General features: G+C 40.1%; 40 protein-coding genes (1 of these 40 running past the window's edge). 29 read left to right on the forward strand and 11 right to left on the reverse strand.

Going from position 1 to position 57,671, the window contains the following annotated elements; genetic code table 11:
• Nucleotides 1-41: 41 nt before the first annotated feature.
• Nucleotides 42-1,373: a hypothetical protein gene (locus A6M13_RS03300; protein WP_066542841.1), complete on the reverse strand. Its 1,332-nt coding sequence runs from the start codon at nt 1,371-1,373 to the stop codon at nt 42-44.
• Nucleotides 1,373-2,794 carry a hypothetical protein gene (locus tag A6M13_RS03305; RefSeq protein WP_066542843.1) on the reverse strand — a complete coding sequence of 474 codons (1,422 nt, stop codon included), beginning with the start codon at nt 2,792-2,794 and terminating at the stop codon, nt 1,373-1,375. Before A6M13_RS03305 ends, A6M13_RS03300 begins: the two co-directional genes overlap by 1 nt.
• A 132-nt stretch (nt 2,795-2,926) precedes the next feature.
• Between A6M13_RS03305 and A6M13_RS03310 the strand changes: the two genes are divergently transcribed.
• From A6M13_RS03310 to A6M13_RS03325, 4 genes are all read left to right on the forward strand, one after another.
• The gene (locus A6M13_RS03310; protein WP_066542847.1) at nt 2,927-9,043 is read left to right on the forward strand and encodes a bacterial Ig-like domain-containing protein; all 6,117 of its coding nucleotides are present in this window, start codon (nt 2,927-2,929) and stop codon (nt 9,041-9,043) included.
• Nucleotides 9,044-9,280: 237 nt separating this feature from the next.
• A complete protein-coding gene (dacB, locus tag A6M13_RS03315; protein WP_066542849.1) occupies nt 9,281-10,708 on the forward strand; it encodes a D-alanyl-D-alanine carboxypeptidase/D-alanyl-D-alanine endopeptidase in 1,428 nt (475 codons plus the stop codon).
• Between the two features lie 44 nt (nt 10,709-10,752).
• Nucleotides 10,753-13,422, forward strand: coding sequence for an S-layer homology domain-containing protein (locus A6M13_RS03320; RefSeq protein ID WP_066542850.1), 2,670 nt, complete (start codon nt 10,753-10,755; stop codon nt 13,420-13,422).
• 108 nt (nt 13,423-13,530) lie between these two features.
• The gene (locus A6M13_RS03325) at nt 13,531-14,208 is read left to right on the forward strand and encodes an S-layer homology domain-containing protein (RefSeq protein ID WP_066542852.1); all 678 of its coding nucleotides are present in this window, start codon (nt 13,531-13,533) and stop codon (nt 14,206-14,208) included.
• Nucleotides 14,209-14,258: 50 nt separating this feature from the next.
• Here A6M13_RS03325 and A6M13_RS03330 read toward each other — a convergent pair whose 3' ends face one another.
• Together A6M13_RS03330 and A6M13_RS03335 are read right to left on the reverse strand one after the other, a co-directional pair.
• Nucleotides 14,259-15,626, reverse strand: a complete 1,368-nt coding sequence (locus A6M13_RS03330; RefSeq protein WP_066542855.1) for an efflux RND transporter periplasmic adaptor subunit — start codon at nt 15,624-15,626, stop codon at nt 14,259-14,261.
• Between the two features lie 3 nt (nt 15,627-15,629).
• The gene (locus tag A6M13_RS03335; RefSeq protein WP_066542857.1) at nt 15,630-16,301 is read right to left on the reverse strand and encodes a hypothetical protein; all 672 of its coding nucleotides are present in this window, start codon (nt 16,299-16,301) and stop codon (nt 15,630-15,632) included.
• A 253-nt stretch (nt 16,302-16,554) separates the two neighbouring features.
• Between A6M13_RS03335 and A6M13_RS03340 the strand changes: the two genes are divergently transcribed.
• The 7 genes from A6M13_RS03340 (at nt 16,555) to A6M13_RS03370 (ending at nt 27,554) form a co-directional block, all read left to right on the forward strand.
• A complete protein-coding gene (locus tag A6M13_RS03340) occupies nt 16,555-17,202 on the forward strand; it encodes an S-layer homology domain-containing protein (RefSeq protein WP_066542860.1) in 648 nt (215 codons plus the stop codon).
• A 173-nt stretch (nt 17,203-17,375) separates the two neighbouring features.
• Nucleotides 17,376-19,829, forward strand: coding sequence for a hypothetical protein (locus A6M13_RS03345; protein ID WP_066542864.1), 2,454 nt, complete (start codon nt 17,376-17,378; stop codon nt 19,827-19,829).
• Between the two features lie 90 nt (nt 19,830-19,919).
• Nucleotides 19,920-20,960, forward strand: coding sequence for a CAP domain-containing protein (locus A6M13_RS03350; RefSeq protein WP_083998203.1), 1,041 nt, complete (start codon nt 19,920-19,922; stop codon nt 20,958-20,960).
• 228 nt (nt 20,961-21,188) lie between these two features.
• On the forward strand, nt 21,189-22,208 hold the full coding sequence (locus A6M13_RS03355; RefSeq protein WP_066543660.1) for a C40 family peptidase: 1,020 nt from the start codon (nt 21,189-21,191) through the stop codon (nt 22,206-22,208).
• Between the two features lie 288 nt (nt 22,209-22,496).
• Nucleotides 22,497-24,458, forward strand: a complete 1,962-nt coding sequence (locus A6M13_RS03360) for an N-acetylmuramoyl-L-alanine amidase (RefSeq protein ID WP_066542866.1) — start codon at nt 22,497-22,499, stop codon at nt 24,456-24,458.
• Nucleotides 24,459-24,649: 191 nt separating this feature from the next.
• Nucleotides 24,650-26,374, forward strand: a complete 1,725-nt coding sequence (locus A6M13_RS03365; RefSeq protein WP_066542868.1) for a hypothetical protein — start codon at nt 24,650-24,652, stop codon at nt 26,372-26,374.
• Nucleotides 26,375-26,522: 148 nt separating this feature from the next.
• Nucleotides 26,523-27,554, forward strand: coding sequence for an acyltransferase family protein (locus A6M13_RS03370; protein WP_066542870.1), 1,032 nt, complete (start codon nt 26,523-26,525; stop codon nt 27,552-27,554).
• Between the two features lie 103 nt (nt 27,555-27,657).
• On the opposite strand, the gene A6M13_RS03375 is transcribed toward A6M13_RS03370, so the two are convergent.
• A complete protein-coding gene (locus tag A6M13_RS03375) occupies nt 27,658-29,652 on the reverse strand; it encodes an S-layer homology domain-containing protein (RefSeq protein WP_066542872.1) in 1,995 nt (664 codons plus the stop codon).
• A 245-nt stretch (nt 29,653-29,897) separates the two neighbouring features.
• Here A6M13_RS03375 and A6M13_RS03380 point away from each other — a divergent pair, with 245 nt between their 5' ends.
• The 5 genes from A6M13_RS03380 to A6M13_RS03400 all read left to right on the forward strand — a co-directional run bounded on the left by A6M13_RS03380 (nt 29,898) and on the right by A6M13_RS03400 (nt 37,201).
• A complete protein-coding gene (locus tag A6M13_RS03380) occupies nt 29,898-32,201 on the forward strand; it encodes an S-layer homology domain-containing protein (protein ID WP_066542874.1) in 2,304 nt (767 codons plus the stop codon).
• Between the two features lie 434 nt (nt 32,202-32,635).
• Nucleotides 32,636-33,781: a polysaccharide pyruvyl transferase family protein gene (locus A6M13_RS03385; protein ID WP_066542875.1), complete on the forward strand. Its 1,146-nt coding sequence runs from the start codon at nt 32,636-32,638 to the stop codon at nt 33,779-33,781.
• A complete protein-coding gene (locus A6M13_RS03390) occupies nt 33,778-34,878 on the forward strand; it encodes a glycosyltransferase (RefSeq protein ID WP_066542876.1) in 1,101 nt (366 codons plus the stop codon). Before A6M13_RS03385 ends, A6M13_RS03390 begins: the two co-directional genes overlap by 4 nt.
• Entirely contained in the window at nt 34,875-36,398 is a 1,524-nt protein-coding gene (gene murJ, locus A6M13_RS03395; protein WP_066542877.1) for a murein biosynthesis integral membrane protein MurJ, read from the forward strand. Before A6M13_RS03390 ends, murJ begins: the two co-directional genes overlap by 4 nt.
• Nucleotides 36,399-36,637: 239 nt before the next feature.
• Nucleotides 36,638-37,201 (forward strand): TetR/AcrR family transcriptional regulator, encoded by a 564-nt coding sequence (locus A6M13_RS03400; RefSeq protein ID WP_066542878.1) that lies wholly within the window; start codon nt 36,638-36,640, stop codon nt 37,199-37,201.
• Nucleotides 37,202-37,270: 69 nt separating this feature from the next.
• On the opposite strand, the gene A6M13_RS03405 is transcribed toward A6M13_RS03400, so the two are convergent.
• A complete protein-coding gene (locus tag A6M13_RS03405; RefSeq protein WP_066542879.1) occupies nt 37,271-38,605 on the reverse strand; it encodes a S41 family peptidase in 1,335 nt (444 codons plus the stop codon).
• Nucleotides 38,606-38,667: 62 nt separating this feature from the next.
• Complete coding sequence (brnQ, locus tag A6M13_RS03410; protein WP_066542881.1) at nt 38,668-39,987, reverse strand: branched-chain amino acid transport system II carrier protein; 1,320 nt, start codon at nt 39,985-39,987, stop codon at nt 38,668-38,670.
• Between the two features lie 554 nt (nt 39,988-40,541).
• Here brnQ and A6M13_RS03415 point away from each other — a divergent pair.
• On the forward strand, nt 40,542-41,006 hold the full coding sequence (locus tag A6M13_RS03415; RefSeq protein WP_066542883.1) for a C40 family peptidase: 465 nt from the start codon (nt 40,542-40,544) through the stop codon (nt 41,004-41,006).
• 49 nt (nt 41,007-41,055) lie between these two features.
• On the opposite strand, the gene A6M13_RS03420 is transcribed toward A6M13_RS03415, so the two are convergent.
• Both A6M13_RS03420 and secA2 read right to left on the reverse strand, forming a co-directional pair.
• Entirely contained in the window at nt 41,056-41,964 is a 909-nt protein-coding gene (locus tag A6M13_RS03420) for an accessory Sec system S-layer assembly protein (protein WP_066542885.1), read from the reverse strand.
• Nucleotides 41,964-44,330: an accessory Sec system translocase SecA2 gene (secA2, locus tag A6M13_RS03425; protein ID WP_066542886.1), complete on the reverse strand. Its 2,367-nt coding sequence runs from the start codon at nt 44,328-44,330 to the stop codon at nt 41,964-41,966. Before secA2 ends, A6M13_RS03420 begins: the two co-directional genes overlap by 1 nt.
• A 265-nt stretch (nt 44,331-44,595) precedes the next feature.
• Between secA2 and A6M13_RS03430 the strand changes: the two genes are divergently transcribed.
• Nucleotides 44,596-45,648 carry a glycosyltransferase family 4 protein gene (locus tag A6M13_RS03430; protein ID WP_066542887.1) on the forward strand — a complete coding sequence of 351 codons (1,053 nt, stop codon included), beginning with the start codon at nt 44,596-44,598 and terminating at the stop codon, nt 45,646-45,648.
• A gap of 388 nt (nt 45,649-46,036) precedes the next feature.
• On the opposite strand, the gene A6M13_RS03435 is transcribed toward A6M13_RS03430, so the two are convergent.
• Entirely contained in the window at nt 46,037-47,098 is a 1,062-nt protein-coding gene (locus A6M13_RS03435) for an LCP family protein (RefSeq protein WP_066542888.1), read from the reverse strand.
• Nucleotides 47,099-47,200: 102 nt separating this feature from the next.
• Complete coding sequence (locus tag A6M13_RS03440; protein ID WP_066542889.1) at nt 47,201-47,836, reverse strand: YigZ family protein; 636 nt, start codon at nt 47,834-47,836, stop codon at nt 47,201-47,203.
• A 141-nt stretch (nt 47,837-47,977) separates the two neighbouring features.
• Between A6M13_RS03440 and A6M13_RS03445 the strand changes: the two genes are divergently transcribed.
• From A6M13_RS03445 to flgL, 11 genes are all read left to right on the forward strand, one after another.
• Nucleotides 47,978-49,123 carry a sensor histidine kinase gene (locus A6M13_RS03445; RefSeq protein WP_066543662.1) on the forward strand — a complete coding sequence of 382 codons (1,146 nt, stop codon included), beginning with the start codon at nt 47,978-47,980 and terminating at the stop codon, nt 49,121-49,123.
• Nucleotides 49,124-49,185: 62 nt separating this feature from the next.
• Nucleotides 49,186-49,860 (forward strand): response regulator, encoded by a 675-nt coding sequence (locus tag A6M13_RS03450; RefSeq protein ID WP_066542890.1) that lies wholly within the window; start codon nt 49,186-49,188, stop codon nt 49,858-49,860.
• A gap of 312 nt (nt 49,861-50,172) precedes the next feature.
• The gene (locus A6M13_RS03455) at nt 50,173-50,715 is read left to right on the forward strand and encodes a DUF4440 domain-containing protein (protein ID WP_066542891.1); all 543 of its coding nucleotides are present in this window, start codon (nt 50,173-50,175) and stop codon (nt 50,713-50,715) included.
• Between the two features lie 99 nt (nt 50,716-50,814).
• Nucleotides 50,815-51,657 (forward strand): DegV family protein, encoded by an 843-nt coding sequence (locus A6M13_RS03460; protein WP_066542892.1) that lies wholly within the window; start codon nt 50,815-50,817, stop codon nt 51,655-51,657.
• Between the two features lie 122 nt (nt 51,658-51,779).
• A complete protein-coding gene (locus A6M13_RS03465; RefSeq protein ID WP_066542894.1) occupies nt 51,780-53,099 on the forward strand; it encodes an ATP-dependent helicase ComFA in 1,320 nt (439 codons plus the stop codon).
• Entirely contained in the window at nt 53,096-53,671 is a 576-nt protein-coding gene (locus A6M13_RS03470) for a ComF family protein (RefSeq protein WP_066542896.1), read from the forward strand. Before A6M13_RS03465 ends, A6M13_RS03470 begins: the two co-directional genes overlap by 4 nt.
• Before the next feature lie 24 nt (nt 53,672-53,695).
• Nucleotides 53,696-54,112 carry a TIGR03826 family flagellar region protein gene (locus A6M13_RS03475; RefSeq protein WP_066542901.1) on the forward strand — a complete coding sequence of 139 codons (417 nt, stop codon included), beginning with the start codon at nt 53,696-53,698 and terminating at the stop codon, nt 54,110-54,112.
• Nucleotides 54,113-54,319: 207 nt separating this feature from the next.
• Nucleotides 54,320-54,589 (forward strand): flagellar biosynthesis anti-sigma factor FlgM, encoded by a 270-nt coding sequence (gene flgM, locus A6M13_RS03480; protein ID WP_066542902.1) that lies wholly within the window; start codon nt 54,320-54,322, stop codon nt 54,587-54,589.
• Between the two features lie 22 nt (nt 54,590-54,611).
• A complete protein-coding gene (locus A6M13_RS03485) occupies nt 54,612-55,109 on the forward strand; it encodes a flagellar protein FlgN (RefSeq protein ID WP_066542903.1) in 498 nt (165 codons plus the stop codon).
• A gap of 11 nt (nt 55,110-55,120) precedes the next feature.
• Nucleotides 55,121-56,767, forward strand: coding sequence for a flagellar hook-associated protein FlgK (gene flgK, locus A6M13_RS03490; RefSeq protein WP_066542904.1), 1,647 nt, complete (start codon nt 55,121-55,123; stop codon nt 56,765-56,767).
• A gap of 51 nt (nt 56,768-56,818) precedes the next feature.
• Nucleotides 56,819-57,671 carry the 5' portion of a flagellar hook-associated protein FlgL gene (gene flgL, locus A6M13_RS03495; protein ID WP_066542905.1) on the forward strand. Its footprint extends 68 nt past the window's final position, so only the first 853 of its 921 coding nucleotides appear in the window; the start codon lies at nt 56,819-56,821; its stop codon lies beyond the right edge, outside the window.

Here is a 57,671-nt window from a genome sequence, read left to right on the forward strand (position 1 = left end):
GCTTAAAGTTCCGCACTGCTGGCTCAAACGCTCCGCAGTACTCATAGTGAAATCATTTTGCGCTCGGCATTTGTCAGCGCGTTTTCGATGCGCGTGTCAAACGCTGTAAATTGGCGCTCAACATGTGCTGTAACAAGTTCTTCAATACGCGTTGCCGCGATATCTGCTTTTTCTGGTGCAGTTTGAATCGTTGTTTCTAATTTTGTCATCGACGTAGATGTTTGGAGTGCGGCTTTTAGGTCTTGTCGCTGCGCCGCAAAGACACGGTACTGGGCGATGACACCATTAATCGCAGAAACATTTGCCCATTGTGTGTACATGTTTTCAAGCTGTGCGATTGTGTCGTCCGCTTCCTTTAGTGCCACTAGCTGTGTGCTAAAGTCCGAGACGATGGCGATTTTACTTTCAAGTGCCGGTAGTCGGTTTGAAATCGTACTCTCGGCTTTATTGATATACGGCAAGTTTTGCGTAAACGCGGTTTGTAGCGCACGTACAACAGCAGCCTGTTTTGCCTCTGCTGGGTACGGTGTGTACAACATAAATTGTGCGAGTGCTTCATTTGCATCACGCAGTGCATCGACCATTAATAGCCCTGATACGGTCGCATTTGATGACGTTGCTTGCAGTAAGCTTTGTGTATTGGTCCATACTTGCTGTAGCGCTTGTAGTGTTGCAAGAGATGTCGCATTTTGCTGTGCATCCGTCATCGTTTCTGACAGCTGCTCCAGCATCGTATACAGCTCCGTTTGAATAAAGCGTTTATCTTCCGTTGTCGCATTGTAGCCCGCAACGGTTTGTTCTGCTTGTGTTAAGGTAGTCGTCATAGTTTGTAGCTCGCGCTGAATAGTTGTTAATGTCTGTACCATTGTCGTCAGCTGCGTTGTGTTAATCGCTGTGCCTTGCATTAACTGCTCCTGCACGATGCGTAAATCGTCTTGCAATGTCGTGAGCAGAGGGCTTGTTGCGAGTTCTGGATACGCATGTGTAAATTGCGTCATCGTTGTCGCGACATTGTCAAACGTTGTTGCATAAGACGGCGTTGTAACATAAAACGTGCGGTAGTAAGACGTACCGTTTGCGAGCGCTACAATGATAGTATACGTTTCATCGATTTGTAGTGCGGCTTTAGGTGTGACCGTTATTGTCGGCCCGTTTGTTGTCGTTGTGACAGCAAGTGTCGTCGTGCCTTGCTGTAGCGTAATGTTTGTTAGTTCGTGTGGATGTTTTGCCACATCATCACTAAAGGTAATCGTAAATGTATGCTGTGGTGCGATAATAGCAAGCTCGTCATTGACGGCAATTTCTTGTGCCGAAAGCGTCGATGGTAGTAGGAAAAAGAAACAACATATTAGCAGTACGCGTATCGAACTCATTAGTGTACGCTCCCTTCTTGCGCTTGTAAATAGGCTCGTTTCACCGTTTGTAAGTGGTCGAGCATTGTGTCATTTGTATAATCGTAGGCGTTAAAAAGTGCTTCATCAAATGCCATAAATGCGTCTGATACTAAAAAGGCGTCCGACTGTGTGTCGAACCACTGCTCGTAAATAGTTTCGTATTGTGTGAGTTCATGTAAATAGGCATCGTCTAGTAGTATGTCAAAGTCATCTGCATACAGTTCATTCGTTGCGGTGAATTGGTCGAGTGCATCCCAAACGTCATCGGATGTTGTCGCTTCTGTCAGTACGGTCGTAAACGATGTAGATGCATGTTCTAACGCAGTGACAGCTTCTTGGAGTGCAGGCAATGCCTCGATATGCTCGTTATATTGTTGCAGTATTGTAGTAGCGGCAAGTCGTTGTGTGACAATGTCCGGTAAAAGCTCGAGCATCGTTTCTGCGTCATCCAGGGCAGTATATACGTTTTCAGTCAGTTCATGAATTAGCGTTTCATCGGTTATAGAACGCGCATCGTCTATGTCGTCGTGAAGCGCATATAAATACGTGATAAACGCGGACGAATCGACAGCATACTGATCTTCAAACTGCGACAATGTTTGCTGTAATAATGGTTGGAGTAGTACTAAATCAACTGTTAATGGATTCGTCGTTGCGATTGATTGCATAGCTTCAAGCGTTTGTTGTGCCTCTGCTATTGGAAGGTCTGCTACGTTTTCAACGTGTAAAACGGCATCCTCAAGCGTGAGTACTAGCTCTTCGTACATCGTTTCGACTTCTTGCTGTGAGAAGGTAGCTGTTGTTACGAGTGTTGCGGCTTCGGTGAGGACAGCTTGTAATGCTGAAAAGCTGTCTGTGAGCTGATAGAGCTGAGCTGTCAATGTAGACAGTGACGCTTCAAGCTCGGTAATTTGCGCATAGTCACCGAAAGCAAGTTCTAGGTCGAGCAAAATATCCTCGTAGCGTGAAGCAATCGGTAACAATGATACATCAAGTGTTGTCGCTTGTTGCAATTGCGCAAACGCTTCGGCTGCTTGCTGCTGAATCGCTGAAGCGGGGCGAGCAGCTGTTGTAAAGGCGACGCGGTAATGATTGTCATTGGCGAGCGTAATATGTAGCTCGTAATCTTCATCGTAGTGTAAACCTGTTGCGCTTACATAGGCGAGCGGTTGTGTCTGGTCGAGCGTGACAGATACATCGTCTGCGCCAATAATATCAATCGTTGTGATGCGCTCTGCTGTCGGGACATCATTAAATGTCACTGTAAACACATAGTTCGGCGCAACATCGTGAATGGGTGTGAATGTTTGTGTCCATGTTTCTGCGGTCGCTGTTACTGGAATAGCAGTGGCGACAACAGCACACGCTGCAATCGTTGTCACAGTATGAGAAAAATTCATAGCACGGCTCCTTTGTGAATGTTTCTTTTCATATCGGAGTTCGCGTCATACTTCTGAAGGGAAAGCACTCGATTTCACGTTGAAGTTGCCGATAATAAAAGCAAGATGAACATATAGCGGGAGGATACTTTTATGCAAAAAAGTTTAAAGGCGTTTGTTGCGGCAACACTGGCTGTACCACCAGTCGTGATGACGGGCGCAATAGAAGCGGATGCGGCAACAGTTTTTAAAGATGTGCCAACAACGCAAACACATTACGACACAATTATGAAGCTCTACCATGAAAAAGTTATTAGTGGCTATGAAGACGGTACATTCCGTCCGAACCAACAAGTAACGCGTGGGCAAGCGGCGAAAATTTTAGCAGGTGTATTAGGGCTTGTCGAAACAAATAATACATATAACGAGATGGCACCGCATTTCTCAGATGTGCCCAAAACACATAGTTACTATCCGTATATTGAGGCACTTGTACAAGCGGGCATTATTAGCGGATTTGAAGATGGTACATTTCGTCCGAATGCCACATTAACGCGTGGCCAAATGTCGAAAATCATTTATAACGGCTTTAACTTAGATAAGTTTCCAGATGTCGCATTACCGTTTAACGATGTACCGGGTGATCACCAATATTATCACTTTGTAAAGTCGTTATATGCATTAGGCGTAACTGTCGGCAAGACGCCAACAGTATACGGCACAAGCGACCGCGTTACGCGTGGACAACTGGCATCGTTTGTGATTCGTGCGCGTCACGTGGAAGATACGGCAACGGTTGCGAAAGTGCAGTCGATTGACGGTGATCGTATTACGCTTGATATTGGTACATATGAGATTGGTACGAGCTTGAAAGGGATTTTAAACGACCAAAATAAAACGGCATTACTCGGTGCGGATATTACATTATATGCGTCAAAAAATACGATTGTCGGCATTCAGCAAATTGAGTTAAATGCACGTGGTACCGAACAGAATCCGATTGTGTTTGATGGGGGCAATCAGTTATTCCAAGGCGACCTTGTCGTGAATAGTGAATATGCGACAGTGCGCAATATGACCATTGCAGGAAACGTGCTCGTAAATGGTGTCAACAGTGGCGGCACCCGTACTGAAAAAATGGTTACATTTAGAAATATGAACGCTACCACAACGGAAATTGCCGATAATTATGCGTATGTGAACAGCACGAATGTGTCGAATGCAAAGGGTACTGTGTATGTGAATACGGTAAACGCGAATATGGGCATTGTAAAAGTTGCGCGTGAGGAAGTGTCACTTACAACAGATACAGCATTTGGGCGTGTAGAAGTGGACGAAGCGATTGAAGCACTGGATCTATTCGGTGAGGTGACGACGCTAGAAATTGCCTCGAAGCAATTTACAGTAGGCGGTAACGGCGTTGTGACGACGTTAAACTATCGTCAAAAAGGGCTTCTTACGCTGACGTTAAGCGGTCGCGTCGGTAATTTGAATATGACAAAAGAAGACGGGCTTGTGCACATTGGCGAGCGTACGGAAATTGACCGATTGGCGAAATTATCGCGTATTCCATTAGAGGATGTGATTGCTAATGTCGATGATGCACAGCAACGAATCGCTGAAGTGGTGGAATACGGTATGGAGAATAGTGGTGTGACATCGCTCGAAGCGTTGTTAGTCACATCATTACGTACCGATCGAACGTATTTACAAGGAGAGGCGCTGGATTTAACAGAGTTTATCGTGACAGGTGTTTATGCGGATGGCTCAACGAAAAGACAACGTATTACAGCTTCTTCGATTACAGGCTATAATCCACACGTAACAGGGAAGCAGACGTTGACGTTTACAATCGATGGCGTTCGTACACAGCTAGCTGTCAATGTTGTGCCGCTTACGAGCTTAAAAGTGATTCAAAATCCAACGAAGACGATTTATCGTGTCGGGGATGGGTTTAGTGCGGCGGGTCTTTTAATAGAAGGAACGTATGCAAATGGTGCAGTAAAAACGGAAACGATTACGGCAAGTCAACTAAGTGGCTATAATTTAGCGAATCAAGGGACACAAACGGTGACGGTATCCATGTACGGCAAAACGACAAATTTCCCGATTCGTGTGTTGGCAAAAGACGCACCTGTTTTACAAAAAATTGCGGTGACGCAACTACCAACGAAACAAAAATATTACCAAGGTGAAGCGCTTAATTTATCAGGCTTAACCGTAACAGGTACATATGCGGATGGACGCACACAAACGGAGACGATTACACCGGCACACATTACGGGCTATAACGCATTGCGCGGTGGGAAGCAAACATTAACAGTGAATATGAATGGCTTAAAAGCTTCGTTCAATGTAGATGTCGTGGCAATGGATGCACTTGTCGTAAAAAATTTACCGACAAAGCGTGAATATCGCGTTGGTGAGCAACTGCAGCTAAGTGGCTTACAAGTTGTTGGGCGTTATGCGGATGGTACAGAGCGTGTGGAAACAGTCGATAGTCGTCATGTAACGGGCTTTAATAGCGCGCGTACAGGCACACAAACTGTACGTGTGACAGTGAATGGTCGAGCGACGAGCTTTGATGTCAAAGTGATGAGTGTGACGGGTATTTCTGTATCGAAGCTGCCAAATAAAGTGGAATATTTCCCAGGAGAGCCTTTAGAGCTTGCAGGCTTCCAAATTCAAGCAGAGTATTCAGACCAAACCGTCCAAAACTTTGACGGGAGCTACGCAACGGTAACGGGTTATAACCCAAATTTATGGGGCGACCAAGTGCTAACCGTAACGTATGACGGCTTTGCGACGCAGTTTAAAATTCGTGTGCTACCACTACGTTCTTTAAGCGTTGAAACATCGCCTGCAAAAACAACATATGCTCAAGGTGAAGCATTAGATTTAACGGGCTTAAAAGTAATCGGTACGTACGATGGTGGCATTACGCGTGAAGAGCAAGTGACGATGAGCATGATTTCGAATTTTGACTCAAGTTTGCACAACTCAGAGCAAAATGTCATGGTGACGATTAACGGCATTACGACAACATTTAAAGTGCGTATTTTACAAGCACCACTTGCGATGTCGAGTCTTGTGATTACACGTCAGCCGGACCGTATTCGTTATCGTGTTGGTATGCCATTCTCACCAAACGGCATGATTATTACAGCGCTGAACAATGACGGTACAACGGAAACGATTGCACTTGATAATCCGTCTTTACAAATTTCACAAATTGATACATCTACTGCTGGTGAGAAAACATTAACGGTGAAGTACGGTGTGTTTGAAGCAACGATGCCGATTGATGTGTATGATGCGGAGTTAACAGGTATTGCGGCATCTACTATTAAAACGGCATATGTGAAAGGCGAAGAGCTCGATTTAAGTATGGTGACGGTATTAGCGGCATATAATGACGGCACAGAGGAATTATCACAAGGTGACTATGAAATTTCAGGTTACGATAAAAACACAGTCGGTGAGCAAACGGTCACGGTAACCTTTAACGGCAAAACAGCTACATTTACGGTAAATGTAGCAGATAACGCAATTCGCAACTTTACGGTTGAGCCTCAAACGATTTTCGTACCACAATATACAGATGTCGATGTGACGAAATTAACGCTTGTTGCAACGATGGACAATGCGGAAGGTGAGCAGCGCCGCATTCAAGGTTCGGTTGGCGCAGTTGCAGTAGAGGGCTATGATAAAACAACACTCGGTACGTACCCAGTGCGTGTCACATATGGTGGCAAAACAGCAAATGCAACCGTGCGTGTCGTATCAGCGAATACGATTGTATCGGTTGATAAAGTAGAGCTTTGGTGGAATAAAGACGGTGTACATGAGAAGTATCCGTACAGCGTTGTTTCGAAGCAAGATACCGATGCATATCATGTGTACTTCCGTGTCATCGAAGCTACAAATGGTGCAGGTCGTACAGTAACAGACCGCGCTGTATTAGATACGATTCGTATTAATACGGTGAATATGGCAAATGCGGAAACAGGTCAGCCGAATACAGTTGCAGCACAAGTCAATGGTCAAACAAATCGTCTGCAAATTCAACAACCAGCAAAACTACAAGTGGCATTGCGTTATATTGTCGATGGCATTCCGTTAGACACGCCAGTGATGTATCCGTTAACGACTGTGACGACACGTCAAATTACATCGGTCGCGCGTACGTCTGGAGAAGCGGTAGCCACGACGAATTCAGCGGGCGTTACAGCAACGGCGAAGACGATTACATTTAACACGCTTGACCAGTCAGGCGATTTATTTACACAGGCAGTCGCAGATGGCTTGTATTACACATTAACAAAATCAGGTGCAACTGAAAATGCAACAGCTCAAGCGATTCGTAATTATGCGAACGGGCAAGGCAAAATCGAAACGAATATACAAGAAGCAGGCACATATACAGTTCGTATTTATAATGCGGCAAACCGTCAAACGAAGCTAGGTGAGTTTACGGTAGCGGCGAAGCGCATTACGATGCCAACAGCGGCAACCGATTATGACTATACGATAGACTTTGTGACACCGAAGACAACACTCGATGTTGCGAACTATGCGTGGCATAACGACTATACAGTCATGCCAACTGTGACAGATAGCTTACAAATTGCTACGAAGGCATTTGTTGATGGGGTACAAGTAGATTTACCACAAAATGTGACAGTGCGCTTACGTTCAAATGAAGGTATGACCTACGCAAACGGTGTCGTAACAGCGAATGCTGCGGTGAAGCCTGTGACGAATTATGTGGGCGTATATGTAGGGGATACAGAAATTGCGGTATCACCGGCCATTAAACTTGTGAACACATTGCCAAAATATGACCTTCTTGCAACGACAGAAAGCATTGATATTTTTAAATATTTTACAGCGCAAGACCAATCACTGCGTGTAAAGCTTCAACAAAATGAGACATTAACAGCGGCAGAAAACACGCGTTTACAAGCGCTTGTGTTAGAGGCACTACTAGATGTGTCAACAATTGATGTCAACCGTCAAGCGATTCGTAAAATTGATGTCATTCCGACACCGATTGAAAGTTCACCAGACGGCAGTAAAAAGCGAGTAGCGGTCAATGTAACGATCCGTGATATGTTTACACCAGAAGGCACAAATAAAGTTTTAAGTCTGACGGGTGAATATGTCGATGTATGGATGAAGGAAGCGAGCATGGCCGTATCGGGTGCTGAAGCGACAGCCGCGAAAGTGACAATTAGTACAGCTGATTTAGTACAGCCAGCGACGACAGCGAGTGAAGTCGCGATTGTGGAAACAACAGGTGGTGTGCGACGAACGTTATATAAAGGAACGTACGCACAGACGAATGATACGGCGAACTTGCTGAATGCGAAGTATGCAAGCTATAACGCACTCGTTAGCCAATTGACGCAAGCTGTTGGCACAACGATGAATATTACGCAAACAGGCAACAAAATTCGTGTTAATTTAATTGCGGGAAGTGGTTCGTTAAACGGCACGACATATCAGCTTGAAGTGAATGGTAGCTCGGCATTCCAGCTAAATGAATTTGCGGCGGCTGGAGAAGTTGATATTGTGCGCGTAATGGCAGAAGGTAGAGAAGCGAGCACATTACAAATTGACGGTACGGACTTTGTGTATAATCCAAATACAGCATCGCCAGAGTTTCAAGACATTACAGCGCAGCGTGTGGAATATGCAACGGTGGACGCGTTAACGACATTAATTAATCGCGTAGGGGGCACATCACCATTTGTAACAGCAGCCTATACAGGTGGCGACATTGTGCTGACAACGACTGGGAAAGGTGTCGCAGATTCACAAGCAAGCATTAGTGACGCAGCCCTTTTTGTCAATGGATTAGAAGTGGCAGAACAAACGGTTGAAGATCTTACGTATCAATATCGTAATCCGTGGATAGTCGGTACTGACGCAGTATATGTTGGCGATTTAAAGCTTACATTCTCACAAGCGGTACAAATTCCGTTAACGCAAGAAGGTGTACCGGCAGTGCCAATGACGATTGCTTACAGCGCAAACGGCACAGCGGATACGATTGAGCTTACGCCAGCGATGGTACAACAGCATGTAACGGTCAACGGTTCGACGGTGACAATTTCACTAGACGCATTAGGCGAACATAAAGAGGTATTGACAGCATCCAATACCACTGTGAAAATTACCGAGGTAGATGGTTTGGAAGCGGCGAAAGGTTTCTACACAAGCCAAGTTCAAGGTGTCTATCAAGACGTAACGATCCAGCGACAATAAGCAATTTTACGAAAGGCTATTACTTTACGTGCGACAAAAAGCATAGAGGTAATAGTCTTTTGTTTCTACTTGTCTTACAACTATACGGAATGATATTGTATAAATTAGTAATCAATAAAATAATTATACATAAAATGCTATTTGTAGTTCACAAGGTAGACGGTGTAAAAAAGCCCCATAGTCGTATAGAGCAATCGTATAAACTTCCTTACAATAAAGGACGAGGAGAGTGATTATGTGAAGAAAATATTAATTGTTTGGATGTCTCTTTTATTAGTGGTGACGATGCTTGTTCCAACGGCATCTGCAAGTACTGCGCAACTGAGTAAGGTGGTGCAGTCACAAATGAAAGGAATTCAAGCAACGGTAGCGGTGCGCGATTTAGATACTAATACATTTGTATATGGTTATTACCAAAATTTATCGCTTGCACCAGCTTCAACGATTAAATTATTAACAGCATCTGCAGCTTTGGCACATTTGGGCGAAGGTTATCAACTAACGACGGATTTATATATCGACGGGACCATTAATGGCAATACATTAAATGGTAATGTGTATGTGCGTGGTGAAGGTGACCCAAGTTTTCAGGCCAATGATTTTGTGGCATTTGCGAACGCGTTAAAAGCGAAAGGGATTACGCATATTAACGGTCATTTATACGGAGATGAGTCGTGGTTTAGCGGGCCTCGTTTAGCACCAGGCATTAACCGCAATGATGAATTACATTATTACGGGGCACAAATTACAGCATTAACGATGTCACCGAATAATGATTATGATGCTAGTACCATGATTGTTTCAGCAGCAGGGTCACGTGTTGGGAATAAACCAACCTTAACATTTGCACCGAACGCAAGTGGCATGAACATTGTGAACCAAGCGCGAACAGTGGCGCGTGGCAAAGCGAATACATTGTCGATTCGTCGCGTTTATAACACAAACCGCGTCATTGTATCCGGCAATATTCCAGTCGGTTCAACGCGCCGAGAATGGGTGACATTATATAGCCCGACATTAAGTACATTAGTGGCGATGCAGCAAGTATGGCAAGAGCAAGGTATTACATTTGCACGTGGCGCGCAGCAAACATATGCAAAAGTGCCAAAACATGCTGAATTAATCTCACAAACAAAATCTGTACCGTTAGACGAATTAATTTTCATGATGAATAAATTGAGTAATAATAGTATTGCAGACATTTTAGTACGCACACTTGGGAAAGTGGTGAAGGGCGAAGGTAGCAATACAGCTGGAACACAAGTATTAGCAGAATATGCACAGTCTATCGGCTTAGATATGTCACGTATTCGTATACTGGATGGTTCGGGAATGTCATTAAATAATCGCATCACAAGTAATGAAATGGCAAAGCTTTTAGTACACGCTAACCGCAGTCCGTGGTATAAGGCAAACTTTTTACCGAGCTTACCAAAAGCAGGACACAACGCACGTTTAGAAGGTGGCACAATGCGCTATCGTTTAACCGCGATACCGAACCGCGTGATGGCAAAGACCGGCACACAAACCGGTGTAAATGCATTGGCGGGATATGTTCGTGGGAAAAGTGGCAAATGGTATGCGTATAGCATCATTACAAAAGCAGGTTCATCAACTGTTCCACGTATTGACCGTGTTGTACGCGAAATGTACGAGCAATTATAGTAAAGTAAGCAGTGTTCAAAAAATCGTTCGGGGGAATGAATGACATGACAAAAAAACAATGGCTCGCAACAATTGCAACAGTGACGGCTGTGTCAACAGGAACTATACCGGCACAAGCGGCAACGAATTTTACAGATATCGGTACATATAGCGAAAGTGTACAGAAAGAAATTGAAGCGTTAACACTTGCTAAAATTGTACAAGGAACATCAGAAACAACGTTCTCACCTGCGCGCAATATTACACGTGCGCAAGTGGTGAAACTATTAGGGCGTTTTTTAGTGAATGAAGGCTATGCAAAAGTGCCGGAAGATTGGGAAACGAAACAGCGCTTTAACGATGTGTCGTTAACTGCGACCGATAAAGATTTATTGTTAAATGCAGCAATCGTTTATGATGCAAAAGTGTTCCAAGGCAGTAACGGGGCATTAATGTCGACACAGTTTGTATCGCGTGAAAACATGGCACTTATTTTAGACCGTGCTTCTAAAGTGATTTTAGGCACATCATTTTCAGAGCGTTATAAAGAAGATGAGACATTACAAGCAAGTGTCAAAGATATTTTTGTCGCAAAGGCAGAGTCGCGTGTTGCTATTGAAGCGCTAAAAGCTTTTGGCGTTTCCAATGTGGACACGTTTAATCCAAAAAGCTATGTGACGCGTGCGAACTTCGTATCGTTTTTACATCGTGCATTTTTCACAGGTTTAATGGAGCCACCGATCACGATTACAGAAGCAGTTGCTACATCGAAAACAACATTATCGGTAACGCTCAGTGATGGCACGAAGCATGAAGTGACATTACAAGAAGCGCTAGAAGAAAATTTATTAACGACTGTAACGTTTATGATTGATGAAACGGAATATAGCGCAACGGTTATGTTTAAAGAAGCGGAGCTCCGTGTGAAACAAGTAGAGCAATTAAACGGTGCACAACTCGCGATTCATTTTAACCATGCGATCACAACAGTTGGTGATGTCTCGGTACGTGGAATTGATGTCACAAACGGCGTGAACATGGAAAACGTGACATTATCTGCAGATAAACGTACAGCAATTGTTACGCTAGACAGTGAAATGGTTGGACGTTACGTTGTGGCAGTGTCGCAATTTAAAGCAGCTTCAGGGGTAACGAATACCGGGTTTGATGAAGTGTTAACGTTTGAAGAAGATACAAAAGCCCCGACAATTAGTGGGACGGAACAGCCATTTGCGAACCGTGTTGTTGTTAAGTTTTCAGAACCATTACGAGAAATTGGTACGGTGACATTAGCGTTAGAAGATGGTACAGCTGTTGTGGCAGCAACATCGTTTGGTGAGCAACGTAATGAAGTCGTATTTGATTTATCATCGACAGCCATTCCTGCGAATGCGGAGCTTGTTGCGACATTTGTCGGAACATCAGATATTGCAGGCAATTTAATTGCGCCAAACCCTTCCACAACAACGTTCCAAAAAGGGGAAGCGGACGGTACACCACCAACGATAACGGAAGTAGAACAGACTGGTGCAAAAGAGATGAAAATTGTATTCTCTGAAGCGATTCGTCCCGTTAGTCTTGCGCAAATTAGCGTATCACGCGGCACAGCGTTAAATGCCATTGTGGGCGTGATGCACATTTCTGATGCCGAAGTACTTGTGAAAACGACAGACGTACTAGATGGGCTGACGACAGTTATTGCACGTGATGTAGAAGATTTATCAGGTGAAATTGCAAGGCAATTACATGCAGCACCAGTATTTACAGTAGACCGTACGCCACCAGTTGCGACAGCTTCAACATTTGTGATGATTGACGGTCATCAATATATGGATATTACATTTGATAAGCCAGTATATGTAGAAGAAGGCAAAGCGATTGTAAGCGGAACATATGTAAAGGATGCAGTGACACATACATTAGCACGAAAAGAGGCAGCTGTGACGGCGCTTGATGCACAAACGGTTCGTGTGAAAGTTTCGGCTATGTCAGAGGCAACAACAGAGAATGCGCAATATATTGTCGATGTCGCCTTTAACGGTGTTGTGAGTGATGCAGATGTTGTGCCGACTACGCTGAAAAACGTAGCATTTACGCGCGCGAAAGATACGACAGAAAATACATTGAAAATTGCGGTGACAAATGTAAAGGCAGTAGACCCACATACAGTAGAAGTGACGTTCTCTGCCAATGTCGATGCAAAAACAGCAACGGACATTACGAACTATACCATTGATAGTGTAGCGATTGAAAAAGCAGTAGTTCACGCCGACCGTTTACACAAAGCAGTGTTAACATTAGCACCGAATTCTGTTAGTCATAGCGGTAATCGCTATATGGCGATTCAAAATATCCAAGCAGATGGCTCAACTGTCAAAATGGATGCATATCAGACGGTTGTGGATTTAACGGAAAATACACCGCCACAAATCGAGAAGGTGGATATTTTGCAAGATAATCAGCTGAAGATTACGTTCTCAGAAGCGGTTATCGGTGTAGCAGAAAGTTCATTTGTTGTTACAAATGGCACAAATACATTTATTAATACGACAACAACGACAGATGCAACAACCGCGACACCAACAGTTGTAGAAGCGATTGTAACACTACGTAACGGAGATTCATTTGATGTAAAAGAGCCGATTGTTTTAACCTTAAATGAAAGTGCTTATATTCATGATGCTGCGCAAAATGTACTGAATTTCGATGAATATATCGTTCCAGTTGCACCATAACATTATACAAAAAGGAGTGCTAGCGCATTATTTTGCCGGCACCCCTTTTACTTTTGTAACATTTTTTAGTAGAGTAGCGTCTTATAGAGGAAAGTGGGAGGTAGAAATATGAAACGATTGATGAAAAAAGGTGCAGCATTGCTAGCGGCGGTGACGATTGCAACAACTATCGTAGCACCACAAGCATCAGCAGCGAGCTTTAAAGATATAGGTGGCTATTCAGCAACGACACAAGCACAAATTAATATGCTGGCACAAATGGGCATTGTAAAAGGCACAACACCGACAACATTTTCACCAGCAGTTGAAATGTCACGTGGACAGGTTGTGAAGCTATTAGGTCGCTTTTTAATTGAAAATGGTTTGGCAAAAGTGCCAAGTGATTGGAAAACGAAGCAACGCTTTAAAGATGTCTCGACAGGTGCTAAAGACCAAGAGCTATTAATGTATGGTTCGGTTGTATATGATAAGGGGATTTTTGTTGGCAGTAACGGTTATTTAATGACGAGCGATAGTTTAACACGTGAAAATATGGCGTTATTAATGGACCGTACAGCAAAAGTGCTAACAGGAAAATCATTTGTAGATATGCATAAAGCAGAAGGTACGAAGCATCAAGTGAGCGATTTAAGTAGCGCAAAAGCAGAGGCACGTGAAGCGATTGCAGCGATGAATGCTTTAGGTGTATCGACCGTATCGAAATATAAGCCGAAAACACATTTACAGCGTGTGCATTTAGTGACGTTTTTAAGCAACGCATTAGATGTGGCAATGAAATATCGCTAAAAAGGCAGTGAAAAGCCCCCGACGGTTTAACGTCGGGGGCTTTTTCTCTTTTAAAACAGTAAATACTTCACGTAATCTTCCCATGAAAGCATTTTTACTTGTTCCCACTGTAGCTTACGTGTTGGCATTGTCATAAATGTTTCTGCGTAAATGTCACGCTCTGTTGCATTTAACATAATTGTGCCGTCCACTAAATCAGTAGGTGTTACGGCTGCGTCACCAATTGTGAATGACACATCAATTGGATTTAAACGAACGCGACCGTCATAACCAAGTGTATACACATTGTCTTCACCGAAGTACGCAAGTGAATCGTCCGCTAATGGGTCGATTGTGACTGTTTCTTCTGATGTCACTGCATCTGTATCTTCTACAGCATCTACAGCTTCTTCAAGTGCTGTATCTTCTGTTACAGGAGGCGGTGCAATCCAGGCAATTGGTAGCTTGTATGCAAATGGCTCTTCATCTAAAACGATAGAGGCATTCGCAAAAGAACCGAATGGTAACGAGTCAATTGGCATATCTGTTTCGATCGATACTTCGTAAAGTGTGCGGTCCTTATACGCATCAAGCTGTTGCATTAATGCATATTCTGGAGAGTCTGTTGCAGGCACTTTATGCTTCGAAGCAACCATACCTGTCACTTCATTTTCAATCGTTTCATCTTCAATATTTGCTTCTACAGAGGCAGCTTGACCTGTTTCAAGGCGTTGCCACTCTGTATCAGATACAAAGGTAACGTAACGCTGCTCATTGGCATATAGCTCAATAGAGATAAAACCGTTATCGTGAGTAATCGCTGTCACGGTAGCGTCGATTGGGCTTAGTAATGCGGCATTTGAACCATCGGACATTGCTAAGTAGCCATCGACCATGTCTAAATTGCGTTGTACTTCAATCATACGTTGATCGATAATCGCTGCTGCTTCAAGCGGTGAATTTGACGATGCGACTTCTAACGCCACATCTACTGAAATGTTTTCGCCCACTTCTGTTAAATTTAAGTTACCAGTTGGTCGAGTGTCTGAAACACTACCGATTGAGTTTGCGACCGATTGTAATGCATCTAGCTCATCTTCATATGCTTCTGCTTGAATTTCAAGACGTTCAAATTCACGTTCAGAGGCATCTGATTCGAATGATAGTAGTTCTTGTCCTGCTAATACTTCATCGCCTACTTGTACAAGTAATTCATCCACGTCTGTCGCATTTGCTGTAACATGTTGAATTGATTTGGCACTAAGTACGGCATCTTTCTTTAATACTTGTTCATGTGAGTCAGCTTTTGCGACCGCATATTCATTAATAAAATATGAACGGAATACAGGGCTGTCTTCATTGAATGTTACATAGCTGCTAACACCGGCTACAGCTGCACATAATACGGTTGGAATTACGACTGATTTTTTGATTTTCATCGATTATAGCCCCCTTACAATCCAGTCTTGTAATGGTAGCACACTTAAAATCGCTACAAAGATGGCAAGAATAATGTGGACGAAAATAATTTTAAATAATAATGTCCCGTTATTGCCATCATTCCATTTTTTTAGGAATGTGAATTGCACCGCGATTACTGCAACAAGACCTACTGTGAATTGGTTCACTAAAAATAGTGCGAATTCATGAGATGTCCATTGTGCTAAAATCGGTGCGAATGATAGGAATGATAAGTTTGTTGAGTAGCCAACGTTGTAGAACACGATGAAGTGTATAAGCTTTTCTAACACTAAAATACAGATTGTAAATAGTTGTACACGTTTAATCCACTTGTATGGAAGCTCTGTTAATAAGTATAAGAAATATGTAACAACGTAATAGTGGAATGCGAAATATAGCATGCCCCAAATGACTGCACCCATGGCAGATAAGTATCGAGCGGTTATGTACTCATCCATAAACCCTTGCGCAAAGAGTGCGGTAGCTTGTTCAGTTCCTAGCCCCCATAAGTCGCGAACAAGGAATAAAAGAGCTGTTAAAACGAACACGAGAACTGCACGTAATTTATAGCCCCTCATTTCCAAGTCTTGTTGAAGTGCGTTATGGAAAGGAGCTGGGTTTACAAAGCTGCGCCAAATTGAATAATTGAACACGAGAAAAGTCCCCTTTCTAAATATGACAGTTGTAAGTATAGATTCCTTCATAATTAAATGTAACAGAAATCGCGTAAAATAAAAGGAAAAAATTGCGAGCCGTCAGCAAGAAATTTATATTTATTTTGACGAAAATTTCAGATGAAAGTTCGAATGGATGTTTGCGTGTTAAAAAAATGTTGCGTATATTATAATAAGTACGAAAAAATAATAGATTACTATTAAGTATGTCAGTGAGGGGGCAGGATTTTCTTTGAAGCTAAAAAACTGGGTTGGCGTTGTCATTGTTGGCATTACGCTTACTTTAGCAACGTTGACCGTGTCAGCGTTAGCACAACAAGCGTCTCCTTTTTCAGATATTAAGGGCAACACACATGAACAGGCAATTAAAACCTTATATAAAGAACAAATTGTTTTCGGGAAAACGTCTAAGCTGTATGCCCCAAATGATGTCGCCACACGTGGCGAAACAGCACAAATGTTTGCGAATGCGTTACAGCTAGATACATCGAATGTGGACAATCCGCATTTCCCAGATATACCGACAACGCATAAATATTACGGTGCGATTGCGGCACTTGCGAATGCAGGTATTGTATCTGGCAATAACGGTTATTTTATGCCGGATGGTGATTTTAAACGTTCACACGCTGCGAAAATGCTAACGCTCGGCTTTGACTTAACGATGGCAACATCGATATCAACGAAATTTATTGATATGCCGACACATTATGAAACGGCGCTGTATGTGCAAACGCTTGTTGATTATGAGTTAACACGTGGTACAACACCGACAACATTCCACCCGAATAACGCTTTAACGCGTGGTCATGTGGCGACATTTTTATACAACACAATTGAGGCATTAGCGGATGATTTAACGATTGCGGATGTAGAGTAAATGTGGCGTGTGATGACGAAAGCAGAAAAATATCCTTCAGCAGTTGTCGTTGCTGAGGGATATTTCTTTTTGTCCCAACCGCTTTCTTACATTTCAGCACGTTACCTTCAAAAAAGTTGCCAATAACCGATACTCGAAGTAAGGGAATTTGAACACCGAAAGGAATGAAGACAATGAAACGAATTGTCGCAGCAGGTGCACTGATTGGATTATTGTGGCTAACACCTCAACCAACAGAAGCAGAAGAAGGTTGTATTCAAGTTGTCGATGATATAAGTGTAGAAAACTTCAATTTAGTATTAAGCCAAATAGACAGTTGCCAGCCAGCCGCAGCAACTGCTGAAGCACTGCAAGCACATAAAGATACACTGACAAGTTATGAAGCAGCTTACCGAAAATTTACGCTATCAGAAAAACGCCAAGTGGTTGGTTATGACAATGTCACAGCGAAGAAGGAATATATTGATGCGATTTTAAAAGTGACCAATGCACTGGATGACATGCGCATTGCGACGAGTGCCACATCATTTAGTAGTGCTATTTCACGCATTCGCACGGATTATATTGCGTTATCTGCAGAACAGCGTGAGTTTGTTTATAACAGTGACAAGTTAACGCAATTTGAACAAATTGCGACAGCGATGCAACATATTGCTAGCATTCGTGTGAGTGATGCTCCTGCTTTATATAAGGAAAAAATTCGTGTCGCACGTGTCACATATAATGCCTTACCAGAGGCATCGAAACAATGGGTTGGCAATTATCAAACACTGCAAAATCATGAAGGAACGCTAAATGGTGTGCTCAATATGGAGATGTTAATTAGCGCATTGCAAGCACGCGATGTTGCCAATTTAACAGATGAACAAATAGCTTCATTTTTAAATGATTTATCAATAGCGCGCACAATCTATGATGAAATGTCGTTTACCAGTCAAAAGCTTGTCGAAGGCTTTGAGATTGTCGAGCAATACGAAAAAGGGCTAGTCAATGCGTTAAAGGTAAATGATACGATTAATGCGATCAATCCATATGATCGTAGCTTTTATACAAAAACGACGTTAGCAGTGAAGCAGTATGAACGCTTAAGTTTGGCTGACCGCCGCTTTGTACAAAACTATTTGAAATTAGAAACATATATGGAGCCAGCCAATATTTTTAATGAACTCGCAAAGTTACGTACGACAAGCCGCACATATGCAGCGGGTGTTGTTGCATTACGTGCGCGCTATGATGCATTAACGGATGCCCAAAAGCTGTACGTAACAAATAGTGCATTATTAACGGAAGCGGAAGATAAGGTCATCGCAGCTCAAGCAGTGGAATCACTGATTCGTGATATTCCGAGTGCGCAAGCGAATGTGTTTGTCGATGCGGTAGCGGAAGCAGAAGAAGCATATAAAGCACTCGATGCGGGGCAACGAAAGCTTGTCGGCAATTACGCAGATTTACGTGTGTTCCAAAAAACGGTGAAAAACGTTACACGTGTGGAGCAAGCCATTGATGCGATTGATATTGACAACACGAAGTTTACGAATTTAGTGACGAGCGCACAACGTTTATACGACCGTTTATTACCGACTGAGCAAATTTATGTGCAAAATAAAGATGTGCTAGAAAATTATGCGCCTGTCAGCCAGTTTTTAACGACGATTAGTAAATTACGTACAACATCACGGACATATCGCGACGATGTTTTATCGTTACGCCACCAATACGAGGCATTAACGGAAGAAGCGAAGCGCATTGCAGAACCATACGGAGCACTTGATAAATTACAACAGGCGGAGACGATGATTGCGCAGGCAAACTATGTCGATGATAAAATTGCGCAAGTGGGCAATGAGCCAGAGGAGTATTTTATCGCGCGTTTAGCTGAAATTCGTGCATACTATAATGACTTATCAAAAGAGGCACAAAAGCTTGTGCTTAACTATAAGCAATTACAAGCACTTGAAAAAGAAGTGAAGCCTGTATTAACCGTGGCTGCATTAATTGTAGATATGACTGAGAACCCACGTAGCTTAATGGCTGCGTTTGACAAAGCACAGAAATCATATGCGCGTTTAACGCCAGACCAAAAACGCCTTGTGTATAATTTTTATATTTTCGAAGACTATGAACAACCCGTAGCTGTATCGAAAAAGATTAAACAACTAAGACCATCAAATCGATATTTCTTAACGGATTTAGCAGATGCACGTTCGATGTATGATGGCTTAGAAGATGAGCAGCAAAATATGGTTGAAAATGTACGTGTTATGATTGAAGCAGAGATGGAAATGCGCGATGTCAACCAAATTGTCAATGGCATTCAGCATTTATCGGTAGCGTCTGAAAACTACGTGCAAGAAGTGCGCAATGCTGAACAGGGCTATAAACAATTAGGGTCATCGTATCGTAAATTAGTCGTAAACTACAATCATTTAAAAGACGCGTTAAAGCTTGTCAAGAAAGTTGAGCGTGTTATGACGCAAATTGATGCGATTGAAACAACAGTACCAGCAAAACGTGCGTCAAAAATTACAGCGGCACGTAAAGCGTATGATAAGCTGGATGACCACAATGAAAAACCACACGTGTCAAATTATATGAAACTCCTTGAGTTTGAACTAACTAACGAGTGAAGAAATGGGGTATAGAAGTGTAAAGCTTCTATACCTTTTTTGTGATGCTTTTTGAAGAAGGTATGTAATGGATTGGAAGAGGTGGTTTTAATGAAACGAATTATGGTAGTGATGTTTTTATGTTGTTTAGTAAGCCCGCACGTTGCACAGGCAGCGTATAAGGATGTACCACATACACATTGGGGGAAAGAAACGGTAGATTGGGTCATTGAAGAAGGTTATATGACGAGCTATGACGGTTACTTTTCACCGAATAAGCCAATTGCTCGTATTGATGCCATTGTGGCACTTGCTAAAATGGCAGGTATTCATGAGCAACCAGTTACACGCAAGCTTGCGTTTACCGATTTACAACCGACCGATAAAGGTTATTCCATTATTGAACAACTTGTTACACGTGAAGTGCTTGTAGAGCAACAAACATTTCAACCATATGAACCGATTACACGCGCACAATTATCGAAATTGCTAGCGATGTTATTTACGATTCAAACTGACTATAAAAATACGAGCCACTTTACAGATGTACCAAATACGCTATGGGCGAAATCCTATATTGAATCATTAGCGGACATTGGCATTATCGACCGCACGCAACATTCTTTTTATCCACATCGTCCTGTTACGAAAGTGCAGCTGGCTGCGTTTATGCACCGCATACAATCATTTGAACAAAAAATGCTAGAACATGACGTTATCTACGACTATTTACAAAAGAAATATATTTTTACGTTTAATTATAGTGACAGCTGGGTAAAAAGAGTTATAGACTTAGTGAATATTGAACGAAGTAAAGAGAATCTCTTACCTTTAGTATTAGACGAACAGTTGTCACAAATTGCGATTATTAAAGCAATGGATATGAAAGACAACCGTTATTTTGAACATAAGTCGCCAACATACGGCTATGCGTGGGATATGGCATCGTTATTTAACTATCAATTCCAACGCTTTGGCGAAAATATAGCGATTCGTTTTCAGTCTCCAGAAGATGTCGTATATGCTTGGATGAACTCTGAAAAGCACCGTGCGAACATTTTAAAGGCTCATTTCACACATATTGGCATCGGTATTCAATATGATGAAGTGGAAAAGCAAATGTATTGGGTTCAATTTTTCGCAACAAAATAGCCATAAAACCGTACACGAATATTACAGGAACATTACAAAAACGCAATTTTACACAAAAAATTGCGTAAATTTACACGCCATTTTTATGCCTAAACCGCATAAGGACGGCGTTTTTTGGCGTTCTTACAATTCGTTACATAAATGAAAAACTATAAAGAAAAAGAATATGGTACTCTTAAATCAGGTCAAAAAACGGACCCAGAGTCTTGGAAGGAGCATATCATTCATATGTCTAGTCTTAAGAAAAAGATTTTATTACCAGTTTTTGCAACATTCATGTTCATTGCAGGTGTAGGACAATCACAGCAAGTAGAGGCATCATCTTCTGTAACAGTGAAACAACTTACAACTGAAGCATATAAATATATCGGCATTAAATATAAATACGGCGGTACAACAACTCGAGGGTTTGACTGCTCAGGATATGTACAATACGTATTCAAAAAATTAGGATTAAACTTAACACGTACAACATCTACACAATATCGCCAAGGTACAGCCGTAGCGAAGAAAAATCTTATTCCAGGAGATTTAGTATTCTTCAACACGACAGGTCGTGGTGTATCTCACGTAGGTATTTACTTAGGGAACAATAAATTCATTCACTCAGGCGTAAGCCGCGGAGTACAAGTAGTTGGCTTAAATGATTCATATTGGGGCAAGCGATACATAGGCGCTCGTCGTGTAGCAACATTTAGTCAAGAACAAGCGCCAGTAGTACCACCTGTAGTAGAAGAGCCAGTGGTGGAAACACCAGTTGTAGAAGAGCCACCAGCATCTTCAGCAAACTCTAACAATGCAGCAGGTGAAGTAAAAGGTGACGAAATTGATTTAACTGTATTTGCATCTCGTGCAGCAGTAGCAGAAGAGATGGCAAAAGCATTAGGTTTAGATGCAACACCTCGTGAAACAGGTTTTGACGATGTACCAGCAACACATCCACAATCAGGTTCAATTGCTGTGATGCATGAATTAGGTATTTTCTCAGGAGATGAAGGCAAGTTCAATCCATCATCACCAATTACACGCGCACAAATTGCAAAAGTATTCGTAAATGCATTTGATTTATCACAAAAAGGTGATTATTTAACATACCCTGATACAGCGACACATTGGTCAGCTGGTTCGGTCTCAATTTTAGCATCGAACAACATTACAACAGGTAAAGAAGACGGTACATTTGGGATTAATGACTACTTAACAAACCGTCAGTTAAGCACATTTATCGAGCGTCTGAATAATTTATAACATGCACTAAAAGATTGTTTCGTTTACACAAGTTAATATCACTTGTTTATACGGAAAAGCTTTTTTCATGCATACTTGAAGGGGCTGTCCGAGAAGTTTTTCTGGGACAGCCTATTTTTATGAGTACAACGAGCGAGTTGTTGTATAGCATTACTGATTTTATTCGTAAACTTCGGCCATAGCATCTTAGCTGTTCCATCATATACCATATTTGTTGCCAAGAAGGTAGGCAGATTGGTCCGATGTTTATTATAGAAGTACACATTTTCATGAGGAGGACGGTTCATCTTGTCACTTAAAAAACTTAGCGTAATGCTATTTGCACTTGTGCTGGCTTTCACAGCAATGTTTTCGGTACAAGCAAGTGCAGCAGTAAAATTCACAGACGTACCACAAGGTTCTGATGGTTATGATGAAATTAACTATTTAGTTAACTTAAATGTCATTAAAGGGTATTTACAAAATGATGGCACATCATTATACCAACCACAAAATGCAGTAACACGCGCACAGGCAGCTAAAATGGTTATTGAAGCTTCTGGTAGTACACCTTTGATTGTCAATGAGGCATCATTTGTAGATGTTCATTTAGGTACAGAGCAATCGGGCTATATTGAGCGTGCTATGCAACTAGGATTATTTGATATTAATAAAGGTGGCTATTTCTGGCCAAACAAACCTTTAACTCGTGACGAAATGAGCTATGTATTAGCGAAAGCATTCAAATTAGATTTAGAAAAGACAGCAAACCATGCTTCAGGTTTCTCGGATATTACGTCAAACCATAAATACTATAAGTATATTAATGCGATTTACTACAACGGTATTACACAGGGGGATAGCGGTAAATATTTACCGAATAGCTCTGTAACACGTAAACATTTCGCATTATTCGTAGCACGTGCAACGAGCGAAGGCTTCCGTTTAGATTTACCAGTACAAGGTGTAGACGTTGATAACAACGATAAAGCACTTGGACAAGTATCGGTAACGGCTGCTGAATTAAATGTACGCCAAGAAGCTACGTCAGCAAGTTCGAATATTATTGGTCGTGTGAAGAAGAGCGATATTTTAACAGTGTACGGTGAAACAGGTAACTGGTTAAAAGTATATTACGAAGGTAAATACGGCTATGTTTCACGCTCATATGTGAAGTTTTTAGATGCGGACAATCAACCATTAGGTGCTGTACAAGGACAAGTTGTTGCACATGCAGCAACAGTAACAACATTCAGCAAAGCAGCAACAACATCTACCAAGCTAGGCACATTTAAAAAAGGTGCAACAATCACAGTTTATAAAACATTAGATGGTTGGTATTTAACGAAGATTGGTAACTTCCCTGCTTATGTACAAATTGGGGATACAACTGCTCCGACAGTGGAACAGCCACCAGCTGTAACACCACCGGAAGATTCAAAGCCGATTGAAGAAGTCCCAACAAAACCAACGAAGCCAGAAAATCCGGTAGTCGACAATGAAAAGAATGTTGTAAAAGGTCGCGTAACGGTGAATAGCTTAAACGTACGTAAAACAGCGTCATCGTCTTCAGCGTCATTAGGTAAATTAGGTGTAGGTAACGTTGTAACGGTTCATGATATTAACGGTTACTGGGCACATATTACAACACATTCAGGTATTAAAGGGTATGTGCATAAATCATACTTAAAATTACTGAACCAATCAGGTAGTGTTTTAAAAGACCGCGTTATCGTCATTGATCCAGGTCATGGCGGTAAAGACCCAGGTGCAGTAAGTAGCTCGTATACAGAAAAAGCAATTGTTTTACGCGTAAGTACTTTACTAAAAGAGAAGTTAGAAGCTGCAGGTGCAACAGTAAAACTGACACGTACAGGTGATTCATATCCATCATTACCAGAGCGTGTAGCCTTTACAAAAGCAAACTACGGTGAAATTTTCTTAAGTATTCACGTAAATGCAGCGACATCTACAGCAGCAAAAGGTGCAGAGACATTCTACTCAGTATCGAGCGGCGATATGTATAAAGAAGATATCGACTTAGCGACATTTGTAAACAATCAAATCGTGAAAAATGCAGAAATGGCAAACCGTGGCGTAAAGAAATATCCATACTATGTTATTAACAATATGGTGATTCCAGCTATTTTAGTTGAGCTTGGCTTTATTTCAAATGCACAAGACCGTGAGAAATTAGTCAGCAGCACATATAATGAAATTTATGCACAATCAATGTTTAACGGAATTGTCCAATACTACAGCAAGCAATAGTTTTTACACAAACTCCACTCATATGCCTCGGCTCATGAGTGGAGTTTTTTTGCAACTTCAGTGACGACGATTCGTCTACATAAAAAGAATTATATAGCTCGTTCGAACGTTTTTTGCCCGTACGCTTTATAATTAAATGCAGTTCTTATATAATGAAAGTTGAATGACTTACAGTAGAGAGGGAAAATCGGATGAAAATTAAATCTTTTGTCTCGGTGTGGGTAGTAGGCACACTTATATTGCTTGCTGGGTCGTACTTGCTTGAAAGTTGGCTACAAACGCGTAGCGAAGAAAAAGTATCAGCAGCGATTGAGGAAGCAACATTAGAGGTTCAAGTGCGTGATGATATTTACTTACGTTTTGCAGGTGGCTTCGAATATGAAGAAATCGGGCATGACACAGAGGAAAAAGTGAACGCAGTTGATGAAACCTTTACGTACCATATGACACGTGAGACGGACGAAGCAACACGTGAAGCAACAGGAAAAGAATTTGAAGATATGGGTGAAATTCAAGTGGTGATTCGTACTGTTGATAACGGTGACCAATTTGTATTTACACGCTTCGATAATAAATGGGATTGGGGCTTTGAAGTTCCTTACTATATCGTCTTCAAAGGACAACAAGAATATGATTTCTTTGCCTATAAAGAGCGTGTAGAGCGCGAGCATGATAATGTGTTCGGCATTGACTACACATCAAATGTAAAAGGCATTTATACAATCGGGGATGATGACTACGAAATTATGGTGTCACAAAACTTTGTGTCAAATGAGCAAAGCTGGCGCTATAGTAACGGTAAAGACAGTGTCCTACGTGAATATGTAAAAGAAAACTCTACTGGTGATGTTGAAATTGGAACGGACGAGGTAGCATTTGAACTAACGTTAAATACAAATGTAAAACGTCAAATTAGTGAAAGCTGGTTTATGTTATCAAGCGACAATTTATTCAATACAAAAGAAGAAATGCAGTCGTATAAAGATTACACAAATTACCACTATGTACGCTCACAAAAATGGCTAACTGCACAAGGGAATTACTCAAAATTACCATGGGCAATTGAGCCATATACACAAGTGGGCTACGGACGTAACTTAGTCAACCAACAAGGCACATACTTTGTAGACCAATATCCAGAAACGAAAGACCGCTTCTATTACAATATGATTGTGACAGATACGAACTACTTAATGGATATGAAAGATGAAGGCGATGAGCTCTGGTATACAGAATACACAAGCTCATGGCTAAAAGATAATTACGGCATTGTAGCACCGTACACAGATACACGTCATAACGAAAATATTGCACAGTTTTTAGTGAAGGCTGGCGAAATTTTAGAAGATGATGAGCTGACGGAAATGTATAATTTATACGCAACGTTCTTAACACAGCAAAAAGCAGCGGGTAATGTGTTTGAAACGGCGAATGGTTATTACATTTTAGATTACTACGCACCAGAGCAATCAGAAAAAACACATGCGTCACTGAACCACATTTTAGCGGAATTAAACTTCTTACTAGAGTCATATGACTTATCGCAAAATGAAGCGTATTTAAATACGGCATTAGCGATTAAAGATGCGGTAGAGGATACAGGCTTAGAGTGGATTAACGAAGCAACAGGCGACTTCTGGTATCAGTTAAATCCAGGTGAAAATGGTACGTATACATTCAAAGATGCTGATTACGAATATTTAACGTTAGAAGATATGCTGTATTCATTAGAGCTATTTAAAAAGTTAAACATTCCGTATGATGTGGCATTATTTGACACACTTGTAACGTCAAAAGTAGGCTATATTACAAGTGAAGAAATTGAAATTACACGTACAGTCGTAGAATCATTAGAAGCACAAGGCTTTGGCGATTTAATCGCTGGATATGAGCATGTAGTAGATGTAGCAAGCTAATATTGTCGAAGTGGCAGGAGAAATGTTTCGATTTCTCCTGCCACTTCTTTTTTATGCCGAAAGCTTTATTTTACGTTTTTGTAACAAATGTCCTAACATAAGAATAAGGTGCTATACTAGATAAGGAATCTAAAACGGAGATGTGACTATGATCAAAGAATGGGATTTATTACGCGCAATTGCCTGTGTCAGTATCGTACTACTACATACAACTACATGGATTATTACATTACAAACACCGGTAGAAAATGAAATGCTAACGTTTTTACGTTTAATTTTATGCTTTGCAACACCAACATTTATTTTATTATCCATTATTATTTTAGCGAATCGTTACCCAGACCAACTACCGAAAAAGTTTTGGTCTTCACGTTTTTTATACATTTATTTGCCGTTCGTCGCGTTTAGCGCGATTGATGCAATTAATCGTATGAACCAATACAAAGGCTTTTGGGAGTATTTTTATAATAATATCGTCCTTGGTCGTTTTACAGGATGGTTTATTTTAGTCATTTTCCAGCTATATTTCTTGTATTGGATTGTGACAAAATTTAAATGGACTCGCTGGATTATTTTCCCGGCAGCGATCGTTATTTCGTATATTCATTTTCATGGGCTTGTGTTTTCTGAGGAATTTTACAAAACATATGAATTAGAGTTACGTATTTCAGCAACAATTTGGCTTATGTATTTTGTGTTCGCATACTTTGTTGGTCGTTATTATCATGTGCTTGCACCATGGCTCCTAAAAGCGCGCTACGTACTGCTTGTGGTCGTTGGTGGGTCATTGTATTACTTATATGACCGCTTTGAAACATTAAATGTGATTGTCGAATCTCGCACGATTTATTTAGTGCCAACTGTTATTGCATTAACATTAGCGATTTTAGCTTGGGGACAACTCGTACCAAAGTTAAAAGCGGTGGATTTAATTAGTCGTTATGCATTTGCGATTTATTTAGGGCATTGGCAAGTGATGGTGTATATTGCTGAACCGATTGTGTTAGCGTTTGAAGAAACGTACATCCGCATACCGCTTATTTTCTCTATTTCGATTGCCGTTAGTATCATATTTGCTTATGTACTGCAGTATATTCCTGGTGGGACATTTGTTGTTGGGAAAATTAAAAAGCAACGTAAAAAACCTGCGAAGAAAGTATCGGAGGCTGCGAAAGCATAAAAAAGGAAGCTGTTTAAAGCGCTCAGGCGTTTTGAACAGCTTTTTACGTTTTCATGAAAAGACCTCCGAAACGATTTTATTGTTTCGGAGGAGGGGGTACGTGTTATTTTGTTGTTTCGATAATGCGTACGTAATCGACAGGAACGAATCCTGAAACGACACGGTTGTTTGTTCGTTTATCAGAAATGATTTCGTAGAAGTTTGAGTTTACATTGCTTTGAATAATGACTGGATAATTTGCTCGTTTATAGTTGTATAAAACGCTACCGCTATTAATCGTTGCGATTGAGTTCACGGGTGCGATTTTACGCGTTAGGCCAATTGTATATGAGTTTGACGCATCTTTTCGTCCAAGCGCCTTATCGATACGGTAATAATGACCTGCTGCTTTTGCGCCCCAATACGGATCTGACGCATATTTGACGTTAAAGCCCATCGCCTTTGAGCCAAATACAGAGCCGTTTGCAAATTTACCACCAGGCTCGATATAGTTCGGTAACCAATAAGCTGTTAACAATTCACGAACGCTATGTTCAACGTCGTCAAAGCGGTCATTTTGGTCACCAGTATCGCGTACATTTAAACCAAATAAGTTATTGAAGTTTTGCGCTTTTGTACTCATGCCGTAATTACTTTCATTAAATGAAAGTGCAATGACCATTAAAGCATTCACACCGTAGCGTGCTTCCATTTGTTTTGCAATCGTACCTAACCCGATAATTTTACTTTTTGTTGACGCATTTTTAAACGCTGAAGCCCCAGTAGACTCCAGTTCTTTTAAACGCTTTAGTAAATAACTATCTAATTCGGCTGCGGTATATTTTGTTTTTGAGAACGCAGGTAAAAATTGATAGTAGTTGTAATAGTCAAAGCCAACACTTTTATCTTTGTTCGTAAAATAAATACCATTCCAACTATAGTATTTTTCACCTTTTTTCATTTGAGCAGGTGCTTTTCCGACAATATAGCTACTCGTTACGCCACCTGTACGTAAATTTGCAACTAAATTATGCACAACTTCACCATTATTATTGACAGTATAATGGTCCCGTTCTTTAATTAAATCGGTCGGCTCCAACGAAATATTACTATTGATTGGTAATGTGCCAATTTGCCCAGCAAAACTTACCGTTACGGTAGAACCATTACTGCTCATATATTCCATTTGTGAGCCTTGTGCAGCGCCAATCATTTCACCTGTGCCAGTAAGACGAATTTCAACATATTTATTGGCAAGCACGACACCGCTCTTCATATAAATGACACGTGCATTTTTGTCCAGTACGATTTGACGTGAGTTTTGAATCGATGCGACTGCTTTTTCAAATGTCGTATATGAACGTACTTTTGCTAGCTTATAATTTTGAATGTTGAACACCGAGAAATCGCCAAAGTCTTCTCCTACATCTGGAGCAGGTGTAGGTGGAACGGGATTAGGCGTTGTCGGTGGTGTAACAAGTTGCTCAGGTTCAGGCTTTGTTAATGGGTCATTAACAAGTGTCATAAGTCGGTAAATAAAGGTTGCGGCATGTCCAACGGTTGCATTATGTAATGGTTTGAAATAAACGCCATCTACTAATGGTTCTCCTTTAATGATCCCTAATGAAGAGCCGATGCCTACTGCTTGCTGATGTTCAGCATAAATTTTATGTGCATCTGCAAAGTTTAACTCGAATTGAACATTTGATGTATCAATTTTTAAATATTGTAAAGTGCGTTGCAGCATACGTGCCATATGTTGACGAGTAACATAATCATTTGGTCGAAACGTTCCTTCTGGGTACCCGCTAATAATACCGGCTGCAGCTGCACTACGAATGGCTTGGTCTTGCTTTGTAGAACCGATTACATCGGAAAACGTTACAGTTGTTGAAGTAGGTAAATCTAATGCAATTGATATATATGAAGCAAATTGACCGCGCGTCACCGTTGCGTTTGGATAATAGTGCCCACTGCTGTCTGATTGAATCGCGCCTTTTTCAATCAAATAACGTAACCCTTCTTCGTGGGTAGAGCCAGTAATATTATCCGCAAACGCTGATGTGGAAAATAATAAGCTAAAAAATATGATTGAACAAACAAGGTATATTTTCTTCAAAACTTCTTTCCTCCTAAGATACTATAATCCTACCAAATGTACGTCCGAATTAGTAGGTAAAATAGTGTGATAAAATAAGGCGTATTTTCGACTAAATCGCATGTTCGTAATAAGACTTAATATCTTTTTTTATCATGATTCCTGTTCGATAGTGTTTTTTGCGTAAGTTTGTTATGCTAATAAAAAATAAGAAAAGGCAGGTGTGCTCATTTACGAGCTAAATGATGATAAAAAAGAGCTGGAAAATGCCTTTTGTGGCAACGGCAATTTGTGCAATGTTTGTCGTGCCAACAAATACAGAGGCGTCTAAAACTACGATTACTACATATCCACTTTCTTCTGGTGTTACGTATGAACAATATCAGTATCAAGCATCGTCTGTGACGAATAAAATTAATCATTTAACGATTGATTTAACCGACCCATATACAAAAGTAGGGCTTGGTTTACCGCCAACACAAAATGGACGTATGACGACGACAGCAATGGCAAACGCACATTCAACGGAAGGACATCGTGTTGTAGGTGCGATTAATGCTGGCTTCTTCGATATGTCTGTTGGCAATCCACTTTTATTATTAGCTGAAAATAATGAAATTATAAATGGTGGACGTATTTCTGTTGGTGCAGATGAATTTGTAAATAAGCCATATGCATTCGGAGTGAAAGATGATGGCTCTCCTGCCATCGAATTGTTCGACTTTGATATTTCGATGCAATATGGCGGTCAAACATATGAACTGTCAGGTTTAAATCGAAAACGTTATGATAATGAGGCGATTGTCTTTACGCCGCAACATTATTTATCGACAACGGGGCAAAATGCTTACGGTGTCGAGGTCGTAATAGATACAGGTAAAGTTATTACCGAAAATTCATTTGGTCAAACATTAACAGGAAAAGTTACGCATATTTTCCCATATTCAGAGAAATGGCCGGCTCAAATTCCTGAAACAGGCTTCGTGTTATCGGTACATGGTACCCCTTGGCGCGCGATGATGGAAAATATGAAAGTAGGCGAGGAAGTAACCGTTGACTTCTCGATTAATGAAGAATGGAATAATGCCGACTTTATGATTGCGACAGGTCCACTATTAGTACAAGATAATCGTGTCAATTTACAGATGGATCCGAGCAGTGCGCGCGCGCGTGAGGTTGCACCACGTACCGTTGTAGGTGTTGATGAAGATACAAATAAAGTACATTATATTACAGTTGATGGTCGTCAAAGTGCATCTCGCGGGATGAATATGACGCAGCTTGCCAATTATTTAGTATCGATTGGTGTTGATACAGCCATTAATTTAGACGGTGGCGGTTCGACAACGATGGGAATCCGTAAACATGGCAGCAATAATGTTGTACTAGCGAATGTGCCATCAGATGGTGGTGCACAACGCCGCGTATCGACAACGCTAGAAGCGATTAGCACAGCACCAACAAGTGAAGCCGCACGCGGTACTGTGACGCGCTCACGTGTTGGGACATTTTTAGTCGGTGCAAGTGCCTCGGTAACGAGTGTCACAAATGTGATGGATAAGTATTATAATCCGATTGTTGCTGAAAAAAGTAAGCTCGCGTTAACATCGGAAAAAGGAACAATTTCATCAGACGGTTTAACGTATAAAATGAATGAAGTCGGTACAGACCGCTTGTACATTGCACATGGCGGTTCGATTTTCCAAACGTACCCGATTACGACAGTAGCAGGTCCATCACAGTTTTATTTAAAAGCGACAGCGACAACTGTAAAGCCACAGGAAACGATTCAATTTAGTGTCAATGCGCTTGACGAGGCAGGAAAAGAACTGCTGTATGATAAATATCAATTAACATACGAAGTAGAAGGCGATATTGGAACGATTGATGAAAACGGTAAATTTACTGCTAATACAGCAGGTGGCGAAGGGAAAGTGATTGCACGTTTAGGCGATAAAGCAGCAGGTGTCAAAGTAGTGGTTGAAAAGCCAGTTGTTGAAACACCAAAGCCAACGCCAACACCGGAGCCGACACCAAATCCATCACCCGTTCAATTTAAAGATTTATCAAGCTCGTATAAATACTTAGATGCTGTGACATATTTAGCTGAAAAAGGTCACTTTACAGGCTATACAGACGGTACATTCCGTCCGACAGAAGTATTGTCACGTGAGCACGCGGCCGTTATTATTAGTCGTATTTTAAATTTAAATGCGGACGATGTAGCAAACCCGAACTTTACAGACGTGCCGACAACGCATCGTTATTACAAACAAATTGCGGCAGTTCAAAACATGGGCATTATGGACGGCTTCGACAATCAATTTAATCCGTCACAATCATTAACACGCGGACAAATGGCGAAAATCATTACGCTAGCATTTACACTTGAAGGTGATGCACAAAAAGTGTTTACTGATGTGTCGACAACTGCGTGGGAATATCCATTTGTACAAGCACTTGCAGCAAATGATGTTACAACGGGTTATACGGACGGCTCATTTAAACCGAAGACGTATATTTCACGTGAACACTTTGCGTTATTCCTATACCGTACACTTACAAAGTAGTGAATGTGTAATGGAGCGTCATTAAATAGAGTAATAAGACATTGGGACAGAAAGAAATATCCTTCAGCAACGACAACTGCTGAAGGATATTTTTCTACCTTTAAAAGCTCATGCTCTTGCGGTACGTCGTCGCAGAAAAACAATTCTACTCTTGCTGAAGTCGCCACTTGTATCGAAACGGGCTAGCAAATTGTTATCATGTCAATCAACTCATTTTCATCAGAAATGGAGTGTTATCCCAATCTCTTTCTTTTTATGATTTTTTGTGAAAATTGTTCGTGCAACATTTCTATAAGCAAGAGCGTCATGGTAAAATAACAACAGACAGAAAAAAGCGCGTGTATCACGAGCTGAGACATAGGGTGAAGAAACCTATAGACGAACGCACCATATGATATAATGGTGCATTATTAATTTTAAAAGGATGTTATTCAATGAAAATCGGAATTGTGGGGAATTACGGTAATGACAATAACGGCGATGAGGCCATCCTTTACAGCATTATTGCACAAGTAAAACAGCAATTTGATGTGAAGAGCGAAGACATTACTGTATTTAGTAACAATACACAACAAACGTCCGAACGGTATGGTGTGCAAAGTTATCCACTTTATTATAAGCGTAGCAATTTGTATAAAACGTTTTTCCACACGTATAAATCAAACAAGCGCTATATGGATAAATTTGATTTGCTCATCATCGGCGGTGGCGGTATTTTAATGGATTTCTATCGTCGTGAAGCCCAACTTTACGGCGCGTATGCCATTATGGCGAAGCAAGCAGGTGTACCATATGTTGTGTATGGCTGTGGTGCAGGCCCACTTGATACATTAACGGGGAAAGTGATGATTCGTTACATGTGTAAATATGCAGCGAATGTATCCGTACGTGACCCAGAATCAAAAGAGCTATTACGTACAATCGGAGTAAAACGCGATATTCATGTGATCGGAGACCCTGCTTTCACAATGTTTGAAAAGCGAGACAATCATCCGGCAAAACCAAAACGTATCGGAATTTCAGCAGTGCCTGTACATAATGCGAATTATTGGCCATCAGGTGACGTCGATAAATACGACGACTACGTAACGAGTATGGCAAATAACTTAGATGTATTAGTGGATGAGCATGATGTCGATATTACATTTTTTGCGACGAAATATCCGCAAGATGTCAGCGTTACAAAAGATATTCGTAATAAAATGAAGCACGCACAACGCATTGAGGTTATTGACCGCAACTTAATTCCTGAAGACTTGTTACAGGTGACGAGTGAAATGGATGTTGTGATTGGTACACGTCTGCATTCCTTAATTTTAGCAACAGATGCACAAACACCAATTATTGCCTTGTCGTATCATAAGAAGGTAACGGATTTCATGCGCTCGATCAAGTCGAGTGATTTATGTATCGAACTGGCTGATTTACGCAAAGATCCACAGCTTGTAGCAAAAGCGTACGGGCGTTTAACGGCAGATTGGCCAGCAACGGTCGAGCGTACGAAACGTATTTCTCAAAAGATGCATGATGAAGCAATGAGAGGAAAACAATTATTGGCAAAGGCAGTGAAGGATAAATGAAAAAAGTATTAGTGATTAGTAATATGTATCCTTCTGCTTCACATCCTTCATATGGTATCTTTGTCAAAAATCAAGTGGAGGCACTGAAGCGAGCAGGAATTGAAGTTGATATTGCAGTAAATGACAACCCAGCAGTCGGTAAGAAAAACGTCATCACCAAATATGCGAAGTGGGCAAAACATGCATTATCGTTAGGGAAGAAAGGGAAAAATGACTATACAGTTACACATGCCCATTATGTTTTCCCATCAGGTATGTTATCACTTGCGCTGAAAAAAATGTTCCGCATTCCGTACATTGTTACGGCACACGGTGGAGACATCGAACGTATGGCGAAGAAAAGTGAGCGTATTCGCAAATGGACCGCATCCATTTTACAGCAAGCAGAACATGTTATTGCGGTAGGTCCTGTATTGGCAGAGCAAATTGAACGTGATTTTCAAGTGCCTGCGACGAAAATTTCAATTTTAAGTATGGGTGTGAACCGTACTATTTTCCATCAAGCAGATAAAGCAACTGTACGACAAGAGCTACAAGTGGCGGAAGATGTCTTTACATTTTTATTTGTAGGGAACGTGATTGAACAAAAAGGTGTCGAAGAGCTATTACATGCTTATCGTCAAGTGCGAGCAAATACAGACCGCGCGACACAACTGATTATTGTTGGTTCTCGTCGGGATACGGCGTTTATTGAGCGTATTCAACCACTTGTTGACGAGCATGTGCGTTTTGAAGACCCGGTAAAACAACCACAACTTGCAAAGTGGTTCCAAGCAGCTGATTCATTTGTGTTACCGTCCCATTTAGAAGGGTTTGGGCTCGTTGCATTAGAGGCGCTTGCATGTGGAACACCGGTTATCGCATCACAAGTTGGTGGGTTAGTATCTTTATTAGGCGACGGTGCAGGGAAGCTTGTACCAGCGAAAAATAGCGATGCGCTACGAGAGGAAATGCTTCGAGCGTTGCATACACCACGTGCTGCCTATGTAAATGAACAAGCTGTAAATAAAGCCTTAACATTGCATGATGAGGTGACGATTACAAATCATGTAATCGCGCTGTATGAATCTGCAAGTAAAGGTGGCGAACGTCCTTGAACAAATTTTTAAAAATTGTAGGGGCAGTAGCCGTTATTAATATTATTGCACGACTATTTGGCTTTTTCCGTGAGATGGTTATTGGTTTCCAATATGGTTCTTCTCATGTAGCAGATAGTATTTTTACGGCTTATTTATTGCCGAACTTTTTATATTTAGTCGTTGGTGGCGCATTTACAACCGCCGTGATTTCCATTTATAACCGCAAACAGACGAATCAAGCAGAATTTGTGAAACAGTCATTTACGATTGTAGTGGTGTCACTAACTGTGATGACCGTGGCGATTATGGCGTTTACCGAACCATTAATGCATTTATTTGAAATTGATGAAAAAGGGCCAGAAGCGTTTGATTTAGCCGTTAGCTTATTTTATTGGATGATGCCATCATCTATTTTACTCGCACTTGCTTCTTGGTATAGCGGTATGTTAAATATTCATGACCGTTTCCATTTATCAAGCTTTGCGATTTTGTTATATAATGTGTTATTCCTTGTGATTGCAGTTGGATTATCATTTATCATTGGACCAGTTGCGTACGGGATTTCGGCATTGTTTAGTGCACTTGTAATGGTGTACTACGTGGCAAAAGGATATCGTAAGCTTGACAGTCACCCAGTAGGCATATCGTTTACACGTAATCAATCGACACGTGATTTATGGCTTATGGTATGGCCCGTGATGATTGGTGGCGCAGCGATTCAGATTTATGCGATGCTGCAACGCTTTTTCGCAGGACCGCTTGGAGAAGGGGCGATTTCGGCAGTTAACTACGCATCGAAATTAACGCAATTCCCGCAAGCGATTTTAATTACAGCGGTAACAACCGTTATTTATCCGATTTTAAGTAAAAAAGAAGCGGAAGATGACGGAGAATCGATTAAGCTATTATATTCAAAAGGACTTTATTATTTAACACTGTTATTAGTACCGGTATCTATTTTTGCGTATTTTTACGATAAAAATTTAATTCAAGTCATTTTTGAATACGGTGAATTTGATGCATATTCAACATCGATTACGGTACCAGTATTTGAAATTTTAGTGTTGTCGATGCTGTTTTTAGCATTGAACACATACATCACACGTTTTTATTATGCAAAAGGTGACTCCGCAGCACCAGTTGTTTTTAGTATTGTGAACGTGTTCATTATTAACATTGCTATTATGTATTTCTTTACAGATGAATACGGTGCTACAGCGATTGCATGGGCGACGCTTATTAGTTCGATTACAAATACAATCATGCTGGTCGTGTACGGGAAAATAAAATACAATTTAGCACTTGTTGTACCAGAAACAAAAAAACAATGGTTACGTCCATGGATTCCATTTTTGATTGTGGGAGTTATCACATACCTCTCAAGTGAATATTTAACATTTGATTATAAATGGGTAACGTTTATTGTCGGGGTAACGATTTTTACAGTGGTGACACTTGTGGTATTCCATTTGTTCGGCATTAAAGAAGTAAGTACAAGTTTAACGAAATTACGTAAACGCTTTAGCAAACGTTCATAAAACAAAAAAGTCGTGGTCATGCAATGTCCTGCATGATGACGGCTTTTTTACTTGAAGACGTCAAAATTTGCTAAATAGGAAGTGTAATTTAGCAGAAATCGCAGTAAAGTTGTAGGAATTTCGGTTTTCTACTATGTTTATGTGGTTAATGTTTAAAAAGTATAAAGTTTCTTGTATAATTAAAACTATTGTTTGGGAAAGTAGTACCCGAGAAGCTATAGAAAGATAAAGGTGACGGTATGGCAAGAGGACGAAAAGTTAATTCAAATGGCGAACGCAGCAAGCAATTACTATTAGAAAAGGCAATTGAATTATTTGCAACACATGGTTATCATCAAACGAAAATCAGTGATATTGTGAAAGCTGCAAACTTAACACAGCCAACATTTTACTTATACTTTGAAAGTAAAGATTCTTTATTTAATAGCTTAAATGCGGAGTTTAATGAAAAATTAATGACGATTTTTGATACGGAAGATGTACATACAAATGTGTCATTAAGTGATTTACAGACAAAGCTAGAGCAAGTTTTAACATTCTTTACACAACATCCACTACTAACAAAAGTAGGCTTTTTCGAAGCAATGGATGCAAAAGTAGTCAAAGCAGCATTTACGGAGCAAGTTAAAGGATATGTGGAACAATTTTCACATGTCAATGATGCAGTACTGCTGTCGGAGAGCTTAGTTGGTTCACTTGAACGTTTAACGTATACATGTTTATTAACAGGTAAATATGATGCAAAACAACTAGCCGATTCATTATTAACGATTTATTTTGCACAAGCGAAACAGCTAGCATAAATATAGATAAAAGGAGCGCGGTCTCTCAATCACGTATTGAGAAACTGCGCTCCTTTTCTATGCAATAAGCTAGCGAACGATGATCTTTTGAATTTTTCCAGGCTGTGTATCAGTTGCTTCTGTAATAAGCGCATACGTTGCTCCTGCTTTTAACGGTTCGTTAAATGTTAGGCGAGCATAACGTTTTCCTGATTTTGCAGCTGAAAATTCGAGCTTTTTATCAGTGCCAAGTTGTACAAAATGATAGCGATTTTTAGCTGTATTGGCAATTTGTTTATGCACAATGTATAAACTTGAACTATGCGCATCTTTTGTTAATGTTGGTTGAATGGCATACTGCAATTTTTCAGTTAAAGCATCAAAGTGAGCGTCTTCTAACGGCGATGTTGTCACGATATCAGGAATCACTCCTTTTTCATGAATTGTTTTTCCATTTGGTCCTGTGAAGGTTGCAATTGTTAATTTTAAATAGCTGCCGTCACTAAAGTTTAAAAACTGCTGCATCGAGCCTTTACCATATGTTTTTTGGCCATATAAAATGGCTGCTTGCTGGTCTTGAAGTGCTGCTGCGGTCATTTCAGAAGCGCTAGCGCTGTATTCATTTACTAAAAGACGGCTATTTAATGGGAATTTTCGATATGTGCCGACCGATGAATACAGTTGAGACTGATTTTTTGTGTGTAATAAGTAAGCGAGCGGACTATTCGTGAACATGCCGATAATTTTTTCGGCTGTTTCAACGTAACCGCCGCCATTATTGCGTAAATCGATAATATACGATGTAGCACCTTGTTCACGTAAGTTTGACAGTGCGCGACGCATCAATGTGTCTGCATCGTCTGAAAACGTGTAAAGCGCGATATAGCCAATCTTGCCGTATAAAAGATTTGACGATACTTTCGGTGTTTGAAATGCCTGTCGTGTAATCGTATACGTCTGCATCGCGTTGGTTGGCAGTTGCACTGTTAACGTTACAATTGTTCCTGCTGCGCCGCGTAGAATGGCGCTCATTTGTTCTTGCGTCATCGCAGTGAGCGAACGACCATCTACTTGCAAAATAATGGAGCCAGCGACTAATCCTGCTTGTGCCGCGGGGCTATGTTCAATCGTATCTGTAATATACGCACCATCTGGATGTTGTTCAAAGTAAATACCGATACCTACGGATTCAAGATCGATATCGTTAACGTATTGTTCGTATTCCATCGGCGAAAAATAAGCGGAGTAGGGGTCTAATGTTGCCATTAACTCATCGATGGTCGTTGCTTCATAAAATGCAGGACTGAGTTCATCGACATAATATTGTTCAACGAGTGAACGAACATCTTGAAGGCTAGCTGCTTGTGCTGGAATGCTGATACATACAAAACAAGTAATAAGAAGAGCGGTAAACAATTTTTTCATGAATCTACTCCTTTACGGTGACATAACAAAAGGTGCCCATCGCTGGACACCTTTATTATACATTATTTGTTTGTTACTTTTGAGATAATGTAGCCGATCATTGCACCGACGATCGCTGGGATTAACCAGCCCATCCCTTGTCCTTGAAGTGGTAAATAGCCTAAAATATTTTGATATGCTTCTACGTTAATATTGGCAGCGACTAAACCATCATTAATGCTGACAAGTAATGTGAAGAATAACGCGAACGCATATACAAGTGGCTTACCACCGTATAAATTATGTGTTAACGATAAGAAAATAATAACCATTGCAAGTGGATATAAAATCATTAAAGCCGGTAATGTAATGGCTAATAAGTTCTCTAAACCAAAGTTTGCGATCACACCACTAAATAATGAGAACACGATTAAGTACGTTTTGTATGAAATTTTTGGATACACTTTATTAAAGAATTGTGCATTTGCTGTTGCTAAACCAATAGATGTTGTTAAACATGCTAATAAAATGATAACCGATAAAATGGCTTGTCCTAATTCACCGTATAATGTTTGCGCAGCAGCTGCGATGATGGCACTACCTGTACCTGTACCTTCGATAAAGCCGATCGAATCTGTACTTGTTGCCCCGATATAGCCAAGTGAAATATACACAAATGCTAAACCAGCAGCTGCGATAATACCGGCATAAATTGTTGAAGCAACAATTTTCTTGTCATCATTTACACCGCGGTCTTTTAATGCTTGGATAATAACTAAACCGAATACAAGACCGGCAAGCATGTCCATTGTGTAATACCCTTCAATAAAGCCTTTTGTAAATGGATTTGCGATATACTCACCAGTTGATTCATTTAAGCTACCCATTGGTGAAATAAATGCTTTTACAGTAAGTAAAACGATTACGATTAATAAAGCAGGTGTTAAAATTTTGCCGACGATATCAACAAGCTTCGTCGGATTCATCGCTGCTACTAGCGTTAGTGCGAAGAATACGATTGTCATAATAATTAACGGCCATGGTGATTGTGCTGCTGATTCTGATAAGTATGGAACAACGGCAATTTCATAAGACACTGTAGCTGTACGTGGCCATGCAAATAGTGGCCCGATTGCTAAGTATACAAGCGATGTGAAAATTAAACCGAATGTTGCGTTAATACGTTGTGTAATAAATAATAGGTCGCCACCTGATTTTGCGATAGCAACAATCGCTAATAATGGTAAACCTACACCAGTTGTTAAGAAGCCGAGTAACGCCCACACGATTTCTTCTCCGGATTTTTGCCCTAGCTCTGGTGGGAAAATAATATTACCTGCACCAAGGAATAGAGCGAATAACATTAAACCAATTGCTAAATTATCCTGCATAAACTTTTTCATTGTATTATAAACTCCTTATTTTTCAAAAAGCGTCAATTTTCAAATAATTTAAAGTATAAAAAAAATTATACTACATTGTCAATTATTCAAAAACTGCAATAAATCAAGACAAGCTATAACATAGTATATTTTCAGAAAAAATGCAATGTAAAAAAAGTTAAATGAGCACAAAGAACTATCATGTTTTTCTAGGTAGCTGGTAGTAATATATTATATTGGAATATTTTATAAATGTAATAGCTGCTACATATTTTTTATTGAGGCAGTCATTATAGAAGAATAGCAAAATGCACAGTAATTTCTTATATAATGTTATGTTAGTGTATATAAAATGCAGAAAATTCAGTTTTATTTAGTCGGAGATAAGTAGTTAGTGTAGTGGAATAAATATTTTCGTAATTGAATTGTCATACAATTGTAATGTTACCGCCGATGCTTTCATGCTAATCTGTAAACAGCTTTAACAGAAAATTCATAATCAAACAGATAACGACTAACAAATAAAAAATCAAACATATATATACAATTTATACATACATGGAGGAATACGATTAATGAACTATCGCAAACATGCATCTAAAATCATCATTGCTTCTATTACAGCCGGTGCAATTTTTATGACGCCATTTGGAGAAGCAAACCAAGCAAGTGCTTCATCGGGGAGTGCAGTTGTACAGCAAGCGAATAAATTAAAAGGCGTTAAATATCGTTACGGCGGCACAACAACAAGCGGCTTTGACTGTTCTGGATTCGTACAATACGCATTTAAAAAAGCAGGGAAGAGCTTACCACGTACAACATCTGGCATGTATCGTACAGGTAAATCGGTTTCTTATTCATCATTACGTGCAGGAGATTTAGTGTTCTTTAATACATCTGGTCGCGGTGTATCACATGTAGGCATTTATGTAGGGAACGGCAACTTCATTCACTCGTCATCAAGTAAAGGTGTTTCTGTTGCAAAAGTAAAAGGTCCATATTGGGGCGCGCGTTATATTGGCGCAAAACGTGTTCTTTAATGATATACAAAAAGCTACCGGGCGAATTGTCCGGTAGCTTTTTTTTGTTTTATTGTTGTGGTACACGAGCCGTCCAGCGTGTGAAATCTGCTGTATGTAACTCATGTGTTAATGTGCTTGGGAACATAAATGTCCATGGTTTTGATGTGTTAGCACGTACAACTAATACAGGGTCTAACTTAAATGTACCACTTGCAACGACACGTGCATGAGCATCAACGATTTCTAATGGCAATTGCTCTAAATTAATATCGCGGTCGTTTCCGTTACGAATTAATAACGTAATTTGCAGGTTGCCGTTGTCCATAACGTGTTGTTGAATGCCTGTGAAGTTGACTTCTTTATCACGTAATTTTGGTAATGACGATACGACACGACGTAGTTCTTCTTTTTGTGCGTCGTTTAATTGTTTTTCCCATTGTGTATCTAAATCTAATTGATGCCCACGTAATGACACAATATTGAAGGCAATTTTCCAACCTTCAGCTGGTACTGCATCTGTTAATAATGAATCCTTTTTAAATGTGAATACCCACGGACGGGCACTTTCAGCAGGAATGACACCAAGCTGTGCAAAATCAAAGCTTTGCTTAGCAATTACTTTGCCATCAACATCTGTTAAAAATAGCGCGATTTCTTTTAATGAAACAGGTTGGCTTAATGAAGAACGGAAAAATGCTTTTACGTTCCAGTCGCCAGTCGCTGCATCTTCTTCAATATTAATCGCCGCCAGTGATAATTGATTTGGTTTTAATGGCTCTAGCTCATTGGCTAAAAAGTTAAAGACATACTTTTGCTCTTGTGGCACATTCCAGTCTGGGTGGAATGACAGTTTTGTATGGATAGCTTGCGCTTGTGCAGCTGTCTCTTTTTTTGATGCACCTAGTAACTCTTTTGAATCGATAGCACTATCTTTACCGACCTTGTCTGACTTTTTAAAGAATGAAAATAAACCCATTATTGTAATTCCTCCTGACGTTCTCTCAGTAGTTTAACGAAGTTAATAACTTCCTTCACAACTGAGCGACGTAATTCTTGATAGTTTTTACCGAATAATTCTAAACCTTCACGCTGATAAATTCGCATCGGGTCTTCTTGTTGGTAGTGACGTAAGCCGATACCTTCTTTTAAATGAGACATCGCTTCTAAATGTTTTACCCACATGCTGTCTAAACGCATTAACATAACTTGTGGAATTAATTCACGTACTTGTTCATTTTCATTAAATGCCTGTAAAAACGTTTTTAACTCGTCAACAGCGGGTTGTACATTTTCAAATAATGTTTTCACATTTTGAGCATCGCGGTCAACAGCAACTGGTGATAATGTTAATGAGTTAATTGTCTCATCCATAACATCAAATTGCCATTCATGTGGCATTGCTTCATCTGGCGCATGTTCACGGATGGCGAAATCGATTGTTTCATCGAGCATTTGTAGCAGTTGCTCCATCGTTGCATCGCCGCCGATAATTTTATTACGTAGACCGTAAATAACACCACGTTGGTCATTGATAACATCATCTAATTTTAAGTTATATTCGCGCATACCTTGTTGTGCACCTTCCACGATACGTTGTGTACGGCTCACAAGTTCATGCACATCTTTGTGCGTAATCATGCCTTGCGCATTTTTTGTCATTTTCTTTTTAAACTTTTCAACATCGTCTTTTGCAAAACGACGGAACATGTCATCTTCAAGTGACAACACAAATACACTACCACCTGGATCACCTTGACGGCCAGAGCGTCCACGTAATTGGTTATCGACACGGCGACTTTCATGCTTTTCTGTGCCGACAACGAATAAACCACCAAGTTCACGCACACCTTCGCCTGGTACGATATCTGTACCGCGACCTGCCATATTCGTTGCGACTGTAATACGCTTACGTTGACCTGCTTCTGAAATGAGTTCAACTTCTTGTTCAACCGTTTTGGCATTTAATAGTTGGAACGTAAGCCCAGCATCTTTTAATGCGCTAGCAACAGCTTCGGATTGTAAAATAGACGTTGTACCAACCAGTACGGGTTGACCTGTCATATGGCGCTCTTTTACAAGGTTTGCGACATATTGATATTTTTCTTCTTTATACTCGAAAATAATATCTTGTTGGTCGATACGTTGACGTGGTCGGTTCGTTGGAATTTGAATAACCGACATGCCATACACTTCGTTAATTTCTTTTTCCTGTGTTTTAGCTGTACCTGTCATACCAGAAAGAAGAGGGTACATACGGAAGTAGTTTTGAATCGTTACTTGCGCCTGTGCCTTGTTTTCCTCGGTAATTGTGACACCTTCTTTTGCTTCGATTGCTTGGTGTAAGCCATCTGATAATGAGCGACCTTCCATAATACGTCCCGTGAACATATCAACAAGCTGAATTTTATCGTCTTTCACGATATAATCGACGTCACGGTCAAACATTACGTGTGCACGTACTGCTTGAATCATATAATGGTAAAGTGTTTGGTGCTCTAAGTCATAAAGATTGTCAATGCCAAACGCAGCCTCTACTTTTTCAATCCCTTGGTCTGTTAACGATGTCGCTTTCGTCTCTTCATCAAATTCGTAATCTTCTTCGACTTTAAAGCGCTTCGCAACCATCGCTGCAATCCGATGTAGCTCTTCATTTGCCATCATTTTTCCGGCAACGATTAATGGTGTTTTTGCTTCGTCAATTAAGACAGAATCGACTTCATCAATAATGGCAAAGTGGTACGGGCGCTGTACGCGGTCCGCAATGCTATGCACCATATTGTCACGTAAATAGTCGAAACCAAATTCAGTACCGACGCCATATGTAATGTCCGCAGCGTAAGCATCGCGTTTTTGCATTGGCTCCATCATTGGAATGTTCAAACCGACTGTTAAACCTAAGAAGCGGTGAATTTGGCCGATTTGGTCATAGTCACGTTTTGCTAAATAGTCATTTACGGTAATGACATGAACACCTTTACCTTCTAATGCACGTACATACGATGGTAAAGAGGCAACTAATGTTTTCCCTTCGCCGGTTGGCATTTCAGCAATATTACCTTCTGTTAATACTAAGCCACCGATTAATTGCACATCAAAGTGACGCATGTTTAACACGCGCTTCGATGCTTCACGTACAACGGCAAACGCGTCTGGAATAATCGCTTTAATATCTTCACCTTGTTCAAGACGATTTTTAAATGTCATCGTCATCTCACGCAGCTCGCTATCGGTCATTGGCGCGTAGGTCGTTTCTAATTGGTTGATTTGCTCGACCAATTTATAGTAGCGTTTTAACTCACGCTTGCTTGTTTGCTCTTTATTTCGTTTAAATAGTGAGAACATCGTTTCGATTCGCTCCTTCTGTCAGCTTAGAAATGCGCTAAGCATCGTCTAATTTTATCAAATTGTTATGTGTTTTACTACCAAACATATAATCTGATTCGTTTAATTGTAAGCAATATAGGGGATACATAGTGTAAAAGTTTTAATGGAATATGCAACCAAGTAGAGAAATTTGCGTCATTATCTATAATTAGTGTATTTTCAAAAACGTTCATGGTATACTTACCGTTGAATAAATGTGAACAAAAAGTTGAGGAGGTTTGACGTGATTTACGTGTCTCTTGTCGTAGCTTTCGTTGCGGCTATTTTATTGACTCCGCTTGTGAAAAAGTTAGCAATAAAAATCGGTGCTGTAGATGCTCCAAATCATCGTAAAGTACATGCGCGTATTATGCCGCGCCTAGGTGGTTTAGCAATTTATTTTGCCTTTTTAATTGGATATATATTTTTAAAAGTAACAACAGGGTTTCAAACAGAATATGGTACAGCGATTTTAATCGCTGCAACAATTATCGTCATTACAGGCGTTGTTGATGATATGCGTGAAATTTCAGCAAAGGCAAAAATGCTTGGGCAATTTATCGCAGCACTTATTGTTGTATTTGTAGGTGGTATTCAAATTGAAGTGATTAACTTACCGTTTGGTGGGACGATTGACTTCGGTATTTTAGGGATTCCTTTAACAATTCTTTGGATTGTCGGCATTACAAATGCCATTAATTTAATTGATGGTTTAGATGGTTTAGCAGCAGGTGTTTCTACAATCGCATGTATCACATTAGCTGTGATGGCGATGATTATGGGGAACGGTTTCGTTATCGCAATGGCATCGATTTTAGCGGCTGCATCATTAGGCTTCTTAGTATTTAACTTCCACCCAGCGAAAATTTTCATGGGGGATACAGGTGCATTATTTTTAGGATTTATGATTTCAGTTATTGCATTACTAGGCTTTAAAAATGTAACGATTATTTCATTCATTATCCCAATCATTATGTTAGGTGTGCCAATCTCAGATACATTCTTTGCGATTGTCCGTCGTTTACGTACAGGGAAGAAATGGTCAGATCCAGATAAATCACACTTACACCATTGTTTATTAAATAAAGGCTTCACACATCGTCAAACGGTATTAATCATTTACGGTATTGCGGCGATGTTCGGTTTAGCGGCTATTATTTTCTCAATGGCGAAATTATGGGGCGCATTAATTTTAATTGCCGTTATTTTAATTGCAATTGAACTACTTGTAGAGGCAATCGGTCTTGCAGGGAAAAACTACAGCCCATTACTTAATTTAATGAAAACCTTTAAATAGGTGAACGAGCCCTTAGCGAACATTGCTAAGGGCTTTTGTGTAGTTAAAGGTCACTATTTTCGACCGATAATGGACGTGTCTACACTCCAAGTCCATCACGACCAAGATGTGAATGCAAGTATGAATCCCCACTTCAAGCGAGTATCTATGTAGATAATAATGGTGGGCAAACACCGACATCGAGTAGTTGGGAATATTTCCGTACATTTTTTGAACAACAAATTGCACAGCACCCTACTATACAGGTATATAACACATCTGTATGTGGTGCGAAAATTAAAGGCGCACCGTTACTTCAAGGGCAAAATATTTCGTATTCCTTTTCATCACATGATTATGAGAAAATAATACAAAAAGCGTTCGGACAATGATATCCGAACGCTTTTTGTTATTCGTTAAAATTTTGGAACTGCTCTGAAAAGCTTCCATTTTGAATGTCTTCATCAGATGTTGAAAAATCGTGATTTTCAAGCAGCTCATCTGTTAGTGGGGTAATGTCTAGTTGTTCCTGTAACAGCGCTTTTGTTTCTTCGACAGATGCATCATCTAATTTGTAATAGTAAACACCTGTTGACATATCATCATAGCCTACTAAATTAATATTTTCGATATTGGGTGAGCCATCTGATAAATAGCTAAATAATGACTTCATTTCTTCAAATGTCATATTTGTGCGCATATTATCGCCAAGTGCTTCAATAACATCGGTATATTTCGTAATAGATGTAACAGACGTTCCTTTTTGAATAATAGCTTTTAATACTTCTTGTTGGCGTTTACCGCGTTCAATATCGCTATCTACTTTACGTGTACGTACTAATGCAAGAGCTTCTTCACCTGTAAGTAAGTGTCGACCTTCTGTTAATTGAATCGCATTATTGTCAAACTCGTCTTTTTCTAAAATGTCGTATGGTACATCGGCAACAATACCGCCAAGTGCGTTGACGACATCAATAAATGCGTTAAAATTCATTTTTACATAATAATCGACAGGAATTTCAAATAAATTTTCAACCGTTTCAACCGTTGCAATTGTGTTGCCATAAGCATGTGCATGTGTAATTTTGTCGCGATATTCGACGTACGGAATATACACATACGAGTCACGTGGAATACTTAACAATTTGATTGATTTGTCTTTGTTATTTAGCGTCGCTAAAATCAATGCATCCGAACGTGAATTTCCATCACCTTGGCTACGTTGAAGACTATCATCCACACCGATAAATAAAATGGAAATATTATCAGTAAGAGGCTCTACTTTTTCCTCGCGCAGTCCTGAAACCTCTCGTTCGTCCAGTGCTTCAAACGCGACGTCAGCGGCGGTCTCTGCTTGCTTCGATAAGTATACGCCGTACGCAGTCGCAGATAGCAGTAACGAAGCGACCAATAAAGCACATACTTTCAACAGCAGACCCACTGTAGAGTTCTTTTTTGTATTTTTACTCATAGGTTACTAGCTCTCCTTTTAGTTGAATGATAGAAATTCAACAAAATTTGCTCTGTTACACATTATAACGTGCAACAATATTAACGTAAATGTTAAACCATTTTATTGACGTACAAATTCAATGAATTGTTGCAGTTCTGTTTCAATTTTTGCTTGTCCATTTGTTAGCTCGGTCATCCAGTTAATGAACGTATCGACATCATTTTTAGGTACAAAGACAAAAATGTCCACGCCTTCTAAATAGTCAATGCGTTCTAGTGTGTAGTTAGAAGAACGTACTTCATTTTCTACTTTCCCAAGCCATGTATAGTCAACCGTTACTTTCATTAAGTGATGTAATTTACGTTCGACAACTTGAGCTGCCGTGATCCCTTCTGTCGTTGCTTTTCCATAAGCGCGAATTAATCCGCCGCCACCAAGTTTAATACCACCGAAATAACGGGTAACAACTACTACGGTGTCTTTTAGCCCTTGTTTCTTTAAGACTTCAAGCATAGGGACACCAGCTGTACCACTCGGCTCTCCATCATCGTTTGCTTTTTGGATATTATCATGCTCACCAATCAAGTAACATGAGCAATTGTGCGTAGCTTGTGGATGTATTTTTTTGATATGCTCAATAAATTGTAATGCTTCTTCCTCAGTTTCAGCACGATTTACATAGGTAAGAAATCGAGATTTGGAGATAATGATTTCACTTTCTCCGTAATCTTTCACTGTTAAGTAATCTTGTCGCATAGTTGTTCTCCTTTTTTAAATACCCGAATTTATATGGGAAATAAGATTATATTTTTTTTAATAAATGTTATAATAAAAGTACTAGGATATGTCCATGTAGTAACTCGTAAAATTGTACGAGGAGGAACTGAGGTTGTGCAAATGTTTTTAAATAATCCTATAGATATTACAGCAATTGACCAAATTTTTAATCGCATGCTCGAAACGATTACAAGTTCAAAAGATGATATTTTTATTATTAGCGAGCAAAGTAGACGTAGCTTTGATGAAATGCGCAAAGAATTAGAGTATATTCGTGCACAACTCTCTCAAATTATAACAGAAAGTGACGTTTTAGAGAGAAGAACGCAACTTGCGCGCCAAAGACTCGTCACTGTAAGTAAGGCGTTTGATCAATTTTCAGAAGAGCAGATTCGTGAAGCTTATGAAAGCGCGAATGATTTGCAAGTGCAATTGTCAATTAACCAAGCAACTGAAAAGCAGTTACGCGAGCGTCGAGATGATTTAGAACGACGTTTACGAGCGTTGGAGGAAACAATTGAACGCGCAGAGCATATCGTTAATCAAGTAAATGTTGTGATTAACTATTTGACGGCAGATTTGAAAAATGTGGCGCCTGCACTCGAAAATGCAAAAATGAAGCATGAGTTTAGCATTCAAATTATTGAGGCACAAGAAGAAGAGCGTAAACGTTTGTCGAGAGAAATTCATGATGGACCGGCACAAATGTTGGCAAATGTATTAATGCGCACAGATTTAATTGAACGTACATACCGTGAAAAAGGAATTGATCGCGCGCTAGAGGAAATTGCGAGCTTAAAAGTAAATGTGCGTAATGCGCTCCATGAAGTTCGTCGCATTATTTATGATTTACGACCAATGGCACTCGATGACCTAGGAATTGTACCAACATTACGTAAATATTTGTCCACTGTCGAAGAATATAATCCCGGCATACGTATCAATTTTGTTTCAAATGGGGCCGAAAGACGCATCCCAAGTAACTATGAGGTTTCAATATTTCGTTTAGTTCAAGAATGTGTTACAAATTCGGTTAAACATGGCAAGACGCATGAAGTTTGGGTTAAAATAGAGTGGCTTAAGTCAGCTGTGAATATAGTCGTTAAGGATAATGGCGTAGGCTTTGACCGAAATATTGTAAAAGAGAAATCATTTGGGTTAATTGGCATGCGAGAGCGGGTAGATTTATTAAAGGGGAGCATGCAAGTAGAAAGCGAACCGAATAAAGGGACAATAATGCTATTTAAAATTCCGTTAGCGATTTAAGACGCAGATGTCTTAATTAAGATAATCGATTTATTGAGAAGAATCCAGGGGGTAACTATATTATGACGAAAATTATTATTATTGATGATCACCAACTATTCCGCGAAGGCGTAAAGCGTATTTTAGATTTTGAAGATACATTTGACGTAGTGGCTGAAGGTGATGACGGGACTGAAGTTATCCGTTTATATGAAGAAAATACACCAGATGTTGTCTTAATGGACATTAATATGCCAGGGAAAAATGGCGTAGAAGCAACAGCTGATTTATTAGTAGAATATCCTGATGCAAAAGTAATTATGCTTTCAATTCATGATGATGAAACATATGTAACACACGCACTAAAATCAGGTGCTTTAGGCTATATGTTAAAAGAAATGGATGCAGATGAAATTGTAGAGGCGATTAAAGTTGTGGCATTAGGTGGTTCTTACTTACATCCAAAAGTAACGAAAAACTTAGTAGCGGAATTCCGCCGTTTATCTGAGCATGAAAATAAAGGTTCATTCCACCAAACAGAAATTCGCCGTCCATTCCACTTATTAACGAAGCGTGAGTGTGAAGTGCTTCAGTTATTAACAGATGGTCAATCAAACCGTACAATCGGTGAAACATTATACATTTCTGAAAAAACGGTGAAAAACCATGTATCAAGTATTTTACAAAAAATGAACGTAAATGACCGTACACAAGCGGTTGTAACAGCGATTAAAAATGGCTGGGTAGAAGTTCGTTAATCAAACTTTTTATTTTGACATAGAGCGAAATATAGCGCTGTGCTGTTTTATAAGAAGAATGCGTTATGCAATATAAACTAACATGGCTGGTCCGCTATGTGTAGTAGCACTAAGTACACGAAACCCCTTTGACGGTTCATACTGTCAAAGGGGTTTTTTTATTTGTCGGAGCCATCTATTCACTTTGCGCCCCACTTTTACTGAAAACATCAAAATGATGCAACTTTCATGTAAGTAGCTCGTCTAGTTAATGGATAGCGCATATTTGGAAATGATATGCTACAATATGGGCGCAGAAGGGGGAGCTTAGTGATGAAACGATGGGTCTTTTTAGTCGTTTGTACGTTATTTTTAGGAGCGTGTGGTGCAGAAGAACAAGCAGCTACACAACAGCCAGATGAAATTTTAAACGAAAAGACGATTAGCTATGAACTCGCTGGAGATACAGTTACTGAAGCAGACGAAGTGCCAACGAAAGAGAAAACAGCATTGATTGATGCTTTTAACGAATATATTAATGCCTTTAACGCCGCTGATTTAGAGCGTTATATGGCGACGATTTCAAAAAATCCAGAGGGCTTCGATTATGAAGAAGACCGTCAAGCGGCTGCCGAGGTATTTGCTTCGTATAAAGTAGTTCGCGAAGCGCAAGATATTACGGTCATTGAATATGACGGACATACGGCGCAAGTGTTTGCGAATTTAATCATCGATATGGAAGATAATGCTTCAGGTACAGAGTTATCAAGCAGTGGTCGTCAAGTAACGGTGTTTGCGAATGAAGAAGACGGTTGGAAAGTGACGAGCGTGTACTTTATTGGAAATGAAGCACAACAAGTTGGAGATGCTCAATAATGAGCATCTTTTTATTTTAGCTAGCTTTTCTATGCTGAACATAGAATTCTATCGTTAAATCATGTACAATGGAAGCTATTAATATGTGAGGTGAACTGAATGCGAACGGCAATCGTAACAGATAGTACAGCCTATTTAACGCAAGAAGAATTACAGCAGTACGGGATACATAGTGTGCCACTAACAGTGAATATTGAAGGTCAGTTATACGATGAAGGAATCGATTTATCTTATACAGAGTTTTATGACAAAGTGCGTGGAGCAAAAGAGTTCCCAAAAACAACACAACCACCAATTGGCAAGTTTGTGGAGTTATTTGAAACATTAGCAAAAGACTATGATGCGGTGATTACGATTCACTTATCAAGTGGTATTAGTGGTACGTATGAAGGCGCATTACAAGCTGGTCAAATGGTCGAAGGAATCGATGTGCATGGTTTTGATACGGAAGCTGCAGCGGCACTACAAGGTTTCTTTGTGTTACGCGCAGCTGAGCTAGCGCAGCAAGGCAAATCACCAGAAGAAATTTTAGTGGCGCTTGAAGAATTACGTGAATCATCACATGCGTATATTATTGTAGATGATTTAGGGCATTTACAACGTGGCGGTCGTTTATCAGTAGCTTCAGCGTTAATTGGTGGTTTACTACAAGTAAAACCAATTTTGCATTTCATGGATAAAAAAATCGCACCGTACGAAAAAGTACGTACACGTAAAAAAGCATTAAAGCGTGTTGAAGAGCTACTTGCGATTGAAGTTGAAAAATACAACACGATGAATGTAGCCATTATTCATGCAAATTGTGAGCAAGAGGCGCAAGGTATTATGGAAGGTTTACAGCAACAATATCCACACGTAAACTTTAAATTAAGTTACTTCGGTCCAGTCATTGGTACGCACTTAGGTGAAGGGTCAATTGCATTCGGCTGGTGTAAAGCATAAGTAGATAGCTCAAAACGGTTGCTTTGCGCAGCCGTTTTTTTTGTGTGCAAAATTTTTAATTTTACGCATTTTGTTTCGGTGAAGTAAAAATTATATACGATAGCTTAAAAAGGAGTTTTCGTATGCATTTTTTAGAAGGCCGTATTGTTGATACATGTGTGTATGAGCACGAAGCGTGGTTTCAAGAAGCGGTAGCAAAAAAGTTTCTTGTGTACAAAGCCGGGATTATCGATGGACAATGTCAACGATGCCGCAATACAAACCTCTCGTTTTTTTACACGTTTCATTGTGCGGTGTGTGAAGATGTATGTACATATTGCCGTAAATGTATCCGCCTCGGTCGAGTGAGTAGTTGCACACAGCTCGTTACATGGAATGGACCGCCTTACACACGCGCAATAGCGCATCACTATAACTTTCATGGTCAGTTAACAGCGGCACAACAACATGCCGCTGAACAAATTATAGATAGTTTAGAGCAAAAGCGTGGACATTTATTGCACGCGGTCTGTGGTGCTGGGAAAACAGAAATTTTGTTTCAGCCCATTGTCGCAGCCTTAAAAAAGGGTCTACGTGTATGTGTAGCAACACCGCGCACGGATGTCGTATTAGAGCTGTTTCCACGTTTTCAACAAGCTTTTTCGCAAACGTCGATACAAGCATTGTATGGTGGTGCTACGGTCGAGCCAATATTTGCACAGCTTATTATTGCGACAACGCATCAGCTACTGCGTTTTGAAGACGCATTTGATGTAATGATTGTCGATGAAGCCGATGCTTTCCCGTATACGTATGACGACATGCTGCAGCAAGCAGTGCATAAAGCGAAAACGCCAGATGCACCTATTTTATTTGTCACCGCCACACCGACAAAGCCGTTGCTAAAACAAATGAAAAAAGAGCAGTGGGGCTACTCATTTTTGCCGAGGCGTTATCATGGGTATGCTTTACCAGTACCAACAATGCGAGCGTTACGGCGTGCTGCAAAACAGATTCGGTCAGGGAAAATACCTTCAAAATTAAAAGGGTGGATTGAAGAAAGATTGGCACAGCAACAACCTTTTTTACTATTTGTACCGACTGTGGAACTCGTCAAACAGCTTGTGCCTTTATTACAACAACTAGATGAACAAATTGACGGTGTTTATGCAGAAGATGAGGCGCGCAAAGAAAAGGTGTTAGCTTTACGGGCACAGCAATTAAAAGGACTTGTGACAACGACAATTTTAGAGCGCGGCATTACGATTACGAATGTTCAAGTAGCGGTCATATGTGCCGACGATGCCATATTTGATGCAGGTGCACTTATTCAAATCAGTGGACGTGTTGGGCGACATCAAGCGTACCCAACAGGTGATATCGTCCTTTTTTATGACGCGATAACGTTGGCGATGGACGAAGCGATTCGTGAAATCAAGCGTTTAAATGAGGTGCGTGTATGAGGTGTTATTTATGTGAACGTGTATTTTTACCACAGCCGACATGGTCACAATTATTTACGACACGGTATGAAGCGGTTATTTGCGAGCGGTGTAATGAGCAGTTTGAGCGAATTGACGGGGGAAAAGCATTGTTTGCGTATAATGCGACGATGAAAGATTACTTACATCGCTATAAATTTTTAAAAGATGTAGCATTAGCGCAAGTGTTTCGGCAAGACATTCATCATGCGCTTCGTCACCGACAAGAGATAATTGTACCTGTACCGTTACATAAAAATCGCCTGCAAGAAAGAACGTTTTCACATGTTCACGAATTGCTAGAGCAAGCCGATATAATGTATACAAATATGCTAATGAAATGCGTGGACGACCGACAATCACAAAAAACGTTACAGCAACGCCAGGCAGACACAAAGCGTTTTGATTTATTGCCTCATGTGCCAATTGTAAATAAGCGCATCGTGATTTTTGATGATATTTTTACGACAGGCGCAACGATATTTAGTATTCAACAGCTTTTATATGAGCATGGTGCTTCACATGTTGACTATATCACGTTAATTCAAGCATAAAGGGATTTTGAAGGAGGAATAGCTATGGCAGAGGTGCGTAATTGTAGCGCATGTAATACATTATTTAACTATACGGGAATTCGAGATATTTGCCAGAAATGTGCAGCAGTAGAAGAAGAGCAATATCAAATGGTTTATCGTTTTTTACGCAAACGTGAAAATCGTGCGGCAACGGTTGAGCGAATTTGTGAAGCAACAGGGGTTAGTGCATCGCTTCTTTATAAATGGGTACGTAAAAATCGTTTACAGCAAGCCATGTTTCCAAATCTAGGTTATCCATGTGACCAATGTGGACATTTAACGTACGGTGCAAAGCTATGTGAAAATTGTAGTGATACACTGAAAAAAGAAATTAAACATTTAGAAGCGGCTGAAGAATTCCGCACAAGTGTAAAAAAATCAGAAAATGGTACTTACTTAGCACAGCGACCGAATAAATAATAACGGAGTAGGTGAGCTATGCTAAGTTCACCTACTTTTAGTTTCAAAGATATACATTATTTCAATAATTTAAATAGTAACTAGTCCTTAAGGTATCTATTTGAAAAGGAGTATTTTCCTTTTAAGGCGATTTTGTGAATTGTTGGCTTAATATTTTGTTAAACACACCGACATAATGGGTAGCAGTACGTAGTAGGAGGGGTCATTATGAAAATTAACCATATTAATTTGAACGGGGTACATGCATACCGTCAACAAGCACAACAAACAAAATCACCAGCATCAGTGAAAGCATTTAAAGATACATTAGAAATTTCAAAAGCGGCACAAACAGCACAGCAAATTCAAACGACACCGACGTATGAAACGGCGCGTGCTGAGAAGTTAGCGAGCTTAAAAGAGCGCGTTGAAAACGGTACGTATGAAGTCGATGCGAAAAAAGTCGCAACGGATATGTTGAAATACTACCGCCTGTAATGTAGCGGGAAAGGACCGATTTATGAGCGTATCACATATTTTAACAACATTAAGTAAATTAGAGCGCTTGCACCGTAGTTTACTCGACTTATCGATGAAAAAAACCGATATTATTAAAGAAAATAATATGGCAAAACTCGATGAAACATTGAAGAACGAGCAAGCGCATGTTGCAGCGATTGAACGATTGGAACAACAGCGTCTAGTAGAGGTAACGGATTACCTACGTGCACAAGGATGTGCGCCTACTGAGGCACCGACTGTAAGCCAATTAATTGAAGTTGCAAAAGGTGAAGAACAAGCGCAATTACGCGCTGTGCGTGAGCGTTTAACAACGATTATTGCCGAGTTAAAGCAACGTAATGATTTAAATCAAAAAATGATTTTCCAATCACTACAGTTTGTGAATATTACACTCGATTTATTACAGCCACGTCCTGAGCAAATGAACTATGGCAACACAGCAAATGGACGAGTAGCGCAACCAATGAAAAAAAGCTATTTTGAATCTCAAGCTTAGGAGGAGCATATATGCGCTCAACTTTTATGGGGCTAGAAGCAAGTAAGCGAGGCCTCTTTACACAACAATCAGCACTGTACACAACAGGGCACAATATTTCAAATGCCAATACGGAAGGATATTCTCGTCAACGCGTCAATATGCAGACGACATTACCATATCCAGGTGTTGGTTTAAATAGTCCAAAGACGGCTGGTTATATCGGCACAGGCGTTGAAGCAACATCTGTACAACGTTACCGTGACCAATTTGTTGACCGTCAATTCCGCCAAGAGGAAAATAAGCTTGGATATTGGACAAACCAAGTGCAAAACTTAACACAAATGGAAGATATTTTATCAGAGCCATCAGAGTATGGCTTAGGACAAGCATTTTCCGAATTTTGGTCATCGATTCAAGATGTCAGCACAAACCCAGAAGATGCAGCGGCGCGTAAAGTGGCCGTACAAAAAGCGCAACATATTGCAGATTCATTCCAATATATTGATAAACAATTAAAAATGGTGCAATCCAATATCGGAAATGAGCTAAATGTTTCAACAGCAGAAATTAACTCATTATTAAAGCAAATTGCAGAGATTAACCGTCAAGTACAAGCATCAGAGCCAAATGGTTATGTACCGAATGATTTATATGATGCACGTGATGTGTTAATTGACCGATTAAATGAATTTGTACCCGTAGCGTTTGACCGTGTCCCTTCAGGTGGCAATGCACTTGATGTTGCAGAAGGCTCATATACGGTATATTACACAACAGCTACAGGTGAACGTGTAGATTTAATTGATGGACGTAATTATACGCAGCTTAATTTAATCGGGAATACGGGCGAGACAGTAAACGGCGATAATTTAAATAACTTATTTTCAGAGTTTACGTATACGGAGTTAGCCGACTATGAAACACATTATCGTGCTGCACAAGATGGTATTGATATGATTGTTGAAGGCTCTTTAGTATATGAAGATTTTACAGGATTTAAAGGGAGCATCATTTCGATGATTGACTCATTTGGTCATACAAATATTAATGGTGAACCGGTTGGCTACTATCCAAATATGTTAGCCAAATTAGATACATTAGCGAATGTATTTGCGACAACATTTAACGAAGTACACCAACAAGGTTATGCGTTAAAAGATAATACATCAACAACAGGCTTATCGATGTTTGAGTCATCTGTTGAAAATACGCCAATTTCAGCGAGCAATATTAAAGTTATTGATGAAATGATGACGGATACATCGCTATTTGCGGCGTCATCAAAGCAAGGTGAAGAAGGAAATGGTAACTGGGCATTAACGTTATCAAACCTACAATTTAAAGCATTAACAGGTGAAGCTCAAGTTGGCGCAGATGGTACAAACGTCATAATGACAAGTGATTTAGACGGCGCAACATTTGAAAGCTTTTACCAAAGCATGATTGGGCAATTAGCGGTTGATACACGTGAAGCTGACACAGTACGCTTTAACTCAGAAACATTAAAATTAACAATTTCAAATAACCGTGCGTCAATGAGTTCGGTATCATTAGATGAAGAAATGACGAATATGATTACATTCCAACAAGCGTACAACGCCAATGCACGTATGTTAACGGCGATTGATGAAATGCTTGATAAAATTATTAACGGCTTAGGACGCGTAGGTTTATAACAAAGCTTACATAAACATATAACAATGGATTAACGGAAAGAAGGGTACAACATGCGTGTTACACAATCGATGTTAAACTCAAATATGCTGCGTAACTTAAACACAAGTTACAATAGCATGAGTAACTTACAAGAACAAATTCAATCAGGACGTAAATTTGTTCGCGCATCCGATGACCCAGTGGCAGCTATTAAAGGCATGGGCTATCGCTCAGATTTAAATAAAATTACACAATTTGAACGCAATATTGGCGAAGTACAAACGTGGGTAGATACAACGGATGCAACATTTGGTGAAGTGGGCGATGCCGTCAACCGTTTACGTGAGTTATTCGTACAAGCAGCAAACGATTCAAACACTGCCGATGATCGTCAAAAAATCGGTGTGGAAATTGGACAAATCCAAGAGCAAATTCGCGACATGGCGAATACACAAGTAGCTGGGAAATATATTTTCTCTGGCACAAATACACAAAAACCATTATTTGCAGCAGATGAAACGGGGAACCGCGTGTTAAACTCAGAGATTATTGCACCAAATGGTAAGGTGAATATGGAAGTGTTTGATGGCATTACGTTAGATGTCAACACACCAGGCTATGAACTATTTAAATCAATTGACGAAACATTAACAAAAGGTCTAGAAGCGATTAATAGCAATGACCAATCAGCCATCAGTGCGATGTTAGGTGATGGTGTAGGCGACCCAGCAAACCCAAGTAACTTATCATCAATTCAATCAGCATTATTAGTAACGCGCGCAGAAGTTGGGGCGAAGCAAAATCGTGTCGATATGATGGAAAGTCGTTTATCAGGCTTAAGCATTAATACGACAAAACAAATGTCATTAAATGAAGACACAGATTATGCAAAGGCAATTTCAGATATGACGGTAGCAGAGTCGA

Source organism: Caryophanon tenue, assembly GCF_001700315.1.
Lineage (GTDB): Bacteria > Bacillota > Bacilli > Bacillales_A > Planococcaceae > Caryophanon > Caryophanon tenue.

What these genes read in the sequence shown, in the direction of transcription:
- A6M13_RS03300 (WP_066542841.1), bottom strand. Translation starts at nt 1,373, where the DNA reads ATGAGTTCGATACGCGTACTGCTAATATGTTGTTTCTTTTTCCTACTA.
- A6M13_RS03305 (WP_066542843.1), bottom strand. Translation starts at nt 2,794, where the DNA reads ATGAATTTTTCTCATACTGTGACAACGATTGCAGCGTGTGCTGTTGTC.
- A6M13_RS03310 (WP_066542847.1), top strand. Translation starts at nt 2,927, where the DNA reads ATGCAAAAAAGTTTAAAGGCGTTTGTTGCGGCAACACTGGCTGTACCA.
- A6M13_RS03320 (WP_066542850.1), top strand. Translation starts at nt 10,753, where the DNA reads ATGACAAAAAAACAATGGCTCGCAACAATTGCAACAGTGACGGCTGTG.
- A6M13_RS03325 (WP_066542852.1), top strand. Translation starts at nt 13,531, where the DNA reads ATGAAACGATTGATGAAAAAAGGTGCAGCATTGCTAGCGGCGGTGACG.
- A6M13_RS03330 (WP_066542855.1), bottom strand. Translation starts at nt 15,626, where the DNA reads ATGAAAATCAAAAAATCAGTCGTAATTCCAACCGTATTATGTGCAGCT.
- A6M13_RS03345 (WP_066542864.1), top strand. Translation starts at nt 17,376, where the DNA reads ATGAAACGAATTGTCGCAGCAGGTGCACTGATTGGATTATTGTGGCTA.
- A6M13_RS03350 (WP_083998203.1), top strand. Translation starts at nt 19,920, where the DNA reads ATGAAACGAATTATGGTAGTGATGTTTTTATGTTGTTTAGTAAGCCCG.
- A6M13_RS03355 (WP_066543660.1), top strand. Translation starts at nt 21,189, where the DNA reads ATGTCTAGTCTTAAGAAAAAGATTTTATTACCAGTTTTTGCAACATTC.
- A6M13_RS03365 (WP_066542868.1), top strand. Translation starts at nt 24,650, where the DNA reads ATGAAAATTAAATCTTTTGTCTCGGTGTGGGTAGTAGGCACACTTATA.
- A6M13_RS03370 (WP_066542870.1), top strand. Translation starts at nt 26,523, where the DNA reads ATGATCAAAGAATGGGATTTATTACGCGCAATTGCCTGTGTCAGTATC.
- A6M13_RS03380 (WP_066542874.1), top strand. Translation starts at nt 29,898, where the DNA reads ATGCCTTTTGTGGCAACGGCAATTTGTGCAATGTTTGTCGTGCCAACA.
- A6M13_RS03385 (WP_066542875.1), top strand. Translation starts at nt 32,636, where the DNA reads ATGAAAATCGGAATTGTGGGGAATTACGGTAATGACAATAACGGCGAT.
- A6M13_RS03390 (WP_066542876.1), top strand. Translation starts at nt 33,778, where the DNA reads ATGAAAAAAGTATTAGTGATTAGTAATATGTATCCTTCTGCTTCACAT.
- A6M13_RS03400 (WP_066542878.1), top strand. Translation starts at nt 36,638, where the DNA reads ATGGCAAGAGGACGAAAAGTTAATTCAAATGGCGAACGCAGCAAGCAA.
- A6M13_RS03405 (WP_066542879.1), bottom strand. Translation starts at nt 38,605, where the DNA reads ATGAAAAAATTGTTTACCGCTCTTCTTATTACTTGTTTTGTATGTATC.
- brnQ (WP_066542881.1), bottom strand. Translation starts at nt 39,987, where the DNA reads ATGAAAAAGTTTATGCAGGATAATTTAGCAATTGGTTTAATGTTATTC.
- A6M13_RS03415 (WP_066542883.1), top strand. Translation starts at nt 40,542, where the DNA reads ATGAACTATCGCAAACATGCATCTAAAATCATCATTGCTTCTATTACA.
- A6M13_RS03420 (WP_066542885.1), bottom strand. Translation starts at nt 41,964, where the DNA reads ATGGGTTTATTTTCATTCTTTAAAAAGTCAGACAAGGTCGGTAAAGAT.
- secA2 (WP_066542886.1), bottom strand. Translation starts at nt 44,330, where the DNA reads ATGTTCTCACTATTTAAACGAAATAAAGAGCAAACAAGCAAGCGTGAG.
- A6M13_RS03435 (WP_066542888.1), bottom strand. Translation starts at nt 47,098, where the DNA reads ATGAGTAAAAATACAAAAAAGAACTCTACAGTGGGTCTGCTGTTGAAA.
- A6M13_RS03440 (WP_066542889.1), bottom strand. Translation starts at nt 47,836, where the DNA reads ATGCGACAAGATTACTTAACAGTGAAAGATTACGGAGAAAGTGAAATC.
- A6M13_RS03445 (WP_066543662.1), top strand. Translation starts at nt 47,978, where the DNA reads ATGTTTTTAAATAATCCTATAGATATTACAGCAATTGACCAAATTTTT.
- A6M13_RS03450 (WP_066542890.1), top strand. Translation starts at nt 49,186, where the DNA reads ATGACGAAAATTATTATTATTGATGATCACCAACTATTCCGCGAAGGC.
- A6M13_RS03455 (WP_066542891.1), top strand. Translation starts at nt 50,173, where the DNA reads ATGAAACGATGGGTCTTTTTAGTCGTTTGTACGTTATTTTTAGGAGCG.
- A6M13_RS03460 (WP_066542892.1), top strand. Translation starts at nt 50,815, where the DNA reads ATGCGAACGGCAATCGTAACAGATAGTACAGCCTATTTAACGCAAGAA.
- A6M13_RS03465 (WP_066542894.1), top strand. Translation starts at nt 51,780, where the DNA reads ATGCATTTTTTAGAAGGCCGTATTGTTGATACATGTGTGTATGAGCAC.
- A6M13_RS03470 (WP_066542896.1), top strand. Translation starts at nt 53,096, where the DNA reads ATGAGGTGTTATTTATGTGAACGTGTATTTTTACCACAGCCGACATGG.
- A6M13_RS03475 (WP_066542901.1), top strand. Translation starts at nt 53,696, where the DNA reads ATGGCAGAGGTGCGTAATTGTAGCGCATGTAATACATTATTTAACTAT.
- flgM (WP_066542902.1), top strand. Translation starts at nt 54,320, where the DNA reads ATGAAAATTAACCATATTAATTTGAACGGGGTACATGCATACCGTCAA.
- A6M13_RS03485 (WP_066542903.1), top strand. Translation starts at nt 54,612, where the DNA reads ATGAGCGTATCACATATTTTAACAACATTAAGTAAATTAGAGCGCTTG.
- flgK (WP_066542904.1), top strand. Translation starts at nt 55,121, where the DNA reads ATGCGCTCAACTTTTATGGGGCTAGAAGCAAGTAAGCGAGGCCTCTTT.